The 57,166-nt window shown below is 47.8% G+C and carries 54 protein-coding genes and 2 pseudogenes (1 of these 56 cut by a window edge); 23 read left to right on the top strand and 33 right to left on the bottom strand.

The features are described from left to right. Window positions 1–729, top strand: partial view of an exonuclease domain-containing protein gene (locus EP181_RS02030; RefSeq protein WP_232023478.1) — the 3' end only. Its footprint begins 747 nt before the window's first position; 729 of the gene's 1,476 nt are visible here — the last part of the coding sequence; the start codon falls outside the window, past its left edge; the stop codon is at window positions 727–729. A 57-nt stretch (window positions 730–786) separates the two neighbouring features. Here the strand turns inward: EP181_RS02030 and EP181_RS02035 are convergent, their stop codons facing one another. The 5 genes from EP181_RS02035 to msrA all read right to left on the bottom strand — a co-directional run bounded on the left by EP181_RS02035 (window position 787) and on the right by msrA (window position 7,553). After that, window positions 787–1,662, bottom strand: coding sequence for a 23S rRNA (adenine(2030)-N(6))-methyltransferase RlmJ (locus tag EP181_RS02035; RefSeq protein WP_127470176.1), 876 nt, complete (start codon window positions 1,660–1,662; stop codon window positions 787–789). Between the two features lie 48 nt (window positions 1,663–1,710). Continuing rightward, window positions 1,711–3,072, bottom strand: a complete 1,362-nt coding sequence (locus EP181_RS02040; RefSeq protein WP_127470177.1) for a phosphohexomutase domain-containing protein — start codon at window positions 3,070–3,072, stop codon at window positions 1,711–1,713. Between the two features lie 129 nt (window positions 3,073–3,201). After that, the gene (locus tag EP181_RS02045) at window positions 3,202–4,446 is read right to left on the bottom strand and encodes a UDP-glucose dehydrogenase family protein (RefSeq protein ID WP_127470178.1); all 1,245 of its coding nucleotides are present in this window, start codon (window positions 4,444–4,446) and stop codon (window positions 3,202–3,204) included. Beyond that, on the bottom strand, window positions 4,443–6,014 hold the full coding sequence (pgi, locus tag EP181_RS02050) for a glucose-6-phosphate isomerase (protein ID WP_127470179.1): 1,572 nt from the start codon (window positions 6,012–6,014) through the stop codon (window positions 4,443–4,445). The genes EP181_RS02045 and pgi overlap by 4 nt, the downstream gene beginning before the upstream one ends. A 177-nt stretch (window positions 6,015–6,191) precedes the next feature. Next, the gene (gene msrA, locus EP181_RS02055) at window positions 6,192–7,553 is read right to left on the bottom strand and encodes a peptide-methionine (S)-S-oxide reductase MsrA (RefSeq protein ID WP_232023479.1); all 1,362 of its coding nucleotides are present in this window, start codon (window positions 7,551–7,553) and stop codon (window positions 6,192–6,194) included. A 374-nt stretch (window positions 7,554–7,927) separates the two neighbouring features. Here msrA and EP181_RS02060 point away from each other — a divergent pair, with 374 nt between their 5' ends. Further along, window positions 7,928–8,962 (top strand): YbgA family protein, encoded by a 1,035-nt coding sequence (locus EP181_RS02060; protein ID WP_127470180.1) that lies wholly within the window; start codon window positions 7,928–7,930, stop codon window positions 8,960–8,962. 23 nt (window positions 8,963–8,985) lie between these two features. Here the strand turns inward: EP181_RS02060 and EP181_RS02065 are convergent, their stop codons facing one another. The 4 genes from EP181_RS02065 to EP181_RS02080 all read right to left on the bottom strand — a co-directional run bounded on the left by EP181_RS02065 (window position 8,986) and on the right by EP181_RS02080 (window position 14,365). Beyond that, window positions 8,986–10,023 carry a cryptochrome/photolyase family protein gene (locus tag EP181_RS02065; RefSeq protein WP_127470181.1) on the bottom strand — a complete coding sequence of 346 codons (1,038 nt, stop codon included), beginning with the start codon at window positions 10,021–10,023 and terminating at the stop codon, window positions 8,986–8,988. Beyond that, on the bottom strand, window positions 10,023–10,508 hold the full coding sequence (locus EP181_RS02070) for a deoxyribodipyrimidine photo-lyase (protein ID WP_127470182.1): 486 nt from the start codon (window positions 10,506–10,508) through the stop codon (window positions 10,023–10,025). Before EP181_RS02070 ends, EP181_RS02065 begins: the two co-directional genes overlap by 1 nt. Before the next feature lie 502 nt (window positions 10,509–11,010). After that, window positions 11,011–12,582, bottom strand: coding sequence for an ATP-binding protein (locus EP181_RS02075; RefSeq protein ID WP_127470183.1), 1,572 nt, complete (start codon window positions 12,580–12,582; stop codon window positions 11,011–11,013). 205 nt (window positions 12,583–12,787) lie between these two features. Continuing rightward, window positions 12,788–14,365: an ATP-binding protein gene (locus EP181_RS02080; protein ID WP_127470184.1), complete on the bottom strand. Its 1,578-nt coding sequence runs from the start codon at window positions 14,363–14,365 to the stop codon at window positions 12,788–12,790. 379 nt (window positions 14,366–14,744) lie between these two features. Here EP181_RS02080 and EP181_RS02085 point away from each other — a divergent pair, with 379 nt between their 5' ends. The 4 genes and pseudogenes from EP181_RS02085 to EP181_RS12015 all read left to right on the top strand — a co-directional run bounded on the left by EP181_RS02085 (window position 14,745) and on the right by EP181_RS12015 (window position 17,735). Continuing rightward, the gene (locus EP181_RS02085; protein ID WP_127470185.1) at window positions 14,745–15,797 is read left to right on the top strand and encodes a porin; all 1,053 of its coding nucleotides are present in this window, start codon (window positions 14,745–14,747) and stop codon (window positions 15,795–15,797) included. Between the two features lie 1,073 nt (window positions 15,798–16,870). Continuing rightward, window positions 16,871–17,119, top strand: coding sequence for a virulence RhuM family protein (locus EP181_RS12005; protein WP_197723387.1), 249 nt, complete (start codon window positions 16,871–16,873; stop codon window positions 17,117–17,119). Then, window positions 17,110–17,520 (top strand): annotated as a pseudogene (gene rhuM, locus EP181_RS12010) (RhuM family protein); the annotation flags it as partial. The gene EP181_RS12005 and the pseudogene rhuM, both read left to right, overlap by 10 nt. Then, a complete protein-coding gene (locus tag EP181_RS12015) occupies window positions 17,517–17,735 on the top strand; it encodes a hypothetical protein (protein ID WP_197723388.1) in 219 nt (72 codons plus the stop codon). The pseudogene rhuM and the gene EP181_RS12015, both read left to right, overlap by 4 nt. Before the next feature lie 247 nt (window positions 17,736–17,982). On the opposite strand, the gene EP181_RS02095 is transcribed toward EP181_RS12015, so the two are convergent. Together EP181_RS02095 and EP181_RS02100 are read right to left on the bottom strand one after the other, a co-directional pair. Continuing rightward, window positions 17,983–19,560 (bottom strand): ATP-binding protein, encoded by a 1,578-nt coding sequence (locus EP181_RS02095; RefSeq protein ID WP_127470186.1) that lies wholly within the window; start codon window positions 19,558–19,560, stop codon window positions 17,983–17,985. 379 nt (window positions 19,561–19,939) lie between these two features. Next, entirely contained in the window at window positions 19,940–21,406 is a 1,467-nt protein-coding gene (locus EP181_RS02100; RefSeq protein ID WP_127470187.1) for a lytic murein transglycosylase, read from the bottom strand. A gap of 334 nt (window positions 21,407–21,740) precedes the next feature. On the opposite strand from EP181_RS02100, the gene rlmKL reads away from it, so the two are divergent. The 5 genes from rlmKL to hemN all read left to right on the top strand — a co-directional run bounded on the left by rlmKL (window position 21,741) and on the right by hemN (window position 26,884). Beyond that, window positions 21,741–23,693: a bifunctional 23S rRNA (guanine(2069)-N(7))-methyltransferase RlmK/23S rRNA (guanine(2445)-N(2))-methyltransferase RlmL gene (rlmKL, locus tag EP181_RS02105; RefSeq protein ID WP_232023480.1), complete on the top strand. Its 1,953-nt coding sequence runs from the start codon at window positions 21,741–21,743 to the stop codon at window positions 23,691–23,693. A 29-nt stretch (window positions 23,694–23,722) separates the two neighbouring features. Further along, window positions 23,723–23,992 carry a hypothetical protein gene (locus tag EP181_RS12175; RefSeq protein WP_232023481.1) on the top strand — a complete coding sequence of 90 codons (270 nt, stop codon included), beginning with the start codon at window positions 23,723–23,725 and terminating at the stop codon, window positions 23,990–23,992. A gap of 10 nt (window positions 23,993–24,002) precedes the next feature. Then, window positions 24,003–24,758, top strand: coding sequence for a CZB domain-containing protein (locus EP181_RS02110; RefSeq protein WP_127470188.1), 756 nt, complete (start codon window positions 24,003–24,005; stop codon window positions 24,756–24,758). A 5-nt stretch (window positions 24,759–24,763) separates the two neighbouring features. Then, window positions 24,764–25,333, top strand: coding sequence for a GGDEF domain-containing protein (locus tag EP181_RS02115; RefSeq protein WP_127470189.1), 570 nt, complete (start codon window positions 24,764–24,766; stop codon window positions 25,331–25,333). Between the two features lie 168 nt (window positions 25,334–25,501). Beyond that, window positions 25,502–26,884, top strand: coding sequence for an oxygen-independent coproporphyrinogen III oxidase (hemN, locus tag EP181_RS02120; RefSeq protein ID WP_127471734.1), 1,383 nt, complete (start codon window positions 25,502–25,504; stop codon window positions 26,882–26,884). Between the two features lie 86 nt (window positions 26,885–26,970). On the opposite strand, the gene EP181_RS02125 is transcribed toward hemN, so the two are convergent. Further along, on the bottom strand, window positions 26,971–27,570 hold the full coding sequence (locus EP181_RS02125; RefSeq protein ID WP_127470190.1) for a GNAT family N-acetyltransferase: 600 nt from the start codon (window positions 27,568–27,570) through the stop codon (window positions 26,971–26,973). Window positions 27,571–27,579: 9 nt separating this feature from the next. Between EP181_RS02125 and EP181_RS02130 the strand changes: the two genes are divergently transcribed. After that, window positions 27,580–28,215, top strand: a complete 636-nt coding sequence (locus EP181_RS02130; RefSeq protein WP_127470191.1) for a tRNA-uridine aminocarboxypropyltransferase — start codon at window positions 27,580–27,582, stop codon at window positions 28,213–28,215. Here EP181_RS02130 and EP181_RS02135 read toward each other — a convergent pair. From EP181_RS02135 to EP181_RS02175, 9 genes and pseudogenes are all read right to left on the bottom strand, one after another. Then, window positions 28,212–29,441, bottom strand: a complete 1,230-nt coding sequence (locus EP181_RS02135; RefSeq protein WP_127470192.1) for a glycosyltransferase — start codon at window positions 29,439–29,441, stop codon at window positions 28,212–28,214. The genes EP181_RS02130 and EP181_RS02135 overlap by 4 nt on opposite strands. A gap of 205 nt (window positions 29,442–29,646) precedes the next feature. Next, a pseudogene (locus EP181_RS02140) lies at window positions 29,647–30,612 on the bottom strand (acyltransferase family protein); the annotation flags it as partial. 64 nt (window positions 30,613–30,676) lie between these two features. After that, on the bottom strand, window positions 30,677–31,006 hold the full coding sequence (locus EP181_RS02145; RefSeq protein WP_127470194.1) for a hypothetical protein: 330 nt from the start codon (window positions 31,004–31,006) through the stop codon (window positions 30,677–30,679). After that, on the bottom strand, window positions 31,003–32,616 hold the full coding sequence (locus tag EP181_RS02150) for an ArnT family glycosyltransferase (protein WP_172959666.1): 1,614 nt from the start codon (window positions 32,614–32,616) through the stop codon (window positions 31,003–31,005). The genes EP181_RS02145 and EP181_RS02150 overlap by 4 nt, the downstream gene beginning before the upstream one ends. A 14-nt stretch (window positions 32,617–32,630) precedes the next feature. Next, window positions 32,631–33,368 carry an SDR family oxidoreductase gene (locus EP181_RS02155; protein ID WP_127470196.1) on the bottom strand — a complete coding sequence of 246 codons (738 nt, stop codon included), beginning with the start codon at window positions 33,366–33,368 and terminating at the stop codon, window positions 32,631–32,633. A gap of 110 nt (window positions 33,369–33,478) precedes the next feature. Beyond that, complete coding sequence (locus tag EP181_RS02160; protein WP_127470197.1) at window positions 33,479–33,787, bottom strand: type II toxin-antitoxin system PemK/MazF family toxin; 309 nt, start codon at window positions 33,785–33,787, stop codon at window positions 33,479–33,481. Further along, a complete protein-coding gene (locus EP181_RS02165; protein ID WP_127470198.1) occupies window positions 33,781–34,020 on the bottom strand; it encodes an AbrB/MazE/SpoVT family DNA-binding domain-containing protein in 240 nt (79 codons plus the stop codon). Before EP181_RS02165 ends, EP181_RS02160 begins: the two co-directional genes overlap by 7 nt. Before the next feature lie 174 nt (window positions 34,021–34,194). Beyond that, a complete protein-coding gene (locus EP181_RS02170) occupies window positions 34,195–35,592 on the bottom strand; it encodes an FAD-binding oxidoreductase (RefSeq protein WP_127470199.1) in 1,398 nt (465 codons plus the stop codon). Beyond that, window positions 35,589–35,987: a GtrA family protein gene (locus EP181_RS02175; RefSeq protein ID WP_127470200.1), complete on the bottom strand. Its 399-nt coding sequence runs from the start codon at window positions 35,985–35,987 to the stop codon at window positions 35,589–35,591. The genes EP181_RS02170 and EP181_RS02175 overlap by 4 nt, the downstream gene beginning before the upstream one ends. Window positions 35,988–36,047: 60 nt before the next feature. On the opposite strand from EP181_RS02175, the gene EP181_RS02180 reads away from it, so the two are divergent. The 4 genes from EP181_RS02180 (at window position 36,048) to EP181_RS02195 (ending at window position 39,144) form a co-directional block, all read left to right on the top strand. Then, entirely contained in the window at window positions 36,048–36,938 is an 891-nt protein-coding gene (locus EP181_RS02180) for a decaprenyl-phosphate phosphoribosyltransferase (protein ID WP_127470201.1), read from the top strand. Window positions 36,939–37,007: 69 nt separating this feature from the next. Further along, window positions 37,008–37,481, top strand: a complete 474-nt coding sequence (locus EP181_RS02185; RefSeq protein ID WP_127470202.1) for a divergent PAP2 family protein — start codon at window positions 37,008–37,010, stop codon at window positions 37,479–37,481. Further along, a complete protein-coding gene (locus EP181_RS02190; protein ID WP_127470203.1) occupies window positions 37,481–38,488 on the top strand; it encodes an ArnT family glycosyltransferase in 1,008 nt (335 codons plus the stop codon). The genes EP181_RS02185 and EP181_RS02190 overlap by 1 nt, the downstream gene beginning before the upstream one ends. After that, window positions 38,440–39,144, top strand: coding sequence for a hypothetical protein (locus EP181_RS02195; RefSeq protein WP_127470204.1), 705 nt, complete (start codon window positions 38,440–38,442; stop codon window positions 39,142–39,144). Before EP181_RS02190 ends, EP181_RS02195 begins: the two co-directional genes overlap by 49 nt. A gap of 64 nt (window positions 39,145–39,208) precedes the next feature. Here EP181_RS02195 and EP181_RS02200 read toward each other — a convergent pair whose 3' ends face one another. Next, complete coding sequence (locus tag EP181_RS02200; RefSeq protein ID WP_127470205.1) at window positions 39,209–39,817, bottom strand: FMN-dependent NADH-azoreductase; 609 nt, start codon at window positions 39,815–39,817, stop codon at window positions 39,209–39,211. Between the two features lie 252 nt (window positions 39,818–40,069). On the opposite strand from EP181_RS02200, the gene EP181_RS02205 reads away from it, so the two are divergent. Further along, window positions 40,070–40,708 carry a glutathione S-transferase N-terminal domain-containing protein gene (locus EP181_RS02205; RefSeq protein WP_127470206.1) on the top strand — a complete coding sequence of 213 codons (639 nt, stop codon included), beginning with the start codon at window positions 40,070–40,072 and terminating at the stop codon, window positions 40,706–40,708. Continuing rightward, complete coding sequence (locus EP181_RS02210) at window positions 40,708–41,109, top strand: ClpXP protease specificity-enhancing factor (protein ID WP_127470207.1); 402 nt, start codon at window positions 40,708–40,710, stop codon at window positions 41,107–41,109. The genes EP181_RS02205 and EP181_RS02210 overlap by 1 nt, the downstream gene beginning before the upstream one ends. A 19-nt stretch (window positions 41,110–41,128) precedes the next feature. Here EP181_RS02210 and mvaD read toward each other — a convergent pair whose 3' ends face one another. From mvaD to EP181_RS02240, 6 genes are read right to left on the bottom strand one after another with little or no spacing between them, the layout of a single operon-like run. Continuing rightward, a complete protein-coding gene (mvaD, locus tag EP181_RS02215) occupies window positions 41,129–42,166 on the bottom strand; it encodes a diphosphomevalonate decarboxylase (protein WP_127470208.1) in 1,038 nt (345 codons plus the stop codon). A 17-nt stretch (window positions 42,167–42,183) separates the two neighbouring features. Beyond that, window positions 42,184–43,221: a mevalonate kinase family protein gene (locus EP181_RS02220; RefSeq protein ID WP_127470209.1), complete on the bottom strand. Its 1,038-nt coding sequence runs from the start codon at window positions 43,219–43,221 to the stop codon at window positions 42,184–42,186. Next, window positions 43,208–44,248, bottom strand: coding sequence for a mevalonate kinase family protein (locus EP181_RS02225; RefSeq protein WP_127470210.1), 1,041 nt, complete (start codon window positions 44,246–44,248; stop codon window positions 43,208–43,210). The genes EP181_RS02220 and EP181_RS02225 overlap by 14 nt, the downstream gene beginning before the upstream one ends. Before the next feature lie 24 nt (window positions 44,249–44,272). Beyond that, the gene (locus tag EP181_RS02230; RefSeq protein WP_127470211.1) at window positions 44,273–45,487 is read right to left on the bottom strand and encodes a hydroxymethylglutaryl-CoA synthase; all 1,215 of its coding nucleotides are present in this window, start codon (window positions 45,485–45,487) and stop codon (window positions 44,273–44,275) included. 35 nt (window positions 45,488–45,522) lie between these two features. Further along, complete coding sequence (fni, locus tag EP181_RS02235; RefSeq protein ID WP_232023482.1) at window positions 45,523–46,593, bottom strand: type 2 isopentenyl-diphosphate Delta-isomerase; 1,071 nt, start codon at window positions 46,591–46,593, stop codon at window positions 45,523–45,525. Further along, the gene (locus EP181_RS02240) at window positions 46,590–47,666 is read right to left on the bottom strand and encodes a hydroxymethylglutaryl-CoA reductase (RefSeq protein WP_127470212.1); all 1,077 of its coding nucleotides are present in this window, start codon (window positions 47,664–47,666) and stop codon (window positions 46,590–46,592) included. The genes fni and EP181_RS02240 overlap by 4 nt, the downstream gene beginning before the upstream one ends. Window positions 47,667–47,862: 196 nt before the next feature. Here EP181_RS02240 and EP181_RS02245 point away from each other — a divergent pair, with 196 nt between their 5' ends. After that, window positions 47,863–48,189, top strand: a complete 327-nt coding sequence (locus EP181_RS02245) for a peptidylprolyl isomerase (protein WP_127470213.1) — start codon at window positions 47,863–47,865, stop codon at window positions 48,187–48,189. Window positions 48,190–48,362: 173 nt separating this feature from the next. Here the strand turns inward: EP181_RS02245 and EP181_RS02250 are convergent, their stop codons facing one another. Further along, window positions 48,363–49,061: a lipid-binding SYLF domain-containing protein gene (locus tag EP181_RS02250; RefSeq protein WP_197723389.1), complete on the bottom strand. Its 699-nt coding sequence runs from the start codon at window positions 49,059–49,061 to the stop codon at window positions 48,363–48,365. A gap of 216 nt (window positions 49,062–49,277) precedes the next feature. On the opposite strand from EP181_RS02250, the gene EP181_RS02255 reads away from it, so the two are divergent. From EP181_RS02255 to EP181_RS02265, 3 genes are all read left to right on the top strand, one after another. Next, window positions 49,278–49,874, top strand: coding sequence for a LemA family protein (locus EP181_RS02255; protein WP_127470214.1), 597 nt, complete (start codon window positions 49,278–49,280; stop codon window positions 49,872–49,874). 18 nt (window positions 49,875–49,892) lie between these two features. Further along, window positions 49,893–51,926 carry a M48 family metallopeptidase gene (locus tag EP181_RS02260; protein ID WP_127470215.1) on the top strand — a complete coding sequence of 678 codons (2,034 nt, stop codon included), beginning with the start codon at window positions 49,893–49,895 and terminating at the stop codon, window positions 51,924–51,926. A 153-nt stretch (window positions 51,927–52,079) separates the two neighbouring features. Beyond that, the gene (locus EP181_RS02265) at window positions 52,080–53,051 is read left to right on the top strand and encodes an SLAC1 anion channel family protein (RefSeq protein WP_127470216.1); all 972 of its coding nucleotides are present in this window, start codon (window positions 52,080–52,082) and stop codon (window positions 53,049–53,051) included. Window positions 53,052–53,160: 109 nt separating this feature from the next. Here EP181_RS02265 and EP181_RS02270 read toward each other — a convergent pair whose 3' ends face one another. The 4 genes from EP181_RS02270 to EP181_RS02285 form a co-directional block, all read right to left on the bottom strand. Next, a complete protein-coding gene (locus tag EP181_RS02270; protein WP_127470217.1) occupies window positions 53,161–53,334 on the bottom strand; it encodes a DUF2986 domain-containing protein in 174 nt (57 codons plus the stop codon). Window positions 53,335–53,395: 61 nt separating this feature from the next. Further along, window positions 53,396–54,286: a 3'-5' exonuclease gene (locus tag EP181_RS02275; RefSeq protein ID WP_127470218.1), complete on the bottom strand. Its 891-nt coding sequence runs from the start codon at window positions 54,284–54,286 to the stop codon at window positions 53,396–53,398. A gap of 14 nt (window positions 54,287–54,300) precedes the next feature. Continuing rightward, entirely contained in the window at window positions 54,301–54,756 is a 456-nt protein-coding gene (locus tag EP181_RS02280; RefSeq protein WP_127470219.1) for an HIRAN domain-containing protein, read from the bottom strand. Next, window positions 54,749–55,729 carry an RluA family pseudouridine synthase gene (locus EP181_RS02285; RefSeq protein ID WP_172959667.1) on the bottom strand — a complete coding sequence of 327 codons (981 nt, stop codon included), beginning with the start codon at window positions 55,727–55,729 and terminating at the stop codon, window positions 54,749–54,751. Before EP181_RS02285 ends, EP181_RS02280 begins: the two co-directional genes overlap by 8 nt. 251 nt (window positions 55,730–55,980) lie before the next feature. On the opposite strand from EP181_RS02285, the gene EP181_RS02290 reads away from it, so the two are divergent. After that, the gene (locus EP181_RS02290; RefSeq protein WP_127470221.1) at window positions 55,981–57,165 is read left to right on the top strand and encodes an EAL and HDOD domain-containing protein; all 1,185 of its coding nucleotides are present in this window, start codon (window positions 55,981–55,983) and stop codon (window positions 57,163–57,165) included. Window position 57,166: the final 1 nt, after the last annotated feature.

Consider the following 57,166-nt stretch of genomic DNA (forward strand, 5'->3'; position numbering starts at 1 on the left):
AGCTCAGAAATGCACGCGCTCGACTGGACGGTGTGTGCCGGAGACCTGGGAGCGCAACTGTTAGAGGCGCAAGAAATTAAACGATTTGCGCCCAAATACAACGTGCGATTACGCAAGCTCACCAAGCTTTGGAGTTTAAGTGCACAGCACGATGCCCAAGGCTACCAGCAACTTAAGTTAGGGTACTCAAACAATCTTACGGCCGACCGTTTGGGTGCGTTATATGGGTTGTTTCGCTCTCAAAAACAAGCGCAAACCGTGCTAGAAAAATGGGTCACTCAACACCAGCTTTGCCACCGTTTAACCGGGTTAGAAAATAAAAAATCGGGTGCGTGTTTTGCCTATCAGCTTAAAAAGTGCAAGGGTGCGTGTTGCGCCCAAGAGTTGCCCGCACGGTATAATGTGCGCCAACAAATAGCACTTACCACGTTAAAAAACCAAACCTGGCCATGGGCAGGGCCTATTTTGGTGAAAGAAACCACAGACGATTGCGAGCAAGTGCATTTAATTAACCAATGGTGCTGGCTGGGAAGCGCTTACAACGACGTGCAATTGCAAGACTTGCTCGAGCGCGCACAAGACGCAAGTGACGACCACTATGTAATAGACTTGGATCAGTACCACATTTTGTGTCGATTTTTGCTTAACCCAAGTGCACACCCATTAATGCACGTTACGCATGTTCCGCACATTAAGCTCAACGACGTAAAAGAGGTTATCGTCTTTTAAAGATGACCAGGCCTGGTCATATTGAGTTTTTAAACATTGTGCATGCTGCTGTGATGGTTATTCAGCCGCTAACTGTTCTAACCGATACACGCCGTTTTTGCCGCCTAAGTGTTGGGCTAGAAAGGGTAGGGTGGTTTGTAAGGTGTTCCAAAGTGTCCAGGGTGGATTAATAAAAATCATGCCGCTGGAGGTCATGCCACGCTCGGTGGTGTCGGCTTGCAGGCCCAGTTCAAACAGTTGAATGTTACGAACGCCACTGGCCTTTAGTTTTTTGACCAGTTGATTAATCTGCCCGCGATTGACCACCGGATACCACAGCGCATAAGTACCGGTGGCAAAGCGTTTGTGGCAGGCGTGCAGTACTTCTACCACGCGGTCGTAATCGGTTTTGACTTCGTACGGTGGGTCTATTAACACCAGGCCACGACGTTCGCGTGGCGGCATAGCGCCAATAGCGGTTTGAAAACCGTCTTGGTTAAAGACTTTAATGCGACGGTCGCCTTTGACGTTTTGCGTTAAGGTGGTCTGTTCGCGAGGGTGCAGTTCACACAGCGATAGGCGATCGTCTTCGCGCAATACATGGCTGGCAATCCACGGCGAACCGGGATAAAAAGCCAGTGAATCCGTCGCGCCATTGAGGCGATTAAACTCTTGCACCACCTCTAAATAACGTTGTACGGCTTCGGGCAATTGCGTGCCTTGCGCTTGCAGTGCCGTTTGCAGTGTCATTAAGGGCGCAATGCCGTTTTCGTATTCACGGTTTTTTTGGGCTTCTTGCTGATCTAGCTTAAAACTACCGGGGCCCGAATGGGTGTCCATGTAAAAAATGGGAGCGGGTTTTTGGGTTAGATAATCTAGGGTGTGCACCAAGCACAGGTGTTTAAGCACGTCGGCAAAGTTTCCGGCGTGAAACGAGTGTAAATAACTGAGCATAGTGTGTTTAACCTTTTGCGCTAACTGTTATGGCGTATCAACAACGCATCAAGCGTTAATCAAATCTTCAATTTCGGCAACTTTTTGCCAAACCAATTCGGGATTGCCACGCGCTTCAATGTTTAAGCGCAGCAGCGGTTCGGTGTTTGAGCTGCGAATATTCATGCGCCATTCGCTAAACTCAAGGCTTAGGCCGTCGGTTTGGTCAAGGTGTGGATTTTGCGGGGCAAAATGGGCACGCACTCGGGCTAAAATGGCCGCGCTGTCTTTTACCGTGTAGTTAATTTCGCCACTGCACGGATAAGCAGCCATGCGCTGCGCCACCAGTTCGGACAGTTTTTTGCCGGTGGTGCTCATTAATTGAGCAATCAGCAGCCACGGAATCATACCGCTGTCGCAATACCAAAACGTTTTAAAGTAGTGATGCGCCGACATTTCGCCACCGTAAACAGCGTCTTCTTTGCGCATGCGCTCTTTAATAAAAGCGTGGCCGGTTTTGGATTGAATGGGCACGCCGCCGGCTTGTTCTACTTGTTCAATGGTGTTCCAGGTTAGGCGCGGGTCGTGGACAATTTTGCCCCCGGGGTGTTTGGCCAACAGCGTTTCGGCCAGTAAGCCCACTAAGTAATAGCCTTCGATAAATTCGCCGTTTTCGTCAAATAAAAAGCAACGGTCAAAATCGCCGTCCCAAGCAATGCCCATGTCGGCGTGTTGCGCCACCACGGTTTGCGCGGTAATCGCGCGGTTTTCGATGAGCATCGGATTGGGTACACCGTGCGGAAAATCGCCGTCGGGTGCGTGGTGCAATGTGGTTACCTTAAACGGCAAATGGCTGGCCAAGGCATCAAACGTCGGGCCGGCCGCACCGTTGCCAGCATTAACCACGAGGTTAAACGGTTTTAAGCAGGCCTGGTCAACGTAGGTAAGCAGGTGGTTAATGTAAGCGTTTTTGCACGGGTTTAGGCTTATTACGCCCACGTGTTCAGCGCTTTTTAACGGTGCAAATTGCTGGTTGGCAATGCACGCTTTCATTTCGTTTAACCCCGAATCGCCGCTGACGGGTCGCGCGTCGGCCGCCACCAGTTTCATGCCGTTGTAACCTTTGGGGTTGTGGCTGGCCGTGACCATAATGCCGCCGCTGGCGGCTAAATGGGCGGTGCCAAAATAGACCTCTTCTGTGCCGCACAAGCCTATGTTAATTACGTCTACACCCGAATCAACCAAGCCTTGCATTAGAGCATTGGCGAGTTCTAAACTTTCTAGGCGAATGTCGTAACCCACCACCACGTTGGCGGGGTGCAACTGGGTGGCAAACGCGCGACCAATTTGATACGCCAAGGTGGCATTAAGTTGTGCGGGCACTTGGCCACGAATGTCATAGGCTTTAAAGCACGATAGGTCTTGGGTCATGAAAGTATCTCTTTGCGGGATTTGACCAGGCCTGGTCAGTGTTAAAACACACGTTAAACTAAGGTTAAACGTGGTTTGACCAGGCCTGGTTAGATTGAAAACGGTTCTTAGACGGGGTTTTAGCGCGCCTTAACGCCCAATGCCGTAGTAGTCAAAGCCGTACGATTTAACCCACGGTTTTTGATACAAATTACGGCCATCTAAAATAATTTTGGTGCGCATATTGGCCGACAATAGGTTCATGTCGGGTAACCAAAATTGTTTCCACTCGGTCACTACGCACAAGGCATCGGCCTGTTCGGTGGCGGCGTACATGTCGGGACTGATGTGAATGCGCGCGCGCTGCTCGGCGGTTAACTCGGTTTGCATCCACTGAGAAAAGTTGTCGTCTAATTTGGGGTCAAACACTTTAAGCGTGCAGCCTTGCGCCAAAAACGCCTTAATCAGCACCAAGCTGGGGGCGTTTTCGATGGAGTTCGAGTTGGGCTTGTAGCTAATGCCCCACAACGCCACGGTTTTGCCTTCTAGGTCGCAGTCAAAATGTTGCCAAAGTTTTCTAAACAACACCTCTTTTTGTTCCTTGTTAATGTCCAGCACCGACTGCAACAAGCTCGAATGCGAACCTGCCGACTGAATTAACGTCTGTGCGCGGCTTAAATCGCGTTCAAAGTGGGTACCGCCAAAACCGATTCCAGGGTACAAATACGAAAAACCAATGCGACTGTCGGCTCCTAAACCTTGGCGAACTTCTTCAATGTCGGCGTTTAAGTATTCAGCCGCTTGCGCCAAGTCGTTCATTAACGAAATACGCGTGGCCAACATAGCGTTGGTAGCGTATTTGGTGAGCTCGGCCGATTCGGGTGACATTAAAATGGTCACGTCGCGGTTGCGGTTAAATGGCGCAAATAAGCGTTTAAACAGGTCAATAGCGTATTCGTTTTCACTGCCAATCACCAAACGGTCGGGGCGTAAAAAGCCGCTGATGGCTTGACCTTCGGACGCAAAGTCGGGGTTAACCAACCACGGCATTTTGGCCAGTTCACCAATTTGACGCGGTGTGCCCAATGAAAAGTTAGAGCGAATAATCAAGCACGATTTAGGCGTAACGTAGTTGGCCAACAAACGCGCGTACTCTTTGCCTTTTGAGCATTCGTCGGGGTTAGAGGCAATAATATGCACCTTGGCGTCAGCGTCTAAGGTATCGCTGTAGGTTAAGCGTTCGGCCGCTACTTGGGCTTTTAACAACTTAACCAGGCCTGGTTCGGTGCGAGCCAAGTCGGGAGTGCCGATTAGTGTGACAAAATTTCCGGTTTCGGCTAAACAACCTGCGCACACCAACGAGCTAATTTCTGATCCAAATACATTAATTTTCATTTGTCTTGTTCCACTGTTTTGTTCCAAATGGCGTTAAGAATTCCGGCGGTTGAGCTGTCAAGACCGGTTACGTTTTGGGTTTGAATGTTGTCTAAAATGCCCATGGCCAAACGTTTGCCCAGCTCTACACCCCATTGGTCAAAGGGGTTAATTTTCCAAATGACCGACTCGGTAAACACTTTGTGCTCGTACAACGCCACTAACATACCTAAATGATAGGCGTCTAATTTGTCCATTAACAAGGTGTTAGACACTTGGTCGCCGGGGTAAAACTGGTGCGGATTGTCCGAGGTTTGGCCAATCATTAACGCGCGGCTTTGCGCCAAACAGTTGGCAATGTTTAGATTGTGGTGGTAGGCCGAACGCTCGTTTTGCATGCTGTCTTCTTTAAACAAAATAAAGTCGGCCATGACTTTTTCGGTGCCTTGGTGCATTAGCTGATAAAACGCGTGCTGGGCGTTAGGGCCGACTTCGCCCCATAAAATAGGGCAGGTGCGGTATTCGACCGTGGTGCCGTCGCGCTTGGTGCGCTTGCCGTTGCTTTCCATTTCAAGCTGTTCAAGATAGCTCGAAAAATACTTTAAGCGAGAATCGTACGGCAAAATGGCTTGAGCGGCGCGGTCTAAAAAGTTGGTGTTCCACACCCCAATTAAGCCCAGCAATACCGGGATATTTTGTGCAAACGGCGTGTTTTTATAGTGTTGATCCATGGCGTACGCGCCGGCCAACATGTCTTTGTAACCCTGCATACCCAAGTGCAAGGCAATCGACAAGCCAATGCTTGACCACAACGAAAAGCGTCCGCCAACCCAGTCCCAAAAATGCAACTGAAACTTAGGCAAAATGCCCCATTCGGTCATTTTAGGCACGTTGGTCGAGGCAGCAATAAAGTGGTGCATGGTCGCGTTTTCGGTTTTGGCGGCGCTTTGAATCCACTTTTTAGAGGTTTCGGCCAACGACAAGGTGTCAATGGTGGTAAACGATTTAGACGCAATAATAAACACGGTGGTTTCGGGTTCTAGCTCGTTAAGCAATTCTTGTAACTGGTGCGCGTCTAGGGTCGACACAAAGTGAATGCCAGGCGCGGTGGGCAGTTTGTCGCCCTCTAACGCGCGGGTAATCATTAACGGCCCTAAATCACTGCCGCCCACGCCAATGTTAATTACGTCGGTAATAGGCTTGCCCGAAAAACCACGCAATTGGCCACTGTGTGCACAGTCTACAATGTGTTGCATTTTTTCCCATTGTTCGGCCACTTGCGGCATGGGGTTTTCGATGTTACGCAGTGCCGTGTGCAACGCCGCACGCCCTTCGGTAATGTTAATGGCTTCACCGCTGTACTGCTTTTCAATCCATTCATTTAACTCACTCTCTTTGGCCAGCTCAATTAACAGCTCTAAAATGGGTTGGTCAATTTTTTGTTTAGAGTAGTCAAACAACAAACCTGGCATGCGGGCGTGAAACTCCTCAAATCGATTTTGATCGGTGTCAAAAAAGCATTTTAGGTGTTTGTTCTGTGTGGGTTCAATGTGTTGCGTGAGTTTTGCGTATGCTTGGGTGTGAATCATGTGAACTCTGCCTTATTAAGCTTTTTAAGCCGTTAAATTAGTCTACGTATTCTAAACCACTCGTTATTTTTAAAACACACATTTTAAAAAAAATAACCCAGTGGTATTGGGGTTAAATGCGGGAAGCATGAGCACTCAATCAAATCTTATTTTGGCTCAAATTAGCGCTAATTAACGTCATTTAACCTCATCGGGCACAAACTTAAGCACATTGCCATTGATGCAATAGCGTTTAAAGGTGGGGGCAGGGCCGTCGTTAAACACGTGGCCTAGGTGAATCCCCGAACTGGCGCTGCGCACCTCAACGCGTTGCATGCCGTGGGCGTTGTCAATGTGTTCGGTAATGGCGCCCGCTACTGGGTTAAAAAAGCTGGGCCAACCTGTGCCGCTGTCAAATTTGGTGTTGCTCTCAAACAGCGCCGCGCCGGTAATAGGGTCTACAAATTTTCCGGGTCGTTTTTCGTCTAAATGCGAGCCGCTAAACGCGTATTCGGTGCCTTGTTCAAAGGCAATGCGTTGTTGCTCTGGGGTAAGCAATCTAAAACCTAGCCATTTCCAAAAGCGCGGTTGATCGCCGTTGTAGCCGGTAAAGCGCGACACTTCTTTGCCGTTTTCAAACAGCACAATGGTGGGGGTGGCAAACAGGGCTTTTTCAAGTGTCCAGCCTTGTGGCGGGTTAGGGTTTAGGGTGGCCACAATGGGCACTTCGCTGCTCCATTTGCTTAACACTTCGGTTTTAAACTGTTGGCAAAACGCGCAATCGGGCGCTTCAAACACAATCAGCTGACGCGCAGAATTTAAAGTAGCCGCATCCAGTAACGGATGAGTTTTTAAGGTGCTGGCGTCGCTGGGATAGGCCACGCCCGTGCCGCCTAAGCCGCAATAGCCGTTAGGGTTTTTTTGCAAATAATCTTGGTGATAGTCTTCGGCCGCCACGTAGTTACGTAGGGGCGCAATTTCGGTGGTGATGTTGCCCAGTTTTGCTTTGCTAAGGGCGCTTTGATAAGCCTCTTTGGTGGTCAGCGCGGTGGTTTTTTGGGCATCGTCGGTGTAATAAATTACGCTGCGGTAGTTGGTGCCCACATCGTTGCCCTGGCGGTCGCCTTGGGTGGGGTTGTGATTTTCCCAAAACTTAACCAATACGGTTTCTAAACTGACCAGGCCTGGGTTAAAGGTAACTTTAATCACCTCGGCGTGATTGCGTGCGGTGGCAATGCCCGCTTGAATTTGTTTTTCTAGACCCAGCACATCGTAATACCCGGCACTGGCATTGTCGCCGCCGGCGTACCCGCTTTGGACATCAACCACACCGGCTATTTCGGCCATGCGTTTTTCGGCACCCCAAAAGCAACCCATGCCCAATACAATCGATTGAGTGGGTAGGGCGGTTATAACCGATTCGTTTTGAGTGGTATTAGGCATGTTAGACTCCTTGGCGCAACTGGGTAGGGTGAAAATAGACAACATTAGCGGCACAATGGGCATAAACCAAAGCTTACGCCAAGCGGTTTTAAAGGGGGTAGTCCAATGGTTTTTCATGTTTCACCTTGTTTTTTATGATGGGCAATGGGTTAGGTAAAAAAATGATGCAAAGAAACTTTAATGAATGTTTAAACCTAAATTCGTGACAAAGCCGTTACAATCCGTGTATTAGAATTGCAGTCTTACGATTTTACGTTATCTTTTAAAACGTACCAACGGTTAATGTTTATTGGTTAATGTTTATTTAAAGGAGACCTTTGCACGAGTGGGGCATGAGAAAAAAATGAGGAAAAATTTACCTGATTGAGGCGGGAAACGCAGTGAATAGCTGGCTATTCACAAGTTTTCCAACGAAAAGCAGGTCAATTTTAACCATTTTTGGCCGTACATCCACTCGTGCAAAGGTCTCTAAAGGTCTTTAAAGGATTGTTATGTCGTTTCCACGTTTAAAAATAGCCGTGTCCGATTGTTTGCGCGGTACGCCATGTCGTTACAACGGTGGGCATGCTCAAGACGACTTTGTAAACCAGCACTTGGCGCAGTACGCCGACTTTTACCCGTTTTGCCCAGAAGACGCGGTAATGGGCTCACCGCGTGAAACCATTCGTTTGGTGGGTGAAGAAGATGATACGCACTTGCCGCGTACGGTGGTGCGCGGAACAAAAACACACATTGATTATACCGCACCTTTGCACGCTTACAATCACACCAAAGTGGCGCATTTATTAACTCAAAACATCGACGGTGCCGTGGTAAAAGCCCGATCGCCCAGTTGTGGGTTAGAGCGCATTAAAGTCTATCAACCCACGGGTCAATGGCATGGCTCAAAAGACCCCTTAGTGACTGGGCTGTTTACCCAGCATTTAATAGAGCAAGCCCCGCATTTGGCCATAGAAGAAGAAAACCGTCTGCAAGACGCTTGGTTGCGCGAGCAGTTTGTCTTGCGCGTGTTTACCAGCGCCCGCTGGCGTGAGTTTGTGTCACCCGCATCGTCTGAATCGACGGCCTCGGCCTCGTCTACATTGCCAGCACAGCCTACCGTAGCGACTTTTCAGGCGTTTCATCGTGACCATAAATATTTATTATTGTCTAAAAATCAAACACTTTACAAACACATGGGCGCATTAGTTGCCACTACGCGAGCGCACAATTTAACCAACAGTTTAGAGAGCTACCAGGCCTGTTTATTTGAGCTTTTAGCCTGTTCGGCCAGTAAAGGTCAGGTTAAAAATGTACTGGATCATATTTATGGCTACTTTAAAACCCAGTTAAGTCACGATCAAAAAAACCACTACCACCAAACCTCGGCCGAGTTTGTAAACGGTATTATTCCGCTTATTGCAGTAATAAAAGTCTTACAACAGTTTTTAACTCAATATCCGTCAAGCTACTTGGTAAGCCAAGTATTTTTTAATCCCTATCCCGCCGATTTAGCTTTGCGTTCGCAAGTAGAAGCCTTTCGATAAACTTAAGTTTGCTTAAAGTTTGCTTAAAGTTGCTCTGTACCCTTTTTGGTAATCCACACGGCGGCTTTTAAACTTTGCACCCGTTCCATATGCGCTTCGCGGCTGGTTTTTAAATCGACCAACGGCAATGGATAAGTGGTGCCCAGCGTAATGCCTTTTAAAGTGCACTCGGCCACATGCAACCACGGCGCGTGAATGGCCTTGGCAGACAACGCGTTTAACTCAGGCAGCCAGGTTTTAATGTAGTCGCCTTTGGGGTCAAATTTTTCGCTTTGGGTAATGGGGTTAAACAACCGATAGTAGGGCGACGCATCAACACCACAGCCGGCCACCCATTGCCAGCCCATGACGTTATTGGCCGGGTCGGCGTCTAATAACGTGTGTTCAAACCACGCTTTACCCACCAACCAGCTTTGGTTTAAGTTTTTGGTTAAAAACGACGCCACCAACATGCGCACTCTATTGTGCATCGTGCCGGTAGCCCACAGCTCACGCATGCCCGCATCAATTAGCGGATACCCGGTTAAGCCCTTTTGCCACGCCAAAGTATCGGCATTAGCCGCTTGCCAAGGCATGCTTTGGTACTTGAGCATAAACGGCTCAAACTGCGAACTGGCAAACCAAAACAACAAATGGCGTGCAAATTCTTTCCACACCAACTGGCGCAACCAGGCCTGGGCACTGTCTATTTGTGCAGAGGTGCGATTGGGTTGGGCTTTGTAATCTTCTAAATAAAAGTACACCATGCGCGGACATAACTGACCAAAATGCAAATAGGGCGATAACTTACTGCTGGCCGCCAAGGCCATAAAGTCGCGGTCGTGAGGGTAGTCGGTTAAATGGTGCTCAACAAAATAATCAAGAGCCTGCCACGCACCCGCCTCGCTAATAGCGTGCTGGTTCCAATGGCTTAACACCTTTTGCGCCCAAGGTGTTTGCAGTAAATGGTCTAAATCAGTGGGCAAGGCGCTGTGCTTAGGCGGCGCAAGCATGCAACGTTCTGCACTAAAATCGCTGGGATTAAACACATCCAACGGCTCTAGCAAGGCTTGTTTTTCCATTAAGGCTTTGTAAAACGGAGTAAACACCAAATAAGGTTTTGTTGTTTGTTAAAAAACTCGCTAGGATTAATCCAAAACTCTGAAAAAAACGGCGTAAGCGCCACTTTACACGCCTGACACACCGCCAACGCCTGTTGTTGCATGGTGTTAAACGGCAACCCAACGGCAAAGCTGTAATGCAGGTGCTTAATATTATGCAAGCCAATCAACGCAGATAATTGCTGGGTAAAGTCGCCTTCAATCATCCATAAATCGGCATTGTGCGCCATTAAATCGGCTTTTAAGGCTAACAAACTTTGCGCCAACCAGGCCTGGTTAGCATTATCAGTAAGCGGTTCACCAATAAGGTGTTGTGAATCGTGAAAGTACGCCACAATCACCTTACCCGGACGCGCCAAAGCCGCCTGCAACGCCGGCAAATGGTTAAGCCTAAATTCGCGCTGAACCCATACCAACGTGGGGGCGTGTGATAAAACAACGGCCATGCAAACAACTCCTTTTAAACTACGTGAATGCAACGTTAAGCACTTGCACGGCTTTTAAACTAATTAAGAGTAAATTGTATAGTATCTGTATAGGGCTGATGTGAATATTACGTTAATTACGTGTTTAAACTTTTGACCAGGCCTGGTTACATTCGTTTTACCGCAAACAAACCCCGTTATTACGGGCTTGATTCGTAAAAGCCCCACGTCATTGCACACATAGCCCACAAACAAACCCCACGTCATTGCGGGCTGGTAAATTACGTCATTGCGGGCTTGACCCGCAATCTATGGCTAAATACGGCACACGGGGCAGATGCCGTGTCGTAGCACGGCATGACGGTGGGGCGTTGCATTGCGGCACTACAACCACACCACGGCATTACAATCACACCACGGCATTACAATCACCCCACGTCATTGCGGACTTGATCCGCAATCTCCCAAAGGTATCGGCCAAACTTGTTGGGCTAGGTAGGTATTGCCGGTATTTGCGGGGTGGCTAAACCGTCAGCCAATCCATCTGCACTAAATTGCGGGCGTTTTGGTTAAAAATTAGCCCAATTTGATGAATGGGTTTGCCCGCCTGTGACCAGGCCTGGTGCTTTTGGGCGTAGTTTTTGGTAATGATTTGTTGCAAAGCAGGGTTAGGGGTTTGGGGTTGATAGTCGGTAGATTTATCGAGTTTAAATTCCATAATAAACAAGTGATCACCCAACTTAACCGTTAAATCAACTTGACCATGGTTGCTAATGTCTTCGGCGGTAATGTGTGCGTTTAAACTTGATAAATAAGCAAACATCACCGACGCATAATAGCCTTCGGCTGAATCAATGTCGTTTTTGGTAAAGTTGCGCCAGGGAATGCTGGCAAACAACGATACAATTTCGGCTTGTACGCCGTCAAAATCAGCGGCTTTTAATAACACCAGTAAATTACGGCGGTGCGAACGCACGCTTTCGGCCAGGTGGGTATAGCCACTTAATAGCTGACTGTACAAAGCCGACTGCACTTCGCGGTTGGGAATGCGTAAATGAAAATTAAGTTCTTCCAGCTCATCTTCATTAACGCTGTCAATGGTTAAATACCCCGCCTGAAACAACAAGGTAATAGGGTTGATGTTCTCGACATCAAACGAATTTAATATATTTTCATCCACTTGAATATTGTCTAACTCAGGCAAGAAATAGCGATTTTTCTTAAACAGTTTAATTAAAAAACTCGGGCTACCGGTTTCAAACCAGTAACTGCGATAGAGCAACCCTTTGCTGATAAACAACAACACATCATACGGGTTGTACACCGCCTCGCCTAAAAACTGATAACCGTTGTACCACTCTTTAAGCTTTGCCCAATCGACACCGTCTAAATGCTCGGCAAAAGACGTTTGCAAATCGTTTTGAGTGTAGCCACAAATAGTCGCAAAACGACTGTCTAACGTAATATCTTCTAATTGATTTAACCCGCTAAACAAACTCACTTTAGAAAACTTGGTCACCCCTGTCATAAACACAAACTGCAAATACGCGTCTTGGCCTTTTAACACTGAATAGATGTTTTTTAAACCTTCACGAACTTGTGCGGATATTTCAACGTTGTCGATGTTGTCTAGAATGGGTTTATCGTATTCATCGACTAAAACAACGACTTTTTGGCCGTATTTGGCATGGGCTTTTTGAATAAGTTGCCGAAAACAGCTGGCTAAATCGGTATTAAACTCGCACTCAATGCCCAAAAGCGTTTGTGCGCCATAAAATAAATCTAAGATTCGAACATCCAAATCTTTACGAGATTGAATCGTGCCATCGGCAAAATCCAACTTAATAACGGGATAAGTTTTAGACCAATCCCATTTATCGTAAATATACAGCCCTTCAAATAAAGCCTTATTGCCCTCAAACAACTCTTTAAAGGTATCCACCAACAAACTCTTACCAAACCGCCGTGGACGCGATAAAAAATAGCGCGAAGGTTGTTGCACCATTTTCCACACCAAAGGGGTTTTATCGATGTACACAAAATCATCAAGGCGCACCGCACTAAATGTTTGAATACCAATAGGGAGTTTTTTCATTTTGTTACCTTAAAAAATCTTGCTGTGGTCTTGCAGAGTAAATGAATAAAAAATTATAGCACGGCACACGTGAGAGATGCCGTGTCGTAGCACGGCATGACGGCGGAGGACGTTGCGGCACTACAACCACACCACGTCATTGCGGGCTGGTAAATTACGTCATTGCGGGCTAGACCCGCAATCTATTGCGGTTTACGGCGCAACCTTAAACCTGCGCCCAATCCAGCTGCACTAAATTGCGGGCGGTTTGGTTAAACACAAAGCCTAATAAATAAATAGGCTTACCCGCGTTTGACCAGGCCTGGTGCTTTTGCGCGTACTGTTTATTAATAATTTGCTGTAACGCAGGGTTAGGGGTTTGGGTTTGATAGTCCACCGACTTATCCAACTTAAATTCCATAATAAACAACTGCCCAGCCAGCTTAACGGTTAAATCTACCTGACCGTGGTTAGAGGTGTCTTCGGCGGTAATTTGCGCGTTTAAACTGCTTAAATAGGCAAACATCACCGAGGCATAATACCCCTCGGCCGAATCAATGTCGTTTTTGGTAAAGTTGCGCCACGGAATCGACGCAAACAAAGAGACAATCTCGGTCTGCACCCCCGTAAAATCAGCGGTTTTTAACAACGCCAACAAATTACGCCGGTGCGACCCCACGCTCTCGGTCAATTGGGTGTAGCCGCTTAACAGTTGGCTGTACAACGCCGAGCGCACCTCCCGGTTAGGCACGCGCAAATAAAAGTTAAGCTCTTCCAGCTCATCGACCTCAACCTTATCAATGGTTAAATACCCCGCCTGAAACAACAAGGTAACGGGGTTAATGTTGTCTGTATCAAACGAATCCAAAATGTTTTCAGCGGCTTCCAGGTTTTGTAAATTAGGGATAAAGTATTGGTGCTTTTTAAACAACTTAATTAAAAAGCTAGGATTGCCGGTTTCAAACCAATAATTACCGTAGCGATGCCCCTTATCTATAAACAACAACACATCAAACGGGTTGTAGACTGGCTCACCCAAAAACTGATAGCCGTTGTACCACTCTTTTAATTTAACCCAATCCACGCCCGCCAAATGCTCGGCAAAACTGGTTTGCAAATCGTTTTGCGTGTACCCGCATAATGTGGCAAAACGGCTGTCTAACGTAATGTCGTTAAGCTGGTTTAACCCACTAAACAAACTCACCTTAGAAAACTTAGTCACCCCAGTCATAAACACAAACTGTAAATACGCGTCTTGACCTTTAAGCACCGAATAAACGTTTTTTAACCCCTCACGCACTTGCGCGGATATTTCGGGATTATCAATGTTGTCTAAAATAGGTTTGTCGTATTCGTCTACTAATACCACTACTTTTTGGCCGTATTGGTCGTAGGCTTGTTTAATAAGCTCTTCTAAACAGCCCGACTTATCTTTGGATAAAAACGCGCCGCAATCCAACTTTAAGCGGTTTTGATTGTCTAAAAAGATTTTATAAAGTCGGTCTTCTAATTGCGCGCGGTTTTCTATTACACCGCTGGCAAAATCCAATTTAATCACCGGATAGGTTTTAGACCAATCCCATTTATCGTAAATAAACAGTCCTTCAAACAGCGCTTTATTGCCCTCAAACAACTCTTTAAAGGTGTCTACCAACAAGCTTTTACCAAACCGCCGTGGGCGCGATAAAAAATAACGCGAGGTCTGCTGCACCATTTGCCACACCAAAGGGGTTTTATCAATGTAGATAAAATTGTCGTTGCGCACCGCGCTAAACGTTTGAATACCGATGGGGAGTTTTTTCATGGCCAGACACCTTAAAAGTCTTGTAAAACAAAAGTGTGCAAAATTATAACATGCGCACGGGGCAGATGCCGTGTTGTGGCACGGCATGACCGTGGTTTGTTATTCGTCATTACGGGCTGGTAAATTACGTCATTGCGGGCTGACAAATTACGTCATTGCGGGCTTGACCCGCAATCTATGGCTAAGAACAGCACACAAGGCCGATGCCGTGTCGTGGCACGGCATGACGGAAATGGCAAAGGTGTTGCAAAAAAACAACATAAACAAACTCTGTGGTTTTTTTTACAAAAATAGTTGCACCGCCAAAATCAATCCCCTATAGTTGCCCTCAAGTTCACAAGCGTGAACACTTTTAAAAAAACCAAAAAGGATTTACAACATGAAAAAGAATATTATTGCTCTAGCAATCGCTTCTACTATCGCTGCTCCAGTAGCATTTGCTGATGCTCCTACTGTTTACGGACAAGTTAACATGGCTGTTGAACAAGTTGATTTAGATGAAGCTGGTGTTAAAAGTGATTCAAAATCTGGAACTCAAGTTAACTCACGCGCTTCACGTCTTGGTATCAAAGGTTCTGAAGATTTAGGCAACGGTCTTAAAGCGGTTTACGGTTTAGAATTCCAAGTAAACATTGATACTTCAGATGTTAAAGATTCTACAGAAAATAAATTTAATTCACTAACTGCTCGTAACCAATTTGTTGGTTTGGCTGGTGGATTTGGTACAGTATTAATGGGTCGTCATGATACTCCGTTCAAAATGTCTCAAGGACAAGATTTATTTAACGATTCAGGTTTTGCTGATATCGCTCCTTTGAACGGTTCTTTGGGTGCGTTTAATGCTGGTGGTGAAATCCGCGTTGCTAACACTGTAGCGTATGTTTCTCCTGAATTTGCTGGCGTTAAATTAGCGGCTGCATTTGTTCCTAAAGAAACTGGTGGTGATCAAGCTGAAGAATCTTCATTGTCTGACCTAATGTCTGCAGCGGTAATGTACGGTTCAACCAAAAAAGGATTGTACTTGTCTGCAGCAGTAGATCAAGCATCGGCTGAATACATTGCTAATACTAACAATGACAACATCAATCACCTACGTTTAGTTGCACAGTACGCAACTGGTGGCCTAATGGCTAACGTAATGTACCAAGATTTCTCTGGTGATGCGATTGAAGGATCTGATGCTGAAGGTTCAGCAATCAACGGACAAGTTGGTTACACAATGGGTAAATTCATGCCTAAATTGTCTGTAGCGTCTGTTGATCGTGAAAAGAAATTTGGTTACGAAGATTCAACTAACTACGCTGTTGGTTTAGATTATTCTTTCGGCAAGAAAACAGTAGGTTATGTTGAGTACACTGCACTTGAAAACATCAAAGGCGAAGACAAAACTGATACTAACGTAGTTTCTGTTGGTATGAACCACAAGTTCTAATTACCCGCTGTCGTAAGACAGGGTAAGCAAGCTTGACCTAAAGCCCCGGCCTTAAAACCGGGGCTTTTTTGTGTCTGCGTTTTTTAAACGTAAACCAATCCCCGTCATTGCCGGCCTAACCCGCCCTCACGTCATTGCGGGCTAGACCCGCAATCTATGGCTAAGTACGGCGTTCGTGGCAGATGCCGTGTCGTAGCACGGCATGACGGAAAATGTAGCACGGCATGACGGAAAATGCAGCACGGCATGACGGTGGCAAATTACGTCATTGCGGGCTAGACCCGCCCTCACGTTACTCGCTCCCACGCTCCTGCGTGGTAGCGGTTAGACTGGTTGTTCTGGATAAGATTGGTATGCATTCCCACGCAAGAGCGTGGGAACGAGGGCAAACAAAATAACCAGGCGTTGCTCGTTCCAACCGACCTACAACAACTTACTCGCTCCCACGCTCCTGCGTGGTAGCGGTTAGGCTGATTGTTCTGGATAAGATTGGTATGCATTCCCACGCAAGAGCGTGGGAACGAGGGCAAACAAAACAACCAGGGCTGGTGCTTGTAAGGTGTAAAAGGAAAGGCAATGAACCAACCCATTGAAGTTTTTGAAACAAAAGATGCACAAATTCAGTTGCAGGTATCTTTGCAAGATCAGTCTGTTACTCGCTCCCACGCTCCTGCGTGGTAGCGGTTAGACTGGTTGTTCTGGATAAGATTGGTATGCATTCCCACGCAAGAGCGTGGGAACGAGGGCAAACAAAATAACCAGGCGTTGCTCGTTCCAACCGACCTACAACAACTTACTCGCTCCCACGCTCCTGCGTGGTAGCGGTTAGACTGGTTGTTCTGGATAAGATTGGTATGCATTCCCACGCAAGAGCGTGGGAACGAGGGCAAACAAAATAACCAGGCGTCGTTCCAACCGACCTACAACAACTTACTCGCTCCCACGCTCCTGCGTGGTAGCGGTTAGGCTGATTGTTCTGGATAAGATTGGTATGAATTCCCACGCAAGAGCGTGGGAACGAGGGCAAACAAAACAACCAGGCCTGGTGCTTGTAAGGTGTAAAAGGAAAGGCAATGAACCAACCCATTGAAATTTTTGAAACAAAAGATGCACAAATTCAGTTGCAGGTATCTTTGCAAGATCAGTCTGTGTGGCTTAATCGCCATCAACTTGCGTTGCTGTTTGACCGAGACATAAAAACCATTGGTAAGCACATTGCTAACGTATTTAAAGATGAAGAGTTAGAAAAAATGCAGTTGTCGCAAATTTTGCGACAACTGCCGAGGATGGCAAAACCTATCAAGTTGAGCACTACAACCTAGATGTGATTATCTCCGTTGGTTACCGAGTCAAATCTGCGCGCGGTGTGCAATTTCGTAAATGGGCAACACGGGTATTAAATCAGTATTTGGTGGAAGGCTACGCACTTAACGAAAAACGTTTGCAGGAACGTAATATAGAGTTTGAACAGGCGATTACCCTGTTGTCTTCTACCCTTTCTAATCAGGCATTAGTGAATGCCGATGGGCAAGCCGTATTACACGTTATTAGTGATTACGCACGCAGTTGGTCTTTATTGCAAAATTACGATGAACAAAGCTTTATTGATAATAAAACCGAACAAACCGACATGGTGAGCATTGGTTTAAACGATGCGCTAAAAGCCATCGAAGCCCTTAAAAAAGAATTGATAGTCGTGCAGCGCATTTGTTATATTTTGTGATTAAAAACCACCCGTTAGCGGATGGTAATAAACGCTCTGGGTCGTTATTATTTTTGTGGTATTTACGTTTAAACCAACACTTTTTGGCCAAACCCGTCGAACAGTTAATTAACGATAATACGCTGGTAGCTTTGGCGCTATTAGTTGCTGAAAGCAAGCCAGATCAAAAAGAACTGATGATTCGCTTAATTGAGCATTTTGTACTTTTAAAGTAAATATCTTAAATACCACCAGGCCTGGTCACATTAGATTTACCGCAAACCAAATCCAATTCCACGTCATTGCGGGCTTGACCCGCAATCTATCTATGGCTAAGTACGGCACAGATGGCAGATGCCGTGTCGTAGCACGGCATGACGGTGGAGGACGTTGCGGCACTACAACCACACCACGTCATTGCGGGCTGGTAAATTACGTCATTGCGGGCTAGACCCGCAATCTATGGCTAAGTACGGCGCAACCTTAAACCTGCGCCCAATCCAACTGCACTAAATTGCGGGCGGTTTGGTTAAACACAAAGCCTAATAAATAAATAGGCTTACCTGCGTTTGACCAGGCCTGGTGCTTTTGCGCGTACTGTTTATTAATGATTTGCTGTAACGCAGGGTTAGGGGTTTGGGCTTGGTAATCCACCGACTTATCCAACTTAAACTCCATAATAAACAACTGCCCAGCCAGCTTAACGGTTAAATCTACCTGGCCATGGTTGCTAGTATCTTCGGCGGTAATTTGCGCGTTTAAACTGCTTAAATAGGCAAACATTACCGAGGCATAATACCCCTCGGCCGAATCCATGTCGTTTTTGGTAAAGTTGCGCCACGGAATCGACGCAAACAAGCTTTGAATGTGCGCGGTTAAGGCGGTAAAGTCGGCAGCTTCAAACGCATCAAATAAATTGTCTTGGTGGCCAAGTCGATATTGCCCCGGCGTTTGAGTGTAAAGATCAACCAGTTGATCGGCCAACGACAACTTAACTTCTTTATTAGGCATGTCTAAGTGATAACGCAGGCGATCGCGTTTTTCGGTGACCTGTTTAATGGTTAAATAACCCGCTTGGTACAGCAAGGTAATGGGGTTAATGGCTTCAATTTCAAACGAATCCAAAATTTCTTCACCCACCTCAATGCCTTCTAGGTCGGGCAAAAAGTAACGCTCTTTTCTAAACAGCTTTAGCAAAAAGCTGGGGCTACCGGTTTCAAACCAATAATTGCGATACGTTTGGTGATTGGCAATAAACAACAACACATCAAACGGGTTGTACACCGGCTCACCCAAAAACTGATAACCGTTGTACCACTCTTTAAGCTTGTCCCAATTTACCCCCGCAAGATGCTCGGCAAAACTGGTTTGCAAATCGTTTTGAGTGTACCCGCACAGGGTCGCAAAATCTCTGGACAAGGTAATGTCTTGCAGTTGGTTTAACCCACTAAATAAACTCACCTTAGAAAACTTAGTCACCCCAGTCATAAACACAAACTGTAAATACGCGTCTTGACCTTTAAGCACCGAATAAACGTTTTTTAACCCCTCACGCACTTGCGCGGATATTTCGGGATTATCTATGTTGTCTAAAATAGGTTTGTCGTATTCGTCTACTAATACCACTACTTTTTGGCCGTATTTTTCAGCTGCACTTACAATTAACTGCATTAAACAACCAGCCGGATCGGCTAAATTAAAGTGTTGGCATTCAATGTTTAAACGGCGCTGATTTTCGGCCAATAGGTTGTAAATGGTTTGATCCAACCCGGCGCGACTTTCAATAACGCCATTGGCAAAATCCAATTTAATCACTGGATAGGTTTTAGACCAATCCCATTTATCGTAAATAAACAGTCCTTCAAATAGCGCTTTATTGCCCTCAAATAACTCTTTAAAGGTGTCTACCAACAAGCTTTTACCAAAGCGACGCGGGCGCGATAAAAAATAACGCGACGGCTGCTGCACCATTTGCCACACCAATGGGGTTTTATCAATGTAGATAAAATTGTCGTTGCGCACCGCGCTAAACGTTTGCACACCGATGGGGAGTTTTTTCATGGCCAGACACCTTAAAAGTCTTGTAAAACAACAGAAAACAGAAGGATTAAAATTATAGCACGCACACAAGGCAGATGCCGTGTCGTAGCACGGCATGACGGAAATAGGGTTTGGCATTACATATAAAACAAAGCAACCAGGCCTGGTTACATTGGTTTTACCCCAAAAACCCCCCGCCATTGCGGGCTGGCAAATTACGTCATTGCGGGCTTGACCCGCAATCTATGGCTAAGAACGGCACACAAGGCAGATGCCGTGTTGTAGCACGGCATGACGGTGATTTGTTACGATGGTTTTTCACTCGCTCCCACGCTCCTGCGTGGTAGCGGTTAGACTGGTTAATCTGGTTAAGATTGATTTGTTACGATGGTTTTTTGCGTTAATAACTGTGTGAAAAGCTGTCTAACGGGTTGTTAAACGGGGTGTGGGTTTCGGATGGTTGGTTGTCGTTTAACGGAGCAGTTTGCGGCTCTTGTGGATTGGCTAAGGTTGCATTGGTTTTAGTGGACTGGGTTTGTTTTAATAACACTAAAGCATGCGCCGAAGGATAGCCATCGGCGGGTAGGTTGTTGGCCACTTGAAACGCTCGTAAAGCGTTGCGCGTTTTGGTGCCGGCAATGCCGTCGGGTTCGCCGGCTGGATAACCTTGTTGATTAAGCAAAGTTTGTATTTGGCGCATGTCGTCTAGGCTTAAACGCACGTCGTCAGCCGGTTTGGTTTTAGACAGGGCGGGTTGGCCAGCAATACGGTCGGCCAAATGGCCAACGGCCAGGGCGTATTTGTCGGCGTTGTTCCAGCGTTTAATAATTTTAAAGTTGTCGTACACTAAAAAAGCCGGGCCGCGATAGTCGCTGGGCAGTACCAAGCGTGCTTGGATGTTTTGCGCGTTGGGTTGGCCACTAAGCGTTTGACCATTGACCGATTTTAAGTCCAAGGCGTGCCATTGCGCCAAACTACGAGTGGTTTTACCGTCAGCTTGTGCGTAGTTAAAGTTTTGAGGTAGGGTCACTTCTGTTCCCCAGTGTTGGTTTTGGAGCCAGCCTAGATGCTGCAAAAAATTTCCGGCCGAATGCAAGGCATCGGGTAGGCTGTCCCATAGATTTATCTTGCCATCGCCGTCACCGTCAACCGCATATTTAACGTAGTTTGAAGGCATAAATTGCACGTGTCCCATCGCACCGGCCCAAGAGCCTTTCATTTGCGATAAGGCGACGTCGCCCCGGTTTAAAATAAGCAGGGCGTTAAGCAGTTCGTTGGTAAAAAAGCCGCTGCGTCGTGGGTCAAATGCCAAGGTGGCTAACGATTCAATAATGGGCTGACTGCCGGTAAAACGGCCATAGTTAGTTTCCATGCCCCAAAACGCGAGCAATACAGTCTGTGGAACACCGTATTTTTGAGTCACTTGGTTAAGCAGGGCTTGGTGGTTTTTAAGTTGAATTTGACCGTTTTCAATGCGCCCAGAGCTTACGGCACGCTCAAAGTATTCCCAAAATGTGCTGATAAATTCGGGCTGTTTGCGATCGGATTCTAAAATTTTTGGGTTCAGTTTTACATCCGCAAACGCCAAATTTAACGTGTCTTGAGAAATTCCCGCTTGGCGTGCTTGCACTTTAAACCCGGTTAACCACGCCGCAAACTCGGCTTGCGTGGGCAGTTGCTCTTGCTTGGCCGCATTGCTTGGGTTAGTTTGAGCCGCGGCCAGCGCGCTGTGCGCTAACAGTGGCAGTGTTAAGCTTAACGCCAAGACATTACGCAAAAACACACCAAAAAATGCGCGCGTGGCGTTTAGTTTTAAGATGCGTTTAAAAGCAGGGTTTAAAACCGGATTGACAGTAGAAATGGTCATAATGAGGCTGAGCGTCTTTGGTAAATAAGAAAGAGAACAGCATTCTACACAAACTGCGTTTAAATTAAACCCACTTTTAGATGACCAGGCCTGGTCAGAGTGTTTAGGTTAATAATGGCAACGAGTAATGTCTGTTAAATAAGTTCTACTTTGAGTTGTTTGCCAAGAACCTTCACATTAGCCATTGCCACGTCCAGCCCTTTAATGGCGCACTATTTTAGCTAAACCCAAGATTGCTTTGCATTCTTTGCAATGGTTGGGGGGTAAAACAGTTAAAATTGCGCTTTGGTTTTTTGTGCGCGTTTGTGCAGCGGTTTTTATTAAATGAATGACAATGGATAACATTATGTTGAAGTGTTTTGCTACCTCGCCCGGTGGATTAAGTGAGTTATTGCGTGAAGAATTAATGGCGCTGGGCGCCACCAATGTTAAGGCGCAACCTCGCGGCGTGAGTTTTGAAGGCGCTTTAGAAACCGCTTATCGCGCGTGCTTGTGGTCGCGTTTGGCCAACCGCGTGTTTGTGACGGTGTTAGAAGCCGAGCTCGAAACCCAAGACGATTTATCGCCCCAAGTGGCGAACGTTAACTGGAGCGCGCACATGAGCGCGAGCAGTACGTTTTCGGTGTCGTTTTCGGGTAAGGGCATGGGCATTGAGCACAGTCATTACGGCGCGCTTAAAATCAAAGACGGCATCGTTGATTATTTTAGAGAACTGGACAACACCCGTCCGTCGGTGGACGCCGAGTATCCCGATTTGCGGGTACACGGTCACTTAAACCGCAATCAATTGACAGTAAGTATTGATTTAACCGGCTACAGCTTGCACCAACGTGGTTACCGCGAAGGCGAGCAAGTGCGCGCGCCGCTTAAAGAAAACGTGGCGGCGGCGTTATTAATGCGCGCCGGTTGGCCCGAAATTGCCAAACAAGGCGGCAGTTTGTACGACCCTATGTGTGGGTCGGGCACGTTTTTAATTGAGGCGGCTATGATGGCGTCCGACTTAGCACCAGGCCTGTTTAAGTCTAATTTAATGGCCTTAAACACCTGGAAAATGCACGATAAAACCTTGTGGGATTCGTTGGTGGTCGAGGCCGAAGCGCGAGAAGCCGAAGGACTGCGTAATTTACCGGCCATTTACGGTTCGGATTCGTCTAATAAATCGTTAGACATTGCCTACGATGCCATTGCCAGCGCGGGTTACAGTGATGCCATTGAAATTAAACAAATGACCGTTGAACAAGGTCGTCGTTGGGGCGATTGGAAACCAGGCCTGGTCATTTGTAATCCGCCGTATGGCGAACGTTTGGGCGATTTAGAAAGCGTTAAGGTTATTTATGGGGCGTTGGGACACTATTTAAAAACCGAATTTGACGGGTGGTTGGCCGCGATTTTAACCTGCAACCCCGAACTGGGCATGTATTTGGGCATTAAAGCCAAACGCAGTCATCCGTTTTTAAACGGTGCTATGGAATGTAAGCTGTTTAGATTTGAGTTAATTGAAGAGTTTCATCGTCAACCCTCGGTAAAAGGCGGCGCGAGCTTAGCCGAAGAGGTGCAGCACGCTCTGCCGCATATGGCGCAAACCGAAGGGGCAAAAATGTTTGCCAATCGGGTGCGTAAAAATTTAAAAACCGTGTCCAAGTGGGCGGCTTCGCAAAAAATTAACGCTTACCGCGTGTACGACGCCGACATGCCCGAATACGCTTTGGCTTTAGATTTATACCACACCGAAGACGGTGGCGATTGGTTGGTGGTAAACGAATACGCCGCGCCCAAAACCATCGAGCGCGGCAAGGCCAAAAAACGTTTGCACGAAGCCATGTCGGTGTTGCCCGATGTGTTTTCCATGCCGGCTGAGCACATTATTTTTAAAGTGCGTGAGCGCCAAAAAGGCACGGCACAATACGAAAAAATGGACGAAAACAAACACTTTTTTACGGTCATAGAAAACGCCACCAAAGTGCGCGTTAACTTTACCGACTATTTAGACACCGGCCTGTTTTTAGACCACCGATTGGTGCGCGCCTTAGTGGCCGAAAAGTCGCGTCGTAAAACCCTGTTAAACCTATTTTGTTACACCGCCACCGCTACCGCGCAAGCCGCAGTACAGGGGGCAAAAAGCAGTTTAAGTGTCGACATGTCCAAAACCTATTTGTACTGGGCTAAACACAATTTAATGAACAATAAAATCGATGAAAACAAACATGTGCTTAAACAAGCCGATGTGTTGGACTGGTTGGCCACCGAAAGCCAAGCGCCCAGCCAAACGTTTGATGTGATTTTTTAGACCCGCCGTCGTTTTCAACCAGCAAACGCATGGAAGGCACGTTGGATATTCAGCGGGATCACGTTGGGTTAATTGAGCAAACCCTTAAACTGCTCAACCCTGGTGGGGAATTGGTGTTTTCAAACAACTTACGCAAGTTTAAGCTCGAAGCCGAGGCGTTTGCCGACTGGGATATTACTAACATTACCCAACAAACCATGCCCAAAGATTACGAGCGTAACAGCAAGATTCACCAGGCCTGGGTGTTTAAAAAACACACAGGAGCCGCATTAGCCGCGCCTGATTTGCAAGCACAGTAGAGCCATATTTATGTATAAACTATTTGGGTTACGGGTGGACGAAACGCTAGAAATAAACCGGCATCAAAGCTATTTGCTTGAGCAAAAAGCGGCGTTTATGACCGAGTTTACCGCCTGGTTTGCTCAGCACGACATGGCGCAATCACATTATACACCGCTGTTAAATGACGGCGTGTATGAGGCATTTGTTAACAACGACGACCAAGATGGGTTTTACAGTGTACTGTATTATCAAGCGTTGGCGTGGCACGCTAAAGATTTTAGTTTAAGCCGGGTACTGCTGATTTTGTCCGAATGTCGGCAGTTGTTTGTGTTGATGAGTGAGCGTAAAAACAATCATCGGTTGGCCAAAGCATTGTGTCGCATGATTGATGTGGCGCAGCTTATTGTGTCTAACGTGTATCAAATGCACGAAACCTTACAACATTTAAAAGCCAAATCTCAGTCCGAAGTGCAATGCATGCGCCGTTCGTTTCAGCTTATTTCGGCGCAAGTACCTGAAGAATTAGTGCAAGCCTTTATTGACCATCAAAACTGGAAAATTAGAGCGTTTTCATGCGCTTTGGGCGAAATAGACGACGGCGATTTTCCGTATTCTACCCACGAATGTTTGCTTGGAAAGTGGTTAAACAGCGGAGGTTTTGCGCGGATTCCAGAGCACGAATTAAAGGGGTTTGAAGCCGCTCACGAGCAAGTGCATCGCTTGGGTTTTTTGGCGTTAAACGAGGTTAAAATGCGCCATCCTGAGCGCATTGTTGATTTTTAAGTGAGATGGAGCTGGCCTCGGACGAGGTGTGCAGGGTGTTGCACGACCGCATTGACGAAGAGTTTGTGCGCGCCGCCAGTTTAGATGCCTTAACCGGTTTACCCAATCGTAGTGCCTTTGACGCGGCCTTTACCAATACCTTGGCATTTGCCAAACGCCACGAATTTTGGGCGGGGTTAATTTTATTAGACATCGACTTTTTTAAAACCATTAATGACGATTATGGGCATTTGGCCGGCGATGCGGTGTTGATAAACCTGGCTGAGGTGCTGTTAGACACTCTGCGTTTAGAAGACCATGTGTACCGCTGGGGCGGTGAAGAATTTGCCATTTTGGCGTTGGATAAAACGTCCGACGGCATTGAAAACTTAGCGCAACGTATTTGTACCCGCGTGGCCGAACACGCGTTTAAACTGCGCGGTGCGCCTTTAATTAAGCTTACGGTTAGTTGCGGTGCGGTTAGTTTTGCGTGCGAACAAACCTTAACGCCTTCAGAACGCCTAAACCTAGTAGACGTGCAGTTGTATCAGGCCAAAGCCAATGGGCGTAATCAGGTGTGTTACCAACGTGTGTAAATAACGCCCGTTGACGTTCATTTACTTGATATACATTAAGTTTTGCAGACGTGATGGTTTGTGAAATGAAAGCCCCTAGATTACGCTAATCGTCTTTAAAACACTTTAAACACAGATAAAAACAAGCGGAGCGCTAAACCACACATGACACAGCCTACAACACAGCACATGGAACAAAAAATTCAATTTGATGAAGCGCTCATCAAACGCTACAACCAGTCGGGGCCACGTTACACATCGTATCCGACGGCTTTGCAATTTGATGAGGCGTTTGGTGAGACCGACTACCAACAAGCGTGCGCCCGCAGTAATCAAACGGGGCGCGGTTTATCGCTGTATTTTCACATTCCATTTTGCGATACCGTGTGCTTTTTTTGCGCCTGCAACAAAGTTTGGACGCGTGACCGCTCTAAAACCACGCCCTATTTAGAGCGCCTGTTTAAAGAAATTGAACTGCAAGCGGCTTTGTTTGACCCCAGCCGAAAAGTCGAGCAACTGCACTGGGGCGGTGGCACGCCAACGTTTATTAACAACGACGAGATGCAAGCCTTAATGGCCAAAACGCGCCAACATTTTAATTTGTATGACGACGACTCGGGCGAGTACTCGATTGAAATTGATCCGCGTGAGGCCAATCGTCAATCGGTTAAGTTGTTGCGTCAGTTGGGCTTTAATCGCATGAGTTTGGGGGTGCAAGATTTTGACCCCGTGGTGCAAAAAGCGGTAAATCGCATTCAAACCCAAGCCGAAACCTTTGAGGTGTTGGAAGGCGCGCGTGAGGCGGGTTTTTTATCGGTGAATGTCGATTTAATTTACGGCCTACCGCACCAAACCGAACGCAGTTTTATGCGTACGCTTGACCAAGTCATTGATGCACAACCCGATCGGTTTTCGATTTTTAACTACGCCCACATGCCCGCGATGTTTCCCACACAAAAGAAAATGAACGAGGCCGATATGCCGTCTGCCGATGAAAAATTGGCCATATTGCAAGCGTCAACTGAGCGCCTATTGCAAGCAGGCTACGTCTACATTGGCATGGATCACTTTGCTAAACCCGACGATGAACTCGCCGTGGCGCAACGTAATGAAACCTTGTATCGCAATTTTCAGGGGTATTCGACTCATGCGGAATGCGATTTGGTGGGAATGGGGGCGACCTCAATTTCGCTCATCAACAACACTTACGCGCAAAATCGCAAAGGGCTAGACGACTATTATCACGCCATTGACGCCGGGCATTTAGCCGTGTTTAGAGGCGTGGCGCTCACCGAAGACGACGAGCTGCGCCGCGACGTTATTACCCGTTTGATTAGCCACTTTCACCTCAATTTTGCCAAACTAAACGCACAATGGAATATCGAATTTAACGAATATTTTGCCCCCGAACTGGTGCGCCTACAACCCATGATAAACGACGGCCTAATCACCCTTGACGACCACGACATTTACGTAAGCGCAAAAGGCCGCTTGCTCATCAGAAACATCTGCATGGTGTTTGACGCCTACCTAAAAAGCGATGCACTAAATCGGTTTTCAAAGGTTATTTAACGATTAGCGTTGTTGGCGCAAAAAACATAAAACAGCATAAAACCGCGTTGGTCAGGCCTGGTCAACGCGGTTTTGTTTTGTGTGTTTCAGCCATTTCTTACCAAGCACAACCAGGTTTTTCCTTGTTGTTGGGCGTGGGTGTAGCGGGTTTTTAGGGGTTGGGGTAAGGTGTGGGAATTGTGTGGTAGATAGCCGTTTTGCAGGTAAAAGTTATGTAAGTGCGGCGGGGCAAACGCGATAATTTTCTTTGATGGCTGGGTGTTTTGTGGCTGGAGTTGCTCGTTAAAAGCAAAGTGCAACAGCGCGCTGGCTAGGCCTTGTCCACGGCAGTCAGGGGCAATAAACAAACCGCGTAGCCAAAACACATTAGAAGAGTTGTTGGGTAATGCGTTAGGTAATGCGTTAGCCTCTTGGTTGTTCTCATTGCGATTGTCTGTGTCTAAATCGTGTTTGCTTATGTTTTCTAGGCGGACTAATCGCAATGCGCCCGCAAGATGGTGTGCCTGTTTGACCCAAACGACAATATCGTTTTGTTGTGGCGCACTTTGTTGGTGTTGCTTAAAAAAGTGTTTAAGCGCAAAGTGCTCGTTTTGCTTTGACCAGGCCTGGTCAGAGTAAAATTGGGGTTTTTGAGTGTCTGCTTGATTGTTTAATTTACCGTTTGATTTACCGTTTTTTAAGGTCATTTTTTATCGATGTCTCGAATCATTTGTTTACAGTGTCAGCGGCCGCAAAGCGTTTGCGTATGCGATTGGATTACCCCTATTGCGAATGTTGTAGAGGTGGGGGTTTTTCAACATCCAACCGAGGCCATGCAAGTAAAAGGCACGGCCAAATTGGTGGCGTTGTCGTTAAGCCAGGTGCAGCTTTGGGTGGGCGAACGTTTAAGCGACGTGCCCGAACTGGAGGCGTGGTTGGATTGCGCCCAGCAGCAACATAAAACGGTGCTGTTGCTTTATCCTCCGACCGAAACGTCCGTTGAAACCCCAAGCCAACCCACGCAGCCGCTGATTAATATCGCCGATTTGTGTGGATTGACGCAGGCGCAACTGAGTCAGTTGTGCGTGTTGGTGTTGGACGGCACGTGGCGTAAAACGCATAAAATGCTCTGTTTAAATCCGCGTTTGGCCGCCCTTACGCGTCTGCAAATTGAGCCTAATACACCGTCTAACTACCGCATTCGCAAACAAAAAAATGCTCAAAGCTTGTCTACCGTCGAGGCAGTGGTGCAGGTTTTATCTACTTTAGAAAACGCCCCACAACGCTATACGCCGTTGTTGCAAGCGTTTAACGCCATGGTGCAACAGCAATGGCAGTTTAGGGTGCGTTAGCAGGGTTTATAAGCAACGTTTATAAGCAACCTAAATTCGCTTTGACCAGGCCTGGTCTTATTTTTTCTTAGAATTTGTATGGCTGGACGTGCTCTTTTCGGTTTCGTCGCCCATCGCTTCGCGGAGTTTTTGAAGATGAACAGGTTGGAGATGGAAAAGTTAAAGCCCATTCCAATCAGCACGCCAATAATTAACGCCAAAATGGTTTTGTCTTCAAAAAACGGTACGTAGGTGGTTAGGGTGTAGTAGGTGCCGTAGTTCACCGCAAAGCCTATCAGCGAGCTGGATACAAACGCGCCCCATTGGGTTTTTTTGGCGGTTTTTTCGCGGTGGCTAAAGGTGATGATGCGGTTGAGCATCCAGTTCCAGGTAACGGCGGGCCAAAACGACAGGGCGCGTGCCGTGGTGTGCGATAGCCCGGCCATTTGCAGCAGTAAATAAAACAGCAAATCGACAATAAAACCACTGCTGCCGACCAGCGCAAACTGAATAAACTCCGCTTTGGTTTGAAATTTGTACTGGTACAAACGGCGCAAGTGGCGCAGGTATTTAAGTTGCTCGCCCAAGGTGAGTTTGGATTCGCCGTGCACGCGGTCTACAAAGTGAATGGGCACTTCTGAGACCTTATCAAAGTCGCCTTTTACCATCACCTCTAAGGCGATTTTATAGCCAATTGGCGATAAACGGGCACTTTCGGGCATGTCGGCGGTACGCACGGCAAAAAATCCCGACATGGGGTCTTTGACCTTGGTAAGCGGCAAGGCGGGCAAGGTGGCCACCGCCGAGTTGATGTAACGCCACAGCGTCCAACTGTCGTCAATGCTGCCGCCTTCGACGTAGCGTGAGCCGAGGACAAAATCGCTTTCGCGGCTTTTAAGCTGGCGCACCATCTCAACAATGGCGCTGGCGGGGTGGGATAAATCGGCGTCCATAACCACAATGTAATCGCCTTGGGCGTTTTCAAAGCCTTCTATCACCGCGGGCGAAAGCCCTCGGTTTTGGGTGCGAGTGATGATGCGAATAGGGTGGTGTTGCGCAAGACTGGCGACCAGTTCGACCGAGCCGTCTTGCGAATGGTCATCCATAATTAAGATTTCGTAGCTGTGCCCGTGGCCTTGAAGAGCGCTGGCAATCATCTCGCTTAATGGGGTAAGGTTTTTAACCTCTTGGTAAGTGGGGACAATAATCGAAATATCGGGGCGGTGGTCGTTGTGCGTGGACGTCATCTAATCAGGCCTGGTAGAGTGTGAATGGTGGCTATTATCGCTAATATTATGGCCGTTGAAGTGTTTTGTTCAATCTGAGGCCTTTGCATGAGTGAGGTGCGAGAAAAAAATGAGATAAAATTTGTCTGATTGAGGCGAAAAACGCAGTGAATAGCTGGCTATTCGCAAGGTTTTCAACAAAAATCAGGTAAATTTTAGCCATTTTTTACCGTGCCTTGACTCGTGCAAGGGTCTCAATCTGTTTGCCTAGGCGAATAAACCGCGCCTCGACCCAGTGGTTTAGCCATAACGAGAGGTACAGCGTAAACCCCACCGCCAGCGTAAACACCAGCGGCACGTGCCAAAAACTCACGGCTGCAATGTGTTTGGGTTCAACCGTGCCCAGCACCAAAAACCAGGCAATGGCCACAAACGGAAAATGAAAAAAATACATAGGGTACGCCAGCTCGGACAATAAGCGCCAAATGCGCCAGTGGGTGAGGGATGGGCGGGTGCTATGGTTGGTGAGGTGTGTGGCGGGTCGCGCACTAAAATGCGTCAGCAGTATTAACGCTAAAATAATGGCGGCAAACAGCGCGCGGTGCAGGGTAATTAAGGTTAAGTTAAGCCATTCGTTAAAGTATTGGTAGTACACCGCTTGTGGGTTGTAGACCGGAAACAGCATTAACGCATACAGCATGGCCAGCCCCAATACCCATAATGCGCTGCGCGGTATTAAACCTAGGCGGATGGGGCGGCGTGCTGGGTTATTAAGCGGATAGTTAAATACCAGTACCGCCCACAACACACCCAGCAACAGCGGAGTAATGCGGGTTTGAATCACGTAATAGAGCGTGTCCATGTACAATTTTGGGTCTACGCCAAACGCAAATTGATACCAATGCGTTTGGTAGGTAAGCGGATGGTGCCAAGCCGCCCAAAACCGCACGACAATCGACAGTGCAATTAACCCCATAAGCCAGCGTATTGGGTGATTGGCGCGGGCTAAAAACAGCATTAAAAACGGCAGAATGAGATAAAACTGTACCTCAATCGACAAACTCCACTGTACGGGAATAATGCCTTTGGCAAAGATGTTTTCTATAAATAACAGGCTGTACCAACCTTGCGTGAGCAGTTTGCTGGGGTCGGCTAGACCGTACAGCAACAGCGCCACTAAAAACAGCGGGTAGAGCCTAAAAAACGGTGCAGGTAAAAGCGTTTTACGTCAATTTTGCCGTATTTGTGGTGTACTTTTAACAGGGCGGTGCCCAGTAAAAAGGTGCTGAGCATAAAAAAAACATCGACCGCTTTGTCGCCGCCCAGTAAAAAATCAGCGCGGTGGGAATGTCGGCAATAAAGTGATTGAGCTTGTCGATGTCTTTTTTAAAGACAAAAAACACGGCAAAAAACACGTGAAACAAAATAACCGCTAACACGCTTAGGCCTTTTAAAAAATCGACCACCGCAAATTCTTTTGGCGGTTGTGCCAAAATCACCTTGGCCAACGCAATGGGACGCGTGATGGGGGTGAGTAATTTGGCCAACAAGCCTTGCGCGGTGGTTACGGTGGTTAAGGCGGTCATGGCGTATTGAGTGTTGACGTTTTGAGTGCTCTGGGTGCGAGTGTCTCAGAGGTCTGAGTGAGCGCGGGTTTTAACAAGTTAAAACAGTGGTAGAAATAATAGCTCACCACAATGGCGCCATTCACTTTCATGTCTTGGGTTTGCCGTAGCTCACAGCGTTCAAAATGGTGGGCTTGATTGGTTTTGGGTGGCACAGGCTCGTAATGGGGCACCACTAAAAGACCGTTGCTGCCGGGTGCGGGCGGGTTAAACCAGTAGTCGTATTGGGTGGCGCGCACGTCGGTTAAGTACACCGGTTGAGGCCTGGCGTACCAAGCCAAATGACTGGCAACACTCCAGTTAGACACAAACAGCGGCAGCTCGGCCGGGTTTTGAGCCAGTTGCGCTTGCAAGGTCAGTGCGGTTTGAGTGGCCTGTGGCCAGCCGTAGTCGCCTTGAATGGGATTTTGGTGATCTTTAAAGGCCAACCATGGACTAAACAATAGGCTGTGTGCCACCAGTACCAAGGTAAAACTCACCACCAGATGCACGCTGACTAAAGGCTTTAGCCATTTTTTGGTCTGCATTTGCCATAGGCTGTGCACCACAATGGGAATCAGCAGCAGCCACGCCAGTGACAACCAGTGCGGCAAACTTTTTTCGTAACCCGAACCCCAGGCAAATAAAAGGGTAATGGGTAAACTGAACAGCAACAGCAAGCGTGGGGCAAAGGTTTGATAATGTTTAAGGCGCAACATCGCCCACCAACCCAACAAAAACAGCAACGGGGTGTAGGTAATAAATTGGGTGGCTTGCGTTTGCATTAGGCGACTTAACCGCCATTGGCTTGCCCCCGTGCCGTGATTTATTTGGTATAAAATGGACGCCCAATCGTGCGTGGCGTTCCAATACAGAATGGGTGAAATCATCAACAACGCCGTAGCAATGGCCAACCATAGGCCTTTTTGCGTGAGCCAATCTAAGCGTTTTTGCACCAACATCACCGCCAACAACGACACCACTAAGGTGACGGCGGTGTATTTAGACAGCGCGGCCAATCCCACCAATGCACCCAGTAACACCCAATACCGTAACGGCGCTTGGGTGTGTTTAAGCAGTTTAATCACTACCAGTATTAAGGCCAACACAATCACCATTAACGGATTGTCGGGCAACATGGCCATGCCCATCAGCGCCAAAATAAGCGTGCTGTTAAGCAATGCCAAACTCCAAAACCCCAGCCAGTGTTGCGATCCGATACCTGACCAGGCCTGGTCAAGGTTTGCATTGGCTGTATTGATGGTATCAGTTGCTTGACCAAATAAGGTAAGCGTTAACCTATACAGCAACGCGTTTAACGCGACATACAATCCAATGGGCACCAGTCGGGCGCTCCAATCGTAAGGGGCAAGCCACATAGGAATGATTTGCAGCCAGCCCACCATGGGAGGGTGGTCGTAATAACTCCAGTCGGGATGCAGGCCGTACAGTGCGTAATGTGCCTCGTCGCCCCCCAGCTCGGCGTAAAACGCCACAATAAAATGCAGCAGTGTCATGAATCCCACCAACCCTACGCTGGCGCGTGCTGGGGTTAGGCTGCTTAGGTAGGTTTTAAAAGTGGGCAGGTTCATGTTTGCGGCCGGCATTATAATTTGAGTTTTTTAAAGATAAATTCGGGAATGTTGCGAATTATAAGCATAATGCCCGCCCAAAAAAACGGCGTGTACAGCGTGTGTTTGCGTTGGTTAATGGCGCGCACAATGGCCTTGGCCACCTGATCTGGGCTGGCCCACAACGCGCCTTTTTTAAATTGGGCGGTCATGGGGGTGTCTACAAACCCGGGTTTAATGTCTAACACATTCACGCCACTGGGGCTTAAACGGTTGCGTAAGCCCTGCAAAAAGGTCGATACCATGCTTTTGGCCGCGCCGTACACGTAGTTGGATTGACGCCCTCGGTCACCGGCTACGCTGGTAATGACCGCCAGTGTGCCGCTTTGTTGTTGTTCTAACCGATTGGCCAAATTGCTTAATAACGCCACGGTGCTGATGGCGTTGGTGGTAATCTCATTTAGCAGTAAGGCAACGTCGTGTTGACAGGCAATTTGATTGGGCAGGGTGCCGTGGGCAATCAGCGCAATGTCCAGCGTGCCCAGGGTGTCAAACACTTGGTTTAACACGGCTTGGTGTGCGTCAAAATCGTTAACGTTAAAAGTGGCAACATGCACCGCAGTGGCCCCGCGCACTGTGGCGTCGTTGGCAATGTCTTGCAAACGCTCGGTGTTGCGGCCGAGCAAGTAAAGTGTGGCATGTTTGTCGGCGTAACGGCGAATAACGGCCAGTGCTATGGCCGAAGTGGCGCCAATAACAAGAATATTTTTCATGGTTGTCTCATTTTTGTGTTTTGTGTGGTGTGAGTAACTTACAGCTTTAAGACCTAAAATCTTAGATTATTTATCTTTTAGGGTTGGAACGCTTTGGTTGGGATACTCAATTAAGACAGCATTTGCATTAACGTATCGTGCCATTGGCTCAAAGGGATTTCTCCCATTTTATTTTTTAAGCGTTTTTTATCTACCGTTCGAACTTGGTCTAGGAGAATTCGCCCTTTTTTGTCATTAAAAATGACCTCTGGTCGACAGCCTAACGCCTGACTTTTTGATGTAATCGGCGCAATAATGACGCGTGGTAAGATACGATTCATATCGTCTGGAGAAATAATTAAACAAGGGCGGGTTTTTTTAATCTCGGTGCCAATCGTTGGATCCAATTCTACCCAGTAAACTTCACCCCTGGCTACCATTGCCAATCTTCTTGTTCACTTTCTAAGTCTTTCATCTCTGATAAAGGCTCAATATCTTTCTCGGGGTTGTAATGATCAAACCACCCTTTTCTAGGCGTATTAGATGGCTTTAAAAGTAGTACACCATCTTGAACTTCCATTTCAACTTCATTGTCTATATGAAGTTGCTCAATGATTGAAGATGGAATGATAATTCCACGGGAATTGCCAATTTTGCGAAGTGTTGTTTGCATAGACAGCTCCAAAGTAATAACAATGTTAAAACAAATTCTAACTCAATTAAAAAGGTTAAACAAGGTTTTGCTCATTTTTCCCCAGCCATATTGTGCGCAGAACCAATGCCATTGAAATTTAGACAGATTTTAAAATTCCAACCTCAAATTGACAAGCCTTAAAGCCTTAAAGCCTCAAAGTCCTAAGCGTTGTGATTGCAACGATTGAAACGCGTCAAGCGCGCCATAATGCGCACGCACGTTTTGAAAGTCGTGCCAGTTTGGGTAACTTTGTTTAAAGGTTTGTTCGGACATGCGCGCGTCTTTGGTTAAGTAAATTCGGCCACCAAAATCGAGCACCATGCGGTCTAACTCGGTTAAAAAACTGAGCAACGTCGCATCCATTTTAAAATCTAGGGCCAAGGTGTAACCGCGCATAGGAAAACTCAAATAGTTGGCGTTGCCTGCGCCAAACGCTTTTAACACCGCCAAAAACGAACCTCGTTTGGAGTGGGCTATTTTGGTTAAGATCAAGGTTAAGGCTTCTAGGCCAGCGGCGTGCGGTATCACAAATTGATATTGGCAAAATCCGGCTTTGCCGTACAGCTTGTTCCACTGTTTAATGCCGTCCAGCGGGTAAAAAAACGGCTGATAATGCACCGTATCTTGGCTGTGTGCGCCACGCGTTTTATGGTAATACAGCTGATTAAACAGTTTAACGCTGAACGGATTAAGCGCAAAGCCGGGCGCGTAAAATGGCACGCTTAATGCCCCGGCTTTGTGCGCCAAGAGTGCGTTTTGTGTGCGATTAGAATGCGGCAGAACTTGCTGGTCAGCGTCTTGGTCAGCGTGTTCACCCAGCATTAACAGCGAGCGCCCAAGTTGCGCACCACTGGCCAAGCAGTCAATCCAGGCTACCGAGTAGGTGGCGTGTTGGTGCGCGTCAAACAGCGCTAAGGTGTCGCTTAAATTGGCGGTTTTAAAGGTGGTTTGGGTAATGTACGCGCTGCTTATGCGGCGCATTGCAAAGCGTGCGGCCACAATAACCCCCGTTAATCCCATGCCGCCACAGGTGGCCAAAAACAGTTCACGGTGTTGCTGGGGTGAGCATTCTAAGTGTTCGCCCGACGCCAAACACACGGTTAGGCTAAGCAGATGATCGCTAAAACTGCCTTCTAAATGATGGTTTTTACCGTGCACGTCGCTGGCAATAGCGCCGCCTACGGTAATAAATTTGGTGCCGGGAGTAACCGGCAAAAACCAGCCTTGGGGTACAAAGCGGCTTAAAATTTCGTCAAAGGTGACCCCCGCTTGGCACGCTAAAATGCCGCTTTGTGCGTCAAAACTTTGGTAGTGGTTAAGGCTTTGGGTGTCGAGTATGCAGGGGGCAAGCGAGCTGTCGCCATAACTGCGACCCATGCCGCGCGCAATAATCGGTCGCATGGGTTGGGCATTTTGCGCGGCTTGGAGAGAGCTGGATAGCGCATCCAAGCTGTGCGGTTGCAGTCGTTGTGCGGTTATTGTAGGAAAGTTACCCCAGCCGCTTTCTGCGTTTAACGTGCCTAGGTTTAAAGAAGGGGTGGGCGCGCTCATTTAAAAACAAACCGTTTATCAAGTTGGTATTTAACGTAATAGCCAATGGTTAAGCCAATCACTCCGCCCAAATAGCGCATCTCTTTGGTTTGAAACAGCGCGTCAAATCCCAGTTCAAAGCCCCAAAAAATCAGCGTGGTGGCCAAGCCCATTACGGTGTATAGGGTAAAGGTTTTAGAGTTGTGTTGCAGAGTGTGGGTTTGGTATTTAAAAATATAGCGTTTGTCTAAGGCGTATTTAAGCACCAGCCCAACCGCCGTACCCACCAAAATAGCGAGGCTAATGGCGTACAGCCCAAAGTACATGTGCACAAACAGCTCTTGTGCGCCAATGTTGGCTGCGGTGGCGATTAGGGCAAAAATCGTGTACATTATGGCTATTTTTGTGCCTGTCATCGGGTGGGTTTCTAGGTGGGTTTTCAGATTAATTCACTGTTTATTAGGGTTAAAAATTTTATGGATTCTACCACTTCTAGTCAGGCTAATAAATCGGTTTTGCTGGGTTTACTTAAGTTAATGCGCCCGCGTCAGTGGATTAAAAACGGTTTTGTGTTTGCGCCCTTGTTGTTTGCCGGACAGTTTTTAGAGTGGAATGCGCTCACGCAAACCCTGTTGGCGTTTGTGTTGTTTAGCGTGGCTTCGTCGGCCACTTATGTGGTAAACGATTTAAAAGACATTGAGGCCGACCGCTTGCACCCTATCAAGGCGGTTAAACGACCGTTGGCGTCGGGTCAAGTTTTGCCCGGTCAGGCCAAGGGGTTGTTGGTGGGCTTGTACGCGGTATTGTCGGTGGGGTTTTGGCTGCAACCGGCGGTAATGGCGGTGATTGTCGCCTATTTATTGTTAAATGTGGCGTACAGCTACAAGCTTAAACATCTGCCGGTGGTGGATATTTTTACCATTGCCATTGGCTTTGTCTTGCGAGTGTACGCCGGCGCTATGGCGCTGGCGGTGCCGTTGTCGTCGTGGATGTTTGTCACCACTTTATGTTTGGCGCTGTATTTGGCGGCGTTAAAGCGTCGGCAAGAGCTGCTGCAAACGGGTTTAAGTGGGCGCAAAGTGCTCAAGCAATATTCGGTGGCGTTGGTGGAGCGGTACGCCGAAATTTCGGCCACCGGCGCATTGTTGTTTTACAGCCTGTTTGTGATGAACAGCCGCCCCGATTTGGTGTTGACGATTCCGTTTGTGCTGTTTGGATTTTTTAGATATTGGTACGTGGTGGAGTTTACCGCCGAGGGTGAATCGCCCACCGATGCGTTACTGGCCGACTGGCCATTGCAAGCCACCATGGTGGCGTGGGTGGGTGTGTGCGTCTGGGCGCTTTGGCCAGTTGCCGCACCGCTTTAGGTTAGCCGCGTTAAGTTAGCATTCGTTTAGCATTCGTTTAAATAAGACCTTTGCAGGGGTAGAGTAACCATGGAATTAACCGTTGATTTAAGTTATGCACTCACGCCCTTTTTGGCTTGGTTGGTGGCCGGCATAAGCAAGTTTTTAATAAACAGTGCGCGCGCCAAACAGTGGGCTTTTGGTTTGATTGGATACGGCGGCATGCCCAGCAACCACAGCGCGATTGTGTCTAGTATGGCGGCGTTAATTGCCTTTAAAGAAGGGATTGAACACCCCGCGTTTGGGGTGGCGTTGGCGTTGGCGTTTATTGTGATGCTGGACGCGAGCAGTTTGCGTCGCCAAGTGGGTAAGCACGCAACCGCTATAAACACCATGATGTTGCGCAGCGCGCACATCACCCAAACCACTCAAAGTACCTTGTTACCTATCTTGCGTGAGCGCATGGGACACACGCCGTTTGAAATTTTAGGCGGCGTTCTCACGGGCGTGTTGGTGGCCTACGGCGTCAACTTGGGCATGCCTTTGCTTATGGCCGTGGTGTAATGCAAATTTTAAAAGGTGATTTTGCCGCCCATTTGTCTTTACACGATAAAGTCTTGTTGGTGGCGTTTGTGCTGCTTAAAGTGTTGCTGGTGGTGGCGTTGCCGTTGACGGGCGATGAGGCGTATTTTATTGGCTGGGGGCAAAATCTGGCCAGTGGGTATTACGACCATCCGCCCGCTGTGGGCTGGGTGTTATTTGGGTTAAGCACCTTGGCCGACAATCTGTATTGGTATCGCAGTTTTGCGTTGTTTACCTCGGTCGTGGTGGCGTATGTATTGTACAAACTGGTGCGGTTAAATCACAGCGTATCACCAGTGGTAGCGTTTTACGTGGGCTTAGTGTTTTTTGTGTCCCCGGTGTCGCTTATGTTTGTGCTTACCGCCAACGACACGGTGTTGGTGTTGTTTGGCCTGGTGGGCGGCTACTTTTTTGCCCGCACTGTTTTGCCCGATTCGCTTAATTCTCCCCAATCTTCTGATGTTCTTAACTCGTTTAAAACCTTAACGCTGTGGCCGATATTGGCGGGGCTTTTTTTAGGCATGGCGTTTTTGTCTAAATATTTTGCTGCGTTTGTTTTGCTGGGCTTGTTGTTGTGGACGTTTAGCCATTACAAAACCGTACCGTGGCGACGTGTAACGCTCATGGTGCTGATTGTGCTGGGGTTTGTGGTGCAAAACCTGTACTTTAACGCGACGCAATGCTGGAACAATATTCTGTTTAACTTTTTTTCACGCACAGCACAAAGCGCGTTTTCGTGGACAGATTTAGTAAGCAATGTGGCGCTGTATGGGCTTATGTTGGTATTTATGCTGTCGCCTTTGGGCGTGGTGTATTGGGTTAAAACTTTTAAAAACAGCCGCCACAAGAAGAGCCCCCAAAACAGTCTGCTAGAAAGCAGTTCTTTGAACTTACCAGGCCTGGTCAATCGCCCAAAACCTTTTTTAATGCGGTTTCAACCTTGGCATTGTACGCCAGTGTGCCGTTGTTGTTGGTGTTGCTGGTGGTGAGTTTTTCGCATCAAATTGGCTTGCATTGGCCGCTGATTGCGGTGGCGTGGTTGTTTGTGTTGTTCAGCATTTTGCCGGTACAAAAACTGGTGGTGTTGTATCGTTTTAACGCTTACAGCGCGTTGCTGTTGGGAGTGATGTTGCTGGCGGCGTTAGGATTTGTGGATAAGATAGTGCCCGAGTCACAACGCGCGCAAATTGCTCTGTACACTCAGCCGCAGGCGTTGTGCCCGCAATTGCCACAGAGTAGGTTTTTTACGTTAGATTACAGCAGTCAATCGGCCTTGGCGTACCACTGCCAAAACGATGCGGTACATGTGTTTGCCAGCACCTCAAAATTTGGCCGAGAAGACGATAAATGGGTCGATTTTAAAGCGCTTAATCAGCAAAACTTAACCATTTTAATCACGCAGAAAAAAGAGCTTACCAAGTTGGCCGCGTTTTTTAGTCAGCTTGAGATAAAAGAGTTGCCCATGCCCAAGCACGCAGATTCAACGCATTTAACGCCCATCTATTATTTGGTGACGGGCATTGGGTTTGATTACGCGGCTTACAAACAGGCCATTTTACAGCCGGTAGCCACAAAATATTACACCGCACCTGACTGGTTTCCTAAAACGGTTTGCCCGTTTAAAGCGCACTATGATTTGCTTTAATGTCTGCTTTAATGCCTGTCTTAATGCCTGCTTTATTGCATTTTATGCAAAGGTCTCTTTAAGTTTAAATTAAGTTTAATAGAGCTTGTTGCGCATTGTTAAGCGCACGAGTTTTAGACTCTTCGCCCATGGCCAGGCCTGGTGCGTTTACAAACGTAACGTTGTGCAGGCCAATAAATCCCAAAATGGTGGTTAAGTAGGGTTCAACAAAGTTCATTTTGTTAAGCGGCGCTTGGGTGTAATCGCCCCCCGAGCTCACAATGACAATCACTTTGGGAATGTTCAATAACCCTTCTGGACCATTGGCATCGTATTTAAACGTTTCGCCCACGCGAGTCACGTTATCGAGCCAGGCTTTAAGGGTGCTGGGCAGGCTAAAGTTATACATTGGGGTGCTAATCAACAACACGTCGGCTCGTTTTAGCGCCTGTACGTGCTGGTCAGAATAGGATAAACGCTCTTTTTGTTGCTCGGTGCGCGCATGCGCTGGGGTATAGGCTGCGCCGATAAACGCCTCATCAATATGACTGGGCAGGGTTTGAGCCAAAATATGCTGGGTAAGCTGGGTGTTGGGGTGGTTTTGCATAAACTGTTCACAAAAAAAGTCAGCGAGCTTTTTGGATTCAGAGCCTTGCGACAATGCGCTGGCGTCAATTCTTACAATGTGAGTCATGGTGAGTTCCTTTTTTAGATAAATGTAACGTGCAATGTGCGAACAGTGTAAAACGGTTTTTAACCTTAAAAAAGTCACAAATCCACAAAATATTGTTGCTAAAAATGATGTTAATCACCAAGGTGTAAAGATCGGGGGGCTTGACAGAGGGTGTATAATGGATAAATACAATTTTATATTTTTATAAACAGACCTTAGGCGTGTTTAACAAACGTTTCTAAGCGTCAATAAGCCTTACTTAGGAGTGCTTAGATGTCTGATATTCCCGTTACAAAACGTTCGGTTATGGTGTTGTTTTCTGATTCTAAAAGCCCAAGCTCGCATCGTGTGCGTTTAGTGGCGCAAGAAAAAGACATTCCCATTGAAATCATTGAGGTCGAAAGCGATAACCTGCCTGAAGATTTGTTGGAGTTGAACCCTTACGGTACGTTACCGACATTAGTCGATCGCGATTTGGTGTTGTACGACCCACAAGTCATTATTGAATATTTGGACGAGCGTTTTCCGCACCCGCCGTTGATGTCGGTTGACCCAATTTCTAAAGCCCGCGCGCGTCAAATGTTGCGTCAAATTGAGACCGAATGGTACCCAATGATTGATGTGATTGCCAACGGCAAAAATCCCGACGAAGTTAAAGCGGCGCGTCGTAATTTGCAAGAACGCTTGATTCAGTTAATTCCGGTGTTTGCGCACAAGCAATATTTTATGAGCGACGATTACTCGTTAGTGGACATTAGTATGGCGGTATTGTTATGGCGTTTACCGTCGTTGGGCATTGATCTGCCTAAATCGGCCAAGCCGATTACCGATTACGCCGAGCGTATTTTAAACCGCGAAATGTTCAGCGACAGTTTGTCAGACGATGAAATTGATATGCGAGATGACATCTAATGATTTCTAATCGTCCTTACATGATTCGTGCATTGTACGAGTGGATTGTTGACAACCAATGGACGCCGCACGTGCAAGTGGACGCGCGTTTTCCGGGGGTGGACGTGCCGCAAGCGTTTGTGCAGGACGGTACGATTGTGCTTAACATGCATCCGCAGTCGGTCATGGGATTAACCATGGAGAACGATTGGTTTTCGTTTAGAGCGCGTTTTAAAGGGGTGGAACAAACCATCGGCTTTCCACCTCAAGCGGTTGAGGCCGTGTTTGCTCGCGAAAACGGTCAAGGCATGTCGTTTCCGCCCGAACCGTATCCCGAGTTGTCAAGCACGTCGCAGTCCGGTTTAGAATCGGATTCTAAGCCTGTTAAAGGCAAGAAACCGACCTTAACAATTGTTAAATAGAGGCCGCTTATAAACCGATTTATGACTTATTAAATGGCCTAATAATGCTTACATCCGCAAACGCCTGCTTAATCGCAGGCGTTTGCGTTTCTAAAAACAGCAATTTTAAGTTAGGTCCTGCGTCCATCGTAAAATAGACATCAACCCCTTGTTGGCGCAGTGCCCATACGGTGTGCATGGCGGCGACCGATTGCGGTTGCCAATACACAATGGGCGGCCAAGTGGCCATCATGGTGGCGTGCATGGTTAAGGCATTGTGCTCGGCCGTTTGCCCTAAAAGGGTAAAGTCGTGCTCTTCAATGGCTTGCAAAATACGTTGCATGTCTTGGTTTGCTTGAGTTGGCCAGGCCTGGTAAAGCGCGCAGGTGTTAACCGTTTGTTGCATGCCGGCGGTTGAACTGATCGATTTTTGGCTAATATCAATTTTTAACAATCCCACGCACAGCTCTGGCCATGGTGTGGTGATTTCTTGGGCAAAACTGTCCATGCCATCGTCTTGCTCGCCTTGATGCCACAGCGCAAAGCCGTTAAACAGCGAGCGACTGGCGCTGCCGCTGCCCAAGCGTGCCAACAGCGATAACGCCGTTTTGGGCAGTTGCCAACCAAACAAGTCGTCTAACGCCAACACTAATGCGGCGTAGCCCGAGGCCGATGAAGCCAATCCTGCCGCGGTGGGCACGCTGTTGGCGGTATTCACCCAAAAAAAGTCTTGGGGAGTGGGTCTAAAAAGGCTTAAAAACTGACTTAAACGCTGGGCAAACGGTGTGTCGTTGCTTAGTTTTTGCTGATTTAAGGTGATTAAATCGGCCGTTGGGTTTAACGCTGGGTTTATCAATCCCAGTGTGGTGTGCGTGCCCAGGCCTGGCAAGCTAATCGACACGCTGCCGTTCATAGGTAAATTAAGCACGGCGTCGCGTTTGCCCCAATATTTGCTTAAGGCGATGTTAACGGGTGCCTCACCCACGCCTTGTGGCTTAGGGGGCGAAATGGGCGCGTGTGCTTGCGAGAGTACGCGCTGTACAAATTGGTGTTGCAGGGCAAAAGAAGTGTTGGTCATGATGGGTTATGCCTGGGTTAGTCAACGTTTCTCTTGGCAAAAGCGCCTTGATCGGTGAGTTGAACGCTAAGAGTTTGAAAGTCTTGAAAGACAGCGGCGGTTGACCAGGCCTGGTCATTTGTGTCATGACTTAACGCCAGTACACAATCGCCTAATCCTGAGCCTGATATTTTGGCGCAACAGACGTTGGGTGTGTGCGCCAGTTGATTCAAAATAGCCTGTAAGGTGGTGTCGGTTACGCCCAATTGGGTCATTAGCGTTTGGTAGTGATAACAGGCGTTAAAAAATTCGCTTAAGCCATTTGGACTGTTTAAGTTGTGGTGTGTTAAGACCTGGTAAGCGCGCTGGGTGGTTTTCCCCATTTGGGCGTACAGCGCCTTAAGCTCGGCAGGTTGATGTTGCCATTGTGCCGCCACCTGTTCAAGCACCTGGGCGGTGGGGGTTTTGTAGCCCGCGTAAATTAAGTGCAGGTTTAAGGTCGAAAAGAGAGCGTTTTTGAGTTTAACGATGTTGACGGACGCATTATTGGTCGCGCTGCTCGACGTGTCGCTTGACGGTTGAAAATAAATTAAACCACCGTACAAACTCGCGGCCAAGTCGGTGCCTGAGCCGCGTCCTTGAATGACTAAAATTTGCTTGTGCCCCAGCGCAAACAACTCTAAAACACTTAGGTTTTTTTGCGTTATGGCGTTTAAACCCACCAACATCGCCGCCAGCACCGCCGCCGAGCTGCCCAAGCCAATGGTGGACGAAAAGTCACTGTGAATATCAATGTCTAAGCCCATGTTGCAACGTCGTAAGTCGGGTTGAAACGCCCGCAATGCGCCGAGCACAAAGCGTAATTTTGGATGGTCGCAGGTCGGGTCGCTTAAACGTTCTAAGTGGGTATTTTCTTGTGCCAGGCTTGAGCGTATGCAGATGCGTTGATCGGTGCGTTGCTGCCAGTCAATGGTGATAAATTGATTAAGCGCGCAGGCCAATGCGGGGTGACCGTACACCACGCTGTGTTCGCCTAACAACATGGTGTTGGCAGGGGCTTGGCTAAACCACTTCACAATAGGCCCCGCTTTGCGCGGCGCGCGAACCGGTGTTTAGGTCAATTAAGGTATAGCCGTATTGACGGCATAACTTAACCGGCGGCAGGTCGCTTAAACACAAAACGATGCCGGCGCTTTCGCCTTCTACGCTGCCGGCACCGCAAATTTTGGCGCCAGCGTCCATGTCGTTTTCAAGGGCGGCAATAAAGTCTTGCACCCGTTGTGGCACCACGCCAATTTGGGTCAGCAGTTGGTGGTTTTGGCGAATGCCTTGTTTAAGGTGCTGCGAGTTTTGGTGTGACCAGGCCTGGGCAATCTGGTGTGTGGTGGTTTTAAACGCTTGCCATAGTTCAGTTCGGAGGGCGTGGTTTTGTTTAACGGTTTGCACGCAATGTCCGGTACTGCTTTCTGGGTGGCCAGTATCAATCAGCCAGCCGTGTAAGGTGTGTTTATCCAACTGCTCAATGGGGTGCTTGGGTTGATATTGCAATAGGCCGCCGTGAATCAGCGTGGTAGGGTCAATACCGCTCGAACGCCCATGTTGACGACATTCGATGAGTTGCGCCAACGCCAACAGTTCGGCGGGCTGCACGTCTAAGCGTTGATGGTGAATCAGCGATTTTAACACCGCAATAATCACCGCCGCCGAACTGCCTAAGCCTCGACCCATTGGGGCTTTTGAGTCAATTTTAAATTGCCAATCGGCGCGCATAAGACCGTAGTGATGGTCAAAGTGGTGCAGTATGGTCAAAATTAAATCAAGGGGTTTAGACAACACCGATTGAATTGCCCCCGATTGGGTTTCAAACAGATGAAAGCGACTTTCTATGCCCACGCTGAGTTGTTTCCATTGTGCAAATGGCAAACAATGTTTTTGCTGATAGTTGACCAGTTCAATGGTGACGCTGGGGTGGCGGCTCAGGGTGTAAGTGCTTAAGCAGTGTGTCGGTAAATCGATGGCCATGCTGATGGCGGGGCAGTCGTATAACACCGAGTGCTCGCCCGAAAGAATTAACTTGGCCGGCACGGTACACAGGGTGGTCATTTAGCGCAGCATCTTGGTTGCCGCTTAGTGGGCTGAAGCGGGACTGGGTGCATGAGAATCGTCAGCGTGGGTTGTGGACACAACTTGATACAGTCGTTTGTGTTCTAAAATTTGCGCCAGACGATAGGGGCCACGGTTGGTGGGTGTAAACACCACGTTGGTGGCGCCATCGTTAGGGTGGTGATAAAACGCTAAATACTGCGCATAGCTTAGTGCGGTACGTTGCGCAATTTGCGTTTGATGGCTTTGGCTCATTAACACCGCCTGATAACCGGGTTGCACAATGCCGGTAAAAAACTCGGCCACACAGCCCGAACCGTAGCTAAAAAAGCTAACGCGCTTATTGTCTAAGCGGTCTTTAAGATGGTCTAAAAGTGAGCAAAACCCCACAAACAGCGAGGCGCTGTAACTGTTGCCCACAATGCGATTGTAAATTTGGCTGGGCAGAGTTTGCGCATCAAATTGCGCTTGAGTAAGGGTGGCACCGACTTTTTTAACCAAGGTTTGATGAGCTTTTTCGGCCATTTTGGTAAACGGTATGTGGTAGCAAAAGTAGTCAATATCTTGAAACGTGCGCCCGGTCTGTTCGGTAAAATGCGACCAGGCCTGCTTTAAGCTGTTTAAGTACACTTTAGTGGAGTATTTGCCGTCTACCAACGCCGTGGTACGGTAATTTGGGCGCCAAAAATCCATGACGTCTTCGGTGTAATAGCCCGAACCCGGTTCTATGGCTAAAATTCGTGGTGCTTGGGTAATCAGCATGGCCACCGCACCACAACCTTGCGTGGCCTCGCCCGAGGTGTCCACGTCGTATTTGGCAATGTCAGCGGCAATGACTAATATTTTTTCGTTTGGATTGGCGCGCACCATGCTGGTGGCCATTTGCAACGCAGCCGCACCGGCGTAGCAGGCGTGTTTAAACTCCACCACACGACAGCGGTTTGACAGCTTAAGCAAGCCATGCAAAAACACCCCAGCCGATTTAGATTGGTCAACGCCCGATTCGGTCGCAAACAACACCGCCGAAATTTGGCTGGCGTCCATTTGCGCCAAAATGGGTGCGGCGGCTTTGGCGGCCAACGTCACCACGTCTTCATCTGGCGGGGCAATCGACATTTTTTCTTGCCCAATGCCTACATAGAATTTATTGACGTCTTGGTGTTTTTCAGCCGCAAACGTGTCCAATCCCAAATAGTAATCTGAGGTGGAAAAATGAATTAAATCAATGCCTACTTTCATATTTAAGACGGATTCTTCTAGCAGTTACGTGTTGATTAAACTAATTGCGTATTGGCAATTAACGACGTGTTTAAATGTAAATCATCGGCTTGTTCTATGCCCAGCAAAAATTGTGCGGTCATAAATTCGTGTTTAAACCGTTCAATCACCTTAATGACCGCATCGGTAGACTCTAACGCCGGCGCTAATAAGGGCGCGGCCACCCCGCATAATCGGCCGCCCATTATAACAGCTTTTGCCATATCGATGCCGTTTCGTATGCCGCCGCTGGCGATAAAGTACGCACGGTTTTGATAGGGCAGGCTGGCACTTAACGATTCTAGGGTGGTGAGTCCCCAATCTTGAAAGGCAAACCCAAGTGGGTTGTCGGCGCGGTGCGCCTCAATGCGGCTCCACGAAGTGCCGCCACGCCCAGCCACATCAAAGTGGCGAATGCCGGCTTGCAAGCCTAGCTCAATGTCGGCGGCCGACAGTCCACAACCCACCTCTTTTAAAATAATAGGCACGTCGAGTTGTTGCGCTAATTGATGTATTTTTTCGGCCAAACGGGCAAAGTTGCGATCGCCTTCGGGCTGAATCAGCTCTTGCAGCGGGTTAAGGTGCAAGTACAGTGCGTTGGCGTTTAAGGTATCGACCGCTTTGCGGGCTTGGTCGATGCCAAAACCGTAATTAAGTTGCACCGCGCCTAAGTTGGCAATAAGCGGCACGTTGGGCGCGTATTGGCGCAACGCAAAGCTGGCGGTTGCCTTAGCGTCTAGCATCATGGCACGTTGCGAACCCACCGCCATAGGCACTTGGCACGCTTGAGCGGCTTGCGCTAAATGACGGTTTATATTGGCTAAGTTGTGTGCGCCGCCGCCGGTCATTGAGGCAATTAAAAACGGAAACGCAATCGGTTGATTTAAAAATTCGGTTTGGCTGTTGAGCTTGGCAAAGTCGAGTTGGGGCAGGCCGCGATGGCTTAAACGCAGGCCATCAAATTCACTTTGCTGACGATCGACCAATGGGTCGTTTAGCACCGCATCAATGTGGTCTTGCTTGCGCTGGGTGATTTGCTGACTGTTCTGCTGACGATTGTGTTGAGTCATGTTGGGGTTTGAAGTCATGCGTGGTGTGCGCGTTCAAGTTTAATGTGCGCGGCCATGAGCTCGCCCGGATTGGTTTGCGCGGCCAGTAAAGACAGTTCGCCGCAAAAGGCCGTGGCCCCCGCAATGCACGCCAAGCGGCGAGCGTTTACGCCTGGGGCAACGTCTGGGTTATCACAACCCAATTGGGTTAAGTTGTGGCGGACAAAATCCAAACCTTTGCCGTTGCCCACCGTGCCGACAATTAAATTAGGTAGTGTGGTCGAAAAATACAAATCGCCTTGCGGAGTGACCTCGGCGTGGTTAATGGCTTGCGAGCCTTCAACAATATTGGCGGCGTCTTGCCCGGTCGCCAAATAAAATCCCAACAGCATATTGGCGACATGGGCATTGGCACTGCGTAAACCGCCCGACACAATGCTGCCGAGCAAATCTTTTTTAATGTGTAAATCGACAATCGCCTCGGGGGTGGTTTTTAAAAAACGCTGGCACAATTTACGCGGCAAGGTGACTTCGCACACCACGTATTTGCCGCGCCCTAAAATACCGTTTACCGCCGAGACTTTTTTGTCGGTGCAATAGTTGGCCGAAATAGACACGTATTGTAAGTGAGGATATTGCGCCAATAGCCAGGGAATCAGCTGGTCGGCGGCGTGCGTGACCATGTTGTGCCCCGACGCATCGCCGGTTGAAAACTCTAAGCGTAAGTAAATAAGATTGCCGACCACCTGAAAATGGGTGTCAAGCAACTGAGCAAAGCGACTGCTTTTGGCCACAACCGCTTGCAAATCGGCATGACGCGCTTGAATGTGGCGCACGCACTCGGTGGCTAGGCCCGCGTGGGGGGCTTGCAATAAAATGGAGCGCGTCATGCGTTCGTCTACCACAGTAACTCGAATGCCACCGGCGTGCGCGGCGACACGCGCACCGCGCGCCACCGACGGCCAAAGGGGCGATTCGTAAGTGGCTAATGGCACCATTAAATCGTCAACGACAACGTCGCCAATGAGTTTAAACGGCCCGACCGATTGCATGGGCACGGCCGCAAACAGCGGGGGATTAGCAGAAATTTGAGGCGAAGTTGAATTTGTCATGAGCGGTATTATAAAGGAGGGCTTTTAAGATGGCTTTAAAAAATGCGTAAAATGCACGTTAAAAGCTACAAAAATTAGATGACTTGGCTTGAAAAAGTGCTGTGCGTCGCTATTTTAAAGTTGGTTTGTCGTGATTCTTAATCGATTTTTGAATGATTTTTGATAAGATACCACACGATTTTTAATACGATTTTTAATGGTCTCAGTTTTTAATACAGAGCGCACCGCGCAAAAGGAAAATTTCATGGCTTTAGCAACTGCACGTCACATCTTAGTAGACAGTGAAGCAAAATGTAACGAACTAAAAGAACAAATCGCCAATGGCGCTGATTTTGCCGAAGTGGCCAAAGCCAATTCAAGCTGCCCTTCGAGCCGCAGTGGTGGTGATTTGGGGCAGTTTGGTCCAGGCATGATGGTGCCAGAATTTGATAAAGTGGTGTTTAGCGCCGATGTGGGCACGGTACAAGGACCGGTCAAAACCCAGTTTGGTTACCACTTGTTAGAAGTGACCAGCCGTAGCTAATCGGTTGTTTAAAGTGGTTGTGTAAAAGAGCATAACACTTAAAAATATCGCTTAAAAAACACAAAAAAACCGTGTATTTTTAAATTGACCAGGCCTGGTTAACTTAAAAATCACGGTTTTTTTGCTTTATGCGTTATGCATTAAGTTAAGAACGGCTTAAAAACGCTTAAAAATTATCGAGCGCGCGGCGTGTAAGTAAACTTTTGTCCACCAATGGCCGCTTCGTACATTAAGCCACCTTTGGCTAACGTAAACACCGCCATGCCTTTATAGTATTGACCTTCGGTTTTTAAATGGTCGTTGCCCAAGTTGGCGCTGGCGCTGGTGCCTTTGGTGGTGGCTTCGGCCGCAACACCGGCGGTAATCACCACGGCCGATGCGGTGGCACCAAACTCAAAGTTGCCGCTGGTAAACTCGTCAAACGCGCGTTGGTCTTGAAAAAAGATAATTTGGCTAAACGCTTGTCCACCAAATTGAAACCCTAACGAACCTTGAAACAACTCGGCATCGCCCTTGTAACGACCACGTTCAAATACACGTCCTTTACCATAAGCGCCACCCACAAAAAAGCCCACCTTACCAATGGTTGGAAACACCGCGTAGCCATACGCGTGCTTAAAGAATGCACCCGATTTGGCATTTTTAAAGGCCGCCACCGCCACATCGTATTCGGCATCGTGAATATTTTGAGTCATTTGCGGTTTAGACTCTGGTAGATAGTCATTGTTGGCTAAAGCCGGCGCGGCACTTAGGCTTAATGCCCCTAACAGTAAACCGCTTAATAAGCCGTTTAAGCTCAGTTTGGTCAAGCCCTTTGTTTGGCCAATACGCGTCGAGGTAAGGCTAATGGGTTGTTTACATTGATTTGACATAACGATAAGACTCCAATGGCGTAAAAGATTGTCTATTCTAAACGCTATTGATGCGATTTGTGAATAAACCCTAAAAAGATTAACGCGTAGATTGCCTTAAACTGTAAAGTTAGTGCATTATTAAAGTACCGTTAAAGAGCTGTTAAAGTTCCGTTGCTCAGTACGCTTTGAGCTGATAAACATAATGAAACATAATGGATAGATAAGGAGAGAAGCATGAGCGTTTCATGGATGTTTTTTGGGGTGTTGTTGTTGGCATTAGCGTTGTACGCCGTGGTGATTTACAACACGTTGGTGCGGTTAAAAAACCAATATTTAAATGGATTTGCACAAATTGAAGTGCAGCTCAAGCGACGCTACGATTTGATTCCGAACATGATTGAAGTGGCCAAAAAAGCGATGGCACATGAGCGCGAAACGTTAGAAGCGGTTACGCTTGCGCGTAATGAAGCATTGGCTCTGCTTAACGCCGCAGGTCAACATCCTGGTGACGTAAACGCCATGCACAATTTGGGGGCGGCGCAAAGCACCCTAAGCGATGCATTGGCACGGTTTAATTTGGTGGTTGAAGCCTATCCCGATCTAAAAACCAATCAAAATATGCTGCAATTAACCGAGGAATTAACCTCGACCGAAAACAGGGTGAGTTTTGCTCGTCAAGCGTTTAACGATGCGGTAATGAGCTACAACCAGTATCGACAGAGTTTTCCCCCGATTGCCTTGGCCAGTGTGCTGGGACATCCAACCGATGCTACCTTGCTTGAGTTTGCCGACAGTGCACAAATTCAAGTAGCGCCTGCGGTGCGGTTTTAAAAGCAAAAGAGTTTTAGTATGAATTTTTACGCCGCCCAAGCGCAAGCCCGCAAAAAAACCAAATGGTGGGTGCTACTGTATGTGATTGTTTTATTGGTGATATCGGGGTTGAGTATTTTGGTGGTGTGGGCGTTGGTGGTGGTCTTGGGCGCAGGGCATTGGGTAGAGGTGCCGCGTTTTAATGCCCATCGCGATACTTGGAGCAACCTAATGGTGTTGGCAAGTCACCCCGTTGTATGGGCAGTAACCGGCGTTGTGGTGGGTGGGGCGTTGTTAAGTTCCTGGCTAAAAAGTCGCACACTGGCCAAAGGGGGCGCGCCTTTGGCCATGATGCTGGGCGGAGTGCCCATTAATCCCAGTACGCGCGTACCGAACGAACGCCGCGCCTTAAATGTGGTGGCCGAAATGGCGATTGCTTCAGGCATGCCCGTGCCCGAGGTGTATGTATTGCCAAAAGAGTCGGCCATTAACGCCTTTGCCGCAGGGCAGACGCCCGCCGATGCAGTGATTGGCTTAACTCAAGGCGCGTTAGACGGATTAAATCGCGCGCAATTGCAGGGCGTGGTGGGGCACGAGTTTAGTCATATTTTAAACGGCGACATGCGCCTTAATTTACGCATTATTATGCTGTTGCATGGTATTGAATTTATGGGGCAGCTTGGACGATGGTTAAGCCAGGCTGGACGTGGCGGTGTTCGCGCTCGTTCATCCTCAGGTCAAGCCAAGGGCAATGCTTTGTTTGTGCTGGCGGGGCTTGCTCTGCGCCTTATTGGCTGGTTTGGTGTGCAGTTTGGCAAAATGATTCAAGCGGCTATCAGTCGCCAGCGCGAGGTGTTGGCCGACGCTTCGGCTGTACAGTTTACCCGTGATGCCCATGCGGTGGCCGATGCGCTTAAAGTGGTGGGTTATGGCCACCCTGGTGCGGTGTTAACGCACACCGATGTGTCGGCGGTGAGCCATCTGTTTTTTGGTCAAGCGTTTACCACGCACTTTAATTTTTTATTTGCTACGCATCCGCCATTGGCGACGCGCATTCGTGCACTCGATCCGCAGTGGAATGGGCAATACATCAAGCCATTAACGGCCTTGTCGGCATTAACTGCATTAACTGCATTAACGCCATCTTCGCCACCCGCGCAAACTGTCCAGACTAACAATGGCGCATTGGGTTGGACGGCACCCCTTGAACATTTGGCGCTGGCGGTGCCAATGGGGCTGGAACAAGCGGCCGAGCATAATCAAGATTGGGCAAGCGATGCGCCCAGCCCACATTGGGCTGAACTGGTTGCCTACACGCAAGAACCTCTTGATGCGGTGGGTTTGGTGATGGCGTGTTTGTTAAGCGAGCTGTCGGTTAAATCTATGCAAACATTGGATTGGCCAGTGTTGTTTAGTCAGAGCAATCTACCAGGCCTGGTCAAAGCGCAGCAAGCACATTTAATGGACACCGTAACGAAAATGCAACGCGTTTCTCGTCCGGCACGCATGGTGTTAATAGAGTTGGCCATGCCCGCGCTCAAACGGTTGTCGCCCCAGCAATATCAACATTTAAAACCCGCATTGCAATGGATTATGGCATTGGACGGCCAAAGCAATTTGTTTGAGCTCACCTTATACCAGTTGGTAGCGCACTATTTGGACGTGTTTTTTGGGCAGACGTTACCGCTTAAGGTTAAATACCACACGCCGCAAGCGGTGCAAATTGAGCTGCAATGGTTGTTGTCTGCGTTGGCATTTTATGGGCAACACAGTACTCAGGTGCAGCAAGATGCCTTTGCTAAAGGCATGGCAATGTTGGGTTTAACCGCGTTGCAGCCATTGAACGATATGGTGTACAAGGCCGAAGAATTTGCCCGTTTAACCGTCAAGTTAACCCACGCGTCACTGCCGTTAAAAGACCGGATTATGCAAGCGCTCATCACGTGCGCCCAGCACGATGGGGTGATTAATTCAACCGAGCGGGAATTGATTTTAGCCATTGCCGCCACGCTTGACGCACCCATTGCGCGCTTGGCTGTGGTGGTGTGGGATGAAACCTCTCAATCGATTTAAATCAATTTAAGCCAACTCAAACCAGTTCAAACCAACTGACCAGGCCTGGTCAGTTGTTACGTCACTATTATTTAACGGTTGAACGTAGTTTAAAGTGTTGCTAAAAGCGTAAAATAGCGCAGAATTTTGATCAGTTATTTTTGGAGAAAAGCAATGAGTGGGTCAGCGGTGGAAAAGCTTAAATATTTACCGGCCAGTTTTTTTGGCATGATTATGGGGTTAACAGGCTTTAGCATTGCCGTGTTAAAAGTAGACGCATTTTTTAGCGTGGGTCAGCTGTTTGGGTTGGCCATGATTGGGTTGTCGAGTTTGCTGTTTTTAGTGTTGCTGAGTGCCTATCTAACCAAGGTGATTAAATACACCGACGCGTTTTGGGAAGAGATGAAGCACCCGGTTAAAATGAATTTTGTGCCAGCGATTAGTATTAGTTTAATTTTGTTAAGCATCGCTTATCACTCTGTGGGTTTGGATGCGGTGGCGCAGTGGTTTTGGACAATCGGGGCGATTTTGCACATTACATTAACGTTGTGGGTGTTGTACAACTGGATTCACCACGACTTTTTTCAAATTGAACACTCAAATCCCGCTTGGTTTATACCGATTGTGGGAAATATATTGGTGCCCATTAGCGGCGTGCATTACGCGCCCGAAGACGTAAGTTGGTTTTTCTTTGCCATTGGTATTGTGTTTTGGCCGGTGCTGTTTGCTATTTTGTTAAATCGCATTGTGTTTCACACGGCCATTGCTGAACGGTTGATTCCAACGTTGTTTATTTTTATTGCACCACCGGCGGTTGGGTTTATCTCTTATGTGACCTTAAACGGCGGCGAAGTAGACAGTTTTGCTAAGATTTTGTACTTTTTTGGTTTGTTCACCACCTTGTTAATGGCGGTGTCGGTGGGCAAGTTTGTTAAGCTTAACTTTGCGCTGTCATGGTGGGCGTATACGTTTCCGTTGGCGGCCATGTCGATTGCGTCGTTTTTAATGGGCGCGGCCACCAGCCAACTGTTTTACGCCTACATTGGGGTGTTTATTTTGAGCTTGCTCACCATTATGATTACGCTGTTTTTGGTTAAAACCGTTAAAGCGGTGGCGGCAGGTAAAGTGTGCACGGCCGATCATTAACCTTGTGATGCCATGTTGGTAAACGAAGGCCGGTAAAAAGAGCCTAAAAAGGATATAAAAAAAGGAGCGCATTAATATAATGCGCTCCTTTTTTATTTGGGCGATTTGATTATTCGGCAACAACCTGATTTTCAGGCTCGTTTGGTGCTGGGCTTTGCGCGTCTTGAGCCATCGCGGCGCGATCGGCTTTGCAGATGTACGGCGGTTTTTTGGGCTGTTTTTTGGCTTGCGCTTGTTTTACAAATTTTTCGACTTTAAGGCGAATTTTTTTACGTCGGTTCATGGCGGAGTCATCTTGGTTTGTTTGGGGTTTAAAAATGTGATTATACCTTAGTGCACTTGTATTAGCCCGCGCGCACCGAAAAACTGTCGGTGGCGCTTAGCTTAATCACTTTGGGGTTGGGGGTGTTGTGTTCAATCAGCCAAGCCAGTTCGGTTTGTAATTTTGGCTCGTCCAGTAAGATTTGCCAAACGCGTTCGTTGGCGTTCCAGCGATAACCGCGACTGCGTAACGCGTCTTTAAGGTCAAACGGCGCTCCCGTGGCTTTTAACAGCGATTTGGGTTGGCGAACCGCTTGCAATAAATAGTGCAACGCCGGTCTTGCTTCGGTGGATATGGGCTGAGACAGCAGTTGGCACAAGGCTTGAACGTCGTCTAATGCGCGGTGCGCGCCGTAAAAAAACTGCCCGACTTTCCAGCATAAAAACTCTTGCGAACGCGAGCTTACCTGTGCAAGATTTTGCCAATCAATTTGGGCGACCGAACAGCCCCAAATTTTAGTGATAAACACCGGGTCATGCCGTTCTAACACGGGGCGGTCAAAGCCGGCATTGTGTGCCACGCACAGTTGGACGTCGGCCAAATCGGCCGCAACGGTGTCCCATGGAATGCGGTGACCTTGTACATCGGCCAGGGTTAAACCGGTGACTTGGGTGACTTCGGCCGAAATCTCGCCGTTGGGTTCGTTTAAAAAGTTTTGCGCGCTCAGTACGCGGTACAAATGGCCGTGCGAATCAAATTCTATAATTTGATAACCCAGTTCAATGATTTCGCATACTTGGGTGTCTAATCCGGTGGTTTCGGTGTCAATGATGCACACTTTGTGCAAAGGCCGATCGTCGATGGGCGAATTAAATTGGGTTTTTGCGGCAAGTTTGCTTAACACCTGGTATTGACCCGATTGGGTGAGTTGCTCGGCGCAGGCCTGAAGTTGTTGGGGCGTGGAATCGGTCATGGAAAAGTTCCTATTTATAAAGTGAATGATTTAATCCAGTAGTGTAAACGCTGTATACGATTTTGTTGACGTAATAAAAAACACCATAACAGCATTTTAAACGCCTTTAACCAGGCCTGGTCAAAGCTTAGTTGACACTCTATTTGCAGTCGCGGCGCCGTGCGAACGGGGGCAGTCAGCATTAAACGATACGCGGGTGCTGCGTGAGTTTTTTGCTGTGCAAACTCGCTCATGGCGAGTGTTGGGTGTATAACGCGTGCTAGTTGTCTGGGAACATAACCGATGAGCAGGCCTGGTAAGTTGGCCTGATGAGACGGCAGCCAAATCTGCACGGCATAAGGGTCAAAGGCGTTATCGGGTTCGGTTTTAAGCGTTAAGGTGGTGTTGGGCGTAAGCCGGTGTTGCTCCATGGCCAATTGCGCGGCGTAATAAAAAGTGCCTTTGATCATAAAGCGATATTTTTTAATCATTAGACTTTGGTGACATTAGTGACATCGGTGGCGGGTCTAAAATATCGAGTAAATCTAACTGCGATTCACTCAATTCAAAATGGTGCAACGCTTGGCTTATCGGGCAGGTAAAACGCAATTGATAGGCGGTGAGTTGGCAGTTTGGGCGTTGTGCGAGTGTGGCATCTTGCTGCGCATCACCGTATAAACGGTCGCCCATAATGGGTAGGCCTACAGCGGCTAAATGGCGTCTAATTTGGTGTTTGCGCCCGGTATCAATGGCGATGGCAACTCGCGCCATACCAACGCCTTGAGAGCGTAACGTTAGGTGGCTGATGGCCGATTTGTCGTCAATGGGTTGGGTTAGGGTTAGCGTGCCTTGAATGTTGAGCGTGTCGCCCCAATTGCCCCATACATTGGCTTGATAGGTCTTGTGAATTTGACCGGTTTCAAAGTAATGGCTGAGGGTTTGCGCCATTTTTTTAGTGTGCGCCAATAACATTAACCCCGCCGTGGCGCGGTCTAAACGGTGCACAATCCAGGCCTGGCGAGTTTGACCGTTGGGCGCGTAATGCATCTCAACCCAGCGATACAGCGCGGTAAAATCACCCCATTTAGAACCTTGCGACAGCATGCCGCGTGGTTTTATCCACACCGAATAATCGCCAAAATCTGCCACTAAAGTAGCCGGTGGCACGGTTTGGTTAAGCACATTGGGTTGGTAATAAAAATCGAGTGTGTCGCCTACGGCCAAGACTTTTTTGACTCGTCGTAAACGCACCGTTTTAGTGTGAGTGATTAAAGAGTGGCCATTGTGCTGGGTGTAAGGCGTATGCCATACCGCGCCTTTATCAAAACACGCCTTAAGCTGTTGTTTGCTAAGCGGCTCCAGCGTGCTGGGTTGTCCTTGCGTAAACACCCAGTCTAAAGCAGATACGCCCGGTTGATTAATGGGGATGTGAGCGTGGTGAAGTGCAGAAGGGTCGGTGGGCATAAGATGGCTCATAAAAGGGCTAAGGTCTGGCGATGGGTTGATGCAAAAGAGATATTATAATCTGCGCCAAGTTTGGTCTTTCACTAATGTAGATTTTATTTGCAGCGCGGTACAAAGACGGTTTAGGGTGTTTTAAACGCGAAAACCAGTGCTTAAATTCTCTTTAAAATAGGCATTAATGCCTGTTAAAAAGGTTTTTCTTTTTAAAAAACCGCCTATAATGCCAAAATAAACGTGTAAAGGATTTAATCATGCAACATCATCTATTGTTAAATCAACAACCTATTTTAAATGCACAAAAACAGCTGTACGCCTATCAGTTAACCCTTGAAAAAATGCCTGGGATTGAACTTAATGCCGAGCAATGGGAAAACGAGCTCACTGCTTTGTGCGACAGTTTACGTAATCACATTGGGCTGGAAAGCTTAGGGTCGGGTAAGCCGGTATTTTATCGCGCGCCAGCCGCATTTTTAAGATTGGCGTTGTTGCCAAAAGTGGCCGATTTAAATCATTTAATGGTAGAAATAGGGTTAGAGGTGTTAAAAGACACCGTTACTTTAAACGCCCTAAAAGAGATGATGCAAGCAGGTGTAAAGATTGCTGTAGCCAATTACCTACCCACCGCTGAACATGACAAACTTTTGAGCATTGCTAAAACCGTTAAGATAAACGCCGCCCAAATTAATCCCGTACAAGCGTCTTACATAATAACCAAGCTTAAGGATAAAGGGGTAAACGCAGTAATAAGTGGGCTTGAAGAAGAAGACGCTTTTGTGGATTACTTAGCCGCCGGTGCTGATTATTTTCAAGGTTACTTTTTTACCAATCCCATTGTTTCAGCGCAAAAACAAATTGCCAGCAATCAATTAGCCATGCTTAAGTTATTGGCAGAGGTTAATAATCCCGAGGCCAGTTTTGAAAATATTGTGGCCATTGTAGGCTCTGATGTAGGGTTAACTCATAAACTCTTAGCGGCCATTAATCACCCCAGTAATGGCCTAGCCAAAGTGATTGAAACCCTAAAAGATGCGGTCACTTTTATGGGATTAAAACGCTTAAAGTTTTGGGTGAATATGATGATGCTCTCCGAGATTGACGATGTTCCGATGGCATTGTTAACCACGGCGTTGGTGCGCGCCAAGTTTTTAGAAACCATGGCCGAGGTATCGGGTGTCGGTGCACAAAAAGAGCGTTATTTTATGGTGGGATTGTTTTCAACCTTAAACGCTTTTTTAAAAGCGCCTATGGCCGATATTGTGGATCATTTGCCCTTGTCGGCTGAAATTAAATTGGCATTGTTACAGCAAACGGCCAGCGCAGGTGGGGTAATGGGGGGGCACTTGCCGTGGTGCGCGCGTTTGAACAGGGTAATACCCAGTTTTTTATGCGCGGCTATCAGGGCATGGACGTTATGCAAATTTCTAGTGCGTATATGAA

Source organism: Thiomicrorhabdus aquaedulcis (genome assembly GCF_004001325.1).
GTDB classification, from domain to species: Bacteria; Pseudomonadota; Gammaproteobacteria; order Thiomicrospirales; family Thiomicrospiraceae; genus Thiomicrorhabdus; species Thiomicrorhabdus aquaedulcis.

Coding starts and splice junctions, on each gene's coding strand:
- EP181_RS02065 (WP_127470181.1), bottom strand. CDS start 10,023: ATGGAAAAACAAGCCTTGCTAGAGCCGTTGGATGTGTTTAATCCCAGC.
- EP181_RS02085 (WP_127470185.1), top strand. CDS start 14,745: ATGAAAAAGAATATTATTGCTCTAGCAATCGCTTCTACTATCGCTGCT.
- EP181_RS02135 (WP_127470192.1), bottom strand. CDS start 29,441: ATGACGTCCACGCACAACGACCACCGCCCCGATATTTCGATTATTGTC.
- EP181_RS02285 (WP_172959667.1), bottom strand. CDS start 55,729: ATGCCCACCGACCCTTCTGCACTTCACCACGCTCACATCCCCATTAAT.
- EP181_RS02125 (WP_127470190.1), bottom strand. CDS start 27,570: ATGACCTTAAAAAACGGTAAATCAAACGGTAAATTAAACAATCAAGCA.
- EP181_RS02080 (WP_127470184.1), bottom strand. CDS start 14,365: ATGAAAAAACTCCCCATCGGTATTCAAACGTTTAGCGCGGTGCGCAAC.
- pgi (WP_127470179.1), bottom strand. CDS start 6,014: ATGATTCACACCCAAGCATACGCAAAACTCACGCAACACATTGAACCC.
- EP181_RS02175 (WP_127470200.1), bottom strand. CDS start 35,987: ATGACAGGCACAAAAATAGCCATAATGTACACGATTTTTGCCCTAATC.
- fni (WP_232023482.1), bottom strand. CDS start 46,593: ATGACTTCAAACCCCAACATGACTCAACACAATCGTCAGCAGAACAGT.
- EP181_RS02275 (WP_127470218.1), bottom strand. CDS start 54,286: ATGACCGATTCCACGCCCCAACAACTTCAGGCCTGCGCCGAGCAACTC.
- EP181_RS02095 (WP_127470186.1), bottom strand. CDS start 19,560: ATGAAAAAACTCCCCATCGGTGTGCAAACGTTTAGCGCGGTGCGCAAC.
- EP181_RS02260 (WP_127470215.1), top strand. CDS start 49,893: ATGAATTTTTACGCCGCCCAAGCGCAAGCCCGCAAAAAAACCAAATGG.
- EP181_RS02075 (WP_127470183.1), bottom strand. CDS start 12,582: ATGAAAAAACTCCCTATTGGTATTCAAACATTTAGTGCGGTGCGCCTT.
- EP181_RS02150 (WP_172959666.1), bottom strand. CDS start 32,616: ATGAACCTGCCCACTTTTAAAACCTACCTAAGCAGCCTAACCCCAGCA.
- EP181_RS02045 (WP_127470178.1), bottom strand. CDS start 4,446: ATGAAAATTAATGTATTTGGATCAGAAATTAGCTCGTTGGTGTGCGCA.
- EP181_RS02240 (WP_127470212.1), bottom strand. CDS start 47,666: ATGACAAATTCAACTTCGCCTCAAATTTCTGCTAATCCCCCGCTGTTT.
- EP181_RS02255 (WP_127470214.1), top strand. CDS start 49,278: ATGAGCGTTTCATGGATGTTTTTTGGGGTGTTGTTGTTGGCATTAGCG.
- EP181_RS02115 (WP_127470189.1), top strand. CDS start 24,764: ATGGAGCTGGCCTCGGACGAGGTGTGCAGGGTGTTGCACGACCGCATT.
- rlmKL (WP_232023480.1), top strand. CDS start 21,741: ATGGATAACATTATGTTGAAGTGTTTTGCTACCTCGCCCGGTGGATTA.
- EP181_RS02155 (WP_127470196.1), bottom strand. CDS start 33,368: ATGAAAAATATTCTTGTTATTGGCGCCACTTCGGCCATAGCACTGGCC.
- EP181_RS02035 (WP_127470176.1), bottom strand. CDS start 1,662: ATGCTCAGTTATTTACACTCGTTTCACGCCGGAAACTTTGCCGACGTG.
- EP181_RS02270 (WP_127470217.1), bottom strand. CDS start 53,334: ATGAACCGACGTAAAAAAATTCGCCTTAAAGTCGAAAAATTTGTAAAA.
- EP181_RS02245 (WP_127470213.1), top strand. CDS start 47,863: ATGGTCTCAGTTTTTAATACAGAGCGCACCGCGCAAAAGGAAAATTTC.
- EP181_RS12005 (WP_197723387.1), top strand. CDS start 16,871: ATGAACCAACCCATTGAAATTTTTGAAACAAAAGATGCACAAATTCAG.
- mvaD (WP_127470208.1), bottom strand. CDS start 42,166: ATGACCAACACTTCTTTTGCCCTGCAACACCAATTTGTACAGCGCGTA.
- EP181_RS02205 (WP_127470206.1), top strand. CDS start 40,070: ATGTCTGATATTCCCGTTACAAAACGTTCGGTTATGGTGTTGTTTTCT.
- EP181_RS02110 (WP_127470188.1), top strand. CDS start 24,003: ATGTATAAACTATTTGGGTTACGGGTGGACGAAACGCTAGAAATAAAC.
- EP181_RS02290 (WP_127470221.1), top strand. CDS start 55,981: ATGCAACATCATCTATTGTTAAATCAACAACCTATTTTAAATGCACAA.
- EP181_RS02040 (WP_127470177.1), bottom strand. CDS start 3,072: ATGACCCAAGACCTATCGTGCTTTAAAGCCTATGACATTCGTGGCCAA.
- EP181_RS02200 (WP_127470205.1), bottom strand. CDS start 39,817: ATGACTCACATTGTAAGAATTGACGCCAGCGCATTGTCGCAAGGCTCT.
- EP181_RS02165 (WP_127470198.1), bottom strand. CDS start 34,020: ATGCAAACAACACTTCGCAAAATTGGCAATTCCCGTGGAATTATCATT.
- EP181_RS02160 (WP_127470197.1), bottom strand. CDS start 33,787: ATGGTAGCCAGGGGTGAAGTTTACTGGGTAGAATTGGATCCAACGATT.
- msrA (WP_232023479.1), bottom strand. CDS start 7,553: ATGAAAAACCATTGGACTACCCCCTTTAAAACCGCTTGGCGTAAGCTT.
- EP181_RS02180 (WP_127470201.1), top strand. CDS start 36,048: ATGGATTCTACCACTTCTAGTCAGGCTAATAAATCGGTTTTGCTGGGT.
- EP181_RS02280 (WP_127470219.1), bottom strand. CDS start 54,756: ATGATTAAAAAATATCGCTTTATGATCAAAGGCACTTTTTATTACGCC.
- EP181_RS02190 (WP_127470203.1), top strand. CDS start 37,481: ATGCAAATTTTAAAAGGTGATTTTGCCGCCCATTTGTCTTTACACGAT.
- EP181_RS02070 (WP_127470182.1), bottom strand. CDS start 10,508: ATGGCCGTTGTTTTATCACACGCCCCCACGTTGGTATGGGTTCAGCGC.
- EP181_RS02185 (WP_127470202.1), top strand. CDS start 37,008: ATGGAATTAACCGTTGATTTAAGTTATGCACTCACGCCCTTTTTGGCT.
- EP181_RS02225 (WP_127470210.1), bottom strand. CDS start 44,248: ATGACCACCCTGTGTACCGTGCCGGCCAAGTTAATTCTTTCGGGCGAG.
- EP181_RS02230 (WP_127470211.1), bottom strand. CDS start 45,487: ATGAAAGTAGGCATTGATTTAATTCATTTTTCCACCTCAGATTACTAT.
- EP181_RS02170 (WP_127470199.1), bottom strand. CDS start 35,592: ATGAGCGCGCCCACCCCTTCTTTAAACCTAGGCACGTTAAACGCAGAA.
- EP181_RS02130 (WP_127470191.1), top strand. CDS start 27,580: ATGTCTCGAATCATTTGTTTACAGTGTCAGCGGCCGCAAAGCGTTTGC.
- EP181_RS02265 (WP_127470216.1), top strand. CDS start 52,080: ATGAGTGGGTCAGCGGTGGAAAAGCTTAAATATTTACCGGCCAGTTTT.
- EP181_RS02100 (WP_127470187.1), bottom strand. CDS start 21,406: ATGACCATTTCTACTGTCAATCCGGTTTTAAACCCTGCTTTTAAACGC.
- EP181_RS02060 (WP_127470180.1), top strand. CDS start 7,928: ATGTCGTTTCCACGTTTAAAAATAGCCGTGTCCGATTGTTTGCGCGGT.
- EP181_RS12175 (WP_232023481.1), top strand. CDS start 23,723: ATGGAAGGCACGTTGGATATTCAGCGGGATCACGTTGGGTTAATTGAG.
- EP181_RS02145 (WP_127470194.1), bottom strand. CDS start 31,006: ATGACCGCCTTAACCACCGTAACCACCGCGCAAGGCTTGTTGGCCAAA.
- EP181_RS02210 (WP_127470207.1), top strand. CDS start 40,708: ATGATTTCTAATCGTCCTTACATGATTCGTGCATTGTACGAGTGGATT.
- hemN (WP_127471734.1), top strand. CDS start 25,502: ATGGAACAAAAAATTCAATTTGATGAAGCGCTCATCAAACGCTACAAC.
- EP181_RS02250 (WP_197723389.1), bottom strand. CDS start 49,061: ATGTCAAATCAATGTAAACAACCCATTAGCCTTACCTCGACGCGTATT.